The 57242-nt window shown below is 64.5% G+C and carries 56 protein-coding genes and 1 tRNA gene; 40 read left to right on the plus strand and 17 right to left on the minus strand.

Annotated features, from left to right (window positions below; genetic code table 11):
- The first annotated feature begins 8 nt into the window (after window positions 1-8).
- The 24 genes from dacB to dhaM all read left to right on the plus strand — a co-directional run bounded on the left by dacB (window position 9) and on the right by dhaM (window position 24157).
- Entirely contained in the window at window positions 9-1424 is a 1416-nt protein-coding gene (dacB, locus tag HMI57_RS05670; protein ID WP_171584957.1) for a D-alanyl-D-alanine carboxypeptidase/D-alanyl-D-alanine-endopeptidase, read from the plus strand.
- Window positions 1425-1465: 41 nt separating this feature from the next.
- A complete protein-coding gene (locus HMI57_RS05675) occupies window positions 1466-2611 on the plus strand; it encodes a zinc-dependent metalloprotease (protein ID WP_171584958.1) in 1146 nt (381 codons plus the stop codon).
- On the plus strand, window positions 2604-3647 hold the full coding sequence (gene tilS / locus HMI57_RS05680; protein ID WP_346655139.1) for a tRNA lysidine(34) synthetase TilS: 1044 nt from the start codon (window positions 2604-2606) through the stop codon (window positions 3645-3647). Before HMI57_RS05675 ends, tilS begins: the two co-directional genes overlap by 8 nt.
- Before the next feature lie 41 nt (window positions 3648-3688).
- Window positions 3689-4240, plus strand: coding sequence for a hypoxanthine phosphoribosyltransferase (gene hpt / locus HMI57_RS05685; RefSeq protein WP_171584959.1), 552 nt, complete (start codon window positions 3689-3691; stop codon window positions 4238-4240).
- 216 nt (window positions 4241-4456) lie between these two features.
- The gene (gene ftsH, locus HMI57_RS05690; protein WP_171584960.1) at window positions 4457-6529 is read left to right on the plus strand and encodes an ATP-dependent zinc metalloprotease FtsH; all 2073 of its coding nucleotides are present in this window, start codon (window positions 4457-4459) and stop codon (window positions 6527-6529) included.
- 35 nt (window positions 6530-6564) lie between these two features.
- Entirely contained in the window at window positions 6565-7182 is a 618-nt protein-coding gene (folE, locus tag HMI57_RS05695) for a GTP cyclohydrolase I FolE (protein ID WP_171584961.1), read from the plus strand.
- A 12-nt stretch (window positions 7183-7194) separates the two neighbouring features.
- Window positions 7195-8100: a dihydropteroate synthase gene (folP, locus tag HMI57_RS05700; protein WP_171584962.1), complete on the plus strand. Its 906-nt coding sequence runs from the start codon at window positions 7195-7197 to the stop codon at window positions 8098-8100.
- A gap of 11 nt (window positions 8101-8111) precedes the next feature.
- The gene (gene folB, locus HMI57_RS05705; RefSeq protein WP_171584963.1) at window positions 8112-8501 is read left to right on the plus strand and encodes a dihydroneopterin aldolase; all 390 of its coding nucleotides are present in this window, start codon (window positions 8112-8114) and stop codon (window positions 8499-8501) included.
- Window positions 8498-9010, plus strand: a complete 513-nt coding sequence (folK, locus tag HMI57_RS05710) for a 2-amino-4-hydroxy-6-hydroxymethyldihydropteridine diphosphokinase (RefSeq protein ID WP_171584964.1) — start codon at window positions 8498-8500, stop codon at window positions 9008-9010. Before folB ends, folK begins: the two co-directional genes overlap by 4 nt.
- Window positions 8998-9495 (plus strand): DUF3180 domain-containing protein, encoded by a 498-nt coding sequence (locus tag HMI57_RS05715; protein WP_171584965.1) that lies wholly within the window; start codon window positions 8998-9000, stop codon window positions 9493-9495. The genes folK and HMI57_RS05715 overlap by 13 nt, the downstream gene beginning before the upstream one ends.
- Window positions 9488-10003, plus strand: coding sequence for a PH domain-containing protein (locus tag HMI57_RS05720; RefSeq protein WP_171584966.1), 516 nt, complete (start codon window positions 9488-9490; stop codon window positions 10001-10003). The genes HMI57_RS05715 and HMI57_RS05720 overlap by 8 nt, the downstream gene beginning before the upstream one ends.
- Window positions 10000-11652, plus strand: coding sequence for a PH domain-containing protein (locus tag HMI57_RS05725; protein WP_171584967.1), 1653 nt, complete (start codon window positions 10000-10002; stop codon window positions 11650-11652). Before HMI57_RS05720 ends, HMI57_RS05725 begins: the two co-directional genes overlap by 4 nt.
- Window positions 11639-12553 (plus strand): DUF2520 domain-containing protein, encoded by a 915-nt coding sequence (locus HMI57_RS05730; RefSeq protein ID WP_171584968.1) that lies wholly within the window; start codon window positions 11639-11641, stop codon window positions 12551-12553. Before HMI57_RS05725 ends, HMI57_RS05730 begins: the two co-directional genes overlap by 14 nt.
- Entirely contained in the window at window positions 12546-13463 is a 918-nt protein-coding gene (gene panC / locus HMI57_RS05735; RefSeq protein WP_228720937.1) for a pantoate--beta-alanine ligase, read from the plus strand. The genes HMI57_RS05730 and panC overlap by 8 nt, the downstream gene beginning before the upstream one ends.
- Window positions 13464-13606: 143 nt before the next feature.
- Window positions 13607-15070, plus strand: a complete 1464-nt coding sequence (gene lysS, locus HMI57_RS05740; RefSeq protein WP_171585038.1) for a lysine--tRNA ligase — start codon at window positions 13607-13609, stop codon at window positions 15068-15070.
- Entirely contained in the window at window positions 15063-15257 is a 195-nt protein-coding gene (locus HMI57_RS05745; protein WP_171584969.1) for a hypothetical protein, read from the plus strand. Before lysS ends, HMI57_RS05745 begins: the two co-directional genes overlap by 8 nt.
- Window positions 15258-15388: 131 nt before the next feature.
- Window positions 15389-15709, plus strand: coding sequence for an Lsr2 family protein (locus HMI57_RS05750; RefSeq protein WP_171584970.1), 321 nt, complete (start codon window positions 15389-15391; stop codon window positions 15707-15709).
- A gap of 131 nt (window positions 15710-15840) precedes the next feature.
- Window positions 15841-18348, plus strand: coding sequence for an ATP-dependent Clp protease ATP-binding subunit (locus HMI57_RS05755; RefSeq protein WP_171584971.1), 2508 nt, complete (start codon window positions 15841-15843; stop codon window positions 18346-18348).
- Between the two features lie 177 nt (window positions 18349-18525).
- Entirely contained in the window at window positions 18526-20628 is a 2103-nt protein-coding gene (locus HMI57_RS05760) for a prolyl oligopeptidase family serine peptidase (RefSeq protein ID WP_171584972.1), read from the plus strand.
- A gap of 27 nt (window positions 20629-20655) precedes the next feature.
- Entirely contained in the window at window positions 20656-21204 is a 549-nt protein-coding gene (locus HMI57_RS05765) for an amino-acid N-acetyltransferase (protein WP_171584973.1), read from the plus strand.
- 85 nt (window positions 21205-21289) lie between these two features.
- A complete protein-coding gene (locus HMI57_RS05770) occupies window positions 21290-21472 on the plus strand; it encodes a CsbD family protein (protein ID WP_171584974.1) in 183 nt (60 codons plus the stop codon).
- A 284-nt stretch (window positions 21473-21756) separates the two neighbouring features.
- Complete coding sequence (gene dhaK, locus HMI57_RS05775) at window positions 21757-22758, plus strand: dihydroxyacetone kinase subunit DhaK (RefSeq protein WP_171584975.1); 1002 nt, start codon at window positions 21757-21759, stop codon at window positions 22756-22758.
- A 41-nt stretch (window positions 22759-22799) separates the two neighbouring features.
- A complete protein-coding gene (dhaL, locus tag HMI57_RS05780; protein WP_346655141.1) occupies window positions 22800-23417 on the plus strand; it encodes a dihydroxyacetone kinase subunit DhaL in 618 nt (205 codons plus the stop codon).
- Window positions 23414-24157: a dihydroxyacetone kinase phosphoryl donor subunit DhaM gene (gene dhaM / locus HMI57_RS05785; protein ID WP_171584977.1), complete on the plus strand. Its 744-nt coding sequence runs from the start codon at window positions 23414-23416 to the stop codon at window positions 24155-24157. Before dhaL ends, dhaM begins: the two co-directional genes overlap by 4 nt.
- Before the next feature lie 9 nt (window positions 24158-24166).
- Here the strand turns inward: dhaM and HMI57_RS05790 are convergent, their stop codons facing one another.
- Complete coding sequence (locus HMI57_RS05790) at window positions 24167-25114, minus strand: A/G-specific adenine glycosylase (protein ID WP_171584978.1); 948 nt, start codon at window positions 25112-25114, stop codon at window positions 24167-24169.
- 86 nt (window positions 25115-25200) lie between these two features.
- On the opposite strand from HMI57_RS05790, the gene HMI57_RS05795 reads away from it, so the two are divergent.
- Window positions 25201-25917, plus strand: coding sequence for a hypothetical protein (locus tag HMI57_RS05795; RefSeq protein WP_216607130.1), 717 nt, complete (start codon window positions 25201-25203; stop codon window positions 25915-25917).
- Between the two features lie 50 nt (window positions 25918-25967).
- Here the strand turns inward: HMI57_RS05795 and disA are convergent, their stop codons facing one another.
- The 3 genes from disA to HMI57_RS05810 form a co-directional block, all read right to left on the minus strand.
- On the minus strand, window positions 25968-27044 hold the full coding sequence (gene disA, locus HMI57_RS05800) for a DNA integrity scanning diadenylate cyclase DisA (RefSeq protein WP_171584979.1): 1077 nt from the start codon (window positions 27042-27044) through the stop codon (window positions 25968-25970).
- A 160-nt stretch (window positions 27045-27204) separates the two neighbouring features.
- On the minus strand, window positions 27205-28581 hold the full coding sequence (gene radA, locus HMI57_RS05805) for a DNA repair protein RadA (protein ID WP_171584980.1): 1377 nt from the start codon (window positions 28579-28581) through the stop codon (window positions 27205-27207).
- Window positions 28582-28653: 72 nt separating this feature from the next.
- The gene (locus HMI57_RS05810) at window positions 28654-29781 is read right to left on the minus strand and encodes an FUSC family protein (RefSeq protein ID WP_171584981.1); all 1128 of its coding nucleotides are present in this window, start codon (window positions 29779-29781) and stop codon (window positions 28654-28656) included.
- 268 nt (window positions 29782-30049) lie between these two features.
- Here HMI57_RS05810 and pstS point away from each other — a divergent pair, with 268 nt between their 5' ends.
- From pstS to pstB, 4 genes are all read left to right on the plus strand, one after another.
- Window positions 30050-31174, plus strand: a complete 1125-nt coding sequence (gene pstS, locus HMI57_RS05815) for a phosphate ABC transporter substrate-binding protein PstS (RefSeq protein ID WP_171584982.1) — start codon at window positions 30050-30052, stop codon at window positions 31172-31174.
- 160 nt (window positions 31175-31334) lie between these two features.
- The gene (pstC, locus tag HMI57_RS05820) at window positions 31335-32282 is read left to right on the plus strand and encodes a phosphate ABC transporter permease subunit PstC (protein ID WP_318779102.1); all 948 of its coding nucleotides are present in this window, start codon (window positions 31335-31337) and stop codon (window positions 32280-32282) included.
- Window positions 32282-33385: a phosphate ABC transporter permease PstA gene (gene pstA / locus HMI57_RS05825; RefSeq protein WP_171584983.1), complete on the plus strand. Its 1104-nt coding sequence runs from the start codon at window positions 32282-32284 to the stop codon at window positions 33383-33385. The genes pstC and pstA overlap by 1 nt, the downstream gene beginning before the upstream one ends.
- Before the next feature lie 28 nt (window positions 33386-33413).
- On the plus strand, window positions 33414-34193 hold the full coding sequence (gene pstB, locus HMI57_RS05830; protein WP_171584984.1) for a phosphate ABC transporter ATP-binding protein PstB: 780 nt from the start codon (window positions 33414-33416) through the stop codon (window positions 34191-34193).
- A 130-nt stretch (window positions 34194-34323) separates the two neighbouring features.
- On the opposite strand, the gene HMI57_RS05835 is transcribed toward pstB, so the two are convergent.
- From HMI57_RS05835 to HMI57_RS05845, 3 genes are all read right to left on the minus strand, one after another.
- Entirely contained in the window at window positions 34324-35334 is a 1011-nt protein-coding gene (locus tag HMI57_RS05835) for an inorganic phosphate transporter (RefSeq protein ID WP_171584985.1), read from the minus strand.
- On the minus strand, window positions 35335-35952 hold the full coding sequence (locus HMI57_RS05840) for a nuclease PIN (protein WP_171584986.1): 618 nt from the start codon (window positions 35950-35952) through the stop codon (window positions 35335-35337).
- Window positions 35953-36261: 309 nt separating this feature from the next.
- The gene (locus HMI57_RS05845; protein WP_171584987.1) at window positions 36262-36909 is read right to left on the minus strand and encodes a hypothetical protein; all 648 of its coding nucleotides are present in this window, start codon (window positions 36907-36909) and stop codon (window positions 36262-36264) included.
- 157 nt (window positions 36910-37066) lie between these two features.
- Between HMI57_RS05845 and HMI57_RS05850 the strand changes: the two genes are divergently transcribed.
- From HMI57_RS05850 to HMI57_RS05875, 6 genes are all read left to right on the plus strand, one after another.
- Window positions 37067-38827: an ABC transporter ATP-binding protein gene (locus HMI57_RS05850; protein ID WP_171584988.1), complete on the plus strand. Its 1761-nt coding sequence runs from the start codon at window positions 37067-37069 to the stop codon at window positions 38825-38827.
- A gap of 92 nt (window positions 38828-38919) precedes the next feature.
- Window positions 38920-38992, plus strand: a tRNA-Lys gene (locus HMI57_RS05855).
- A 209-nt stretch (window positions 38993-39201) separates the two neighbouring features.
- Window positions 39202-39828 (plus strand): hypothetical protein, encoded by a 627-nt coding sequence (locus HMI57_RS05860; protein ID WP_171584989.1) that lies wholly within the window; start codon window positions 39202-39204, stop codon window positions 39826-39828.
- 200 nt (window positions 39829-40028) lie between these two features.
- Window positions 40029-40274: a hypothetical protein gene (locus HMI57_RS05865; protein ID WP_171584990.1), complete on the plus strand. Its 246-nt coding sequence runs from the start codon at window positions 40029-40031 to the stop codon at window positions 40272-40274.
- Between the two features lie 129 nt (window positions 40275-40403).
- A complete protein-coding gene (locus HMI57_RS05870; RefSeq protein ID WP_171584991.1) occupies window positions 40404-41138 on the plus strand; it encodes a hypothetical protein in 735 nt (244 codons plus the stop codon).
- On the plus strand, window positions 41135-41857 hold the full coding sequence (locus tag HMI57_RS05875; RefSeq protein ID WP_171584992.1) for a hypothetical protein: 723 nt from the start codon (window positions 41135-41137) through the stop codon (window positions 41855-41857). The genes HMI57_RS05870 and HMI57_RS05875 overlap by 4 nt, the downstream gene beginning before the upstream one ends.
- A 165-nt stretch (window positions 41858-42022) precedes the next feature.
- On the opposite strand, the gene HMI57_RS05880 is transcribed toward HMI57_RS05875, so the two are convergent.
- Entirely contained in the window at window positions 42023-42742 is a 720-nt protein-coding gene (locus tag HMI57_RS05880; protein WP_171584993.1) for a response regulator, read from the minus strand.
- Window positions 42739-44319, minus strand: coding sequence for a sensor histidine kinase (locus tag HMI57_RS05885; protein WP_228720938.1), 1581 nt, complete (start codon window positions 44317-44319; stop codon window positions 42739-42741). Before HMI57_RS05885 ends, HMI57_RS05880 begins: the two co-directional genes overlap by 4 nt.
- Window positions 44320-44495: 176 nt before the next feature.
- On the opposite strand from HMI57_RS05885, the gene HMI57_RS05890 reads away from it, so the two are divergent.
- From HMI57_RS05890 to HMI57_RS05900, 3 genes are read left to right on the plus strand one after another with little or no spacing between them, the layout of a single operon-like run.
- Window positions 44496-45491, plus strand: a complete 996-nt coding sequence (locus HMI57_RS05890) for a tripartite tricarboxylate transporter substrate-binding protein (protein WP_171584995.1) — start codon at window positions 44496-44498, stop codon at window positions 45489-45491.
- 5 nt (window positions 45492-45496) lie between these two features.
- Window positions 45497-46042 carry a tripartite tricarboxylate transporter TctB family protein gene (locus HMI57_RS05895; RefSeq protein WP_171584996.1) on the plus strand — a complete coding sequence of 182 codons (546 nt, stop codon included), beginning with the start codon at window positions 45497-45499 and terminating at the stop codon, window positions 46040-46042.
- Complete coding sequence (locus HMI57_RS05900; protein ID WP_171584997.1) at window positions 46035-47591, plus strand: tripartite tricarboxylate transporter permease; 1557 nt, start codon at window positions 46035-46037, stop codon at window positions 47589-47591. Before HMI57_RS05895 ends, HMI57_RS05900 begins: the two co-directional genes overlap by 8 nt.
- On the opposite strand, the gene HMI57_RS05905 is transcribed toward HMI57_RS05900, so the two are convergent.
- From HMI57_RS05905 to HMI57_RS05930, 6 genes are all read right to left on the minus strand, one after another.
- Window positions 47588-47863 carry an HPr family phosphocarrier protein gene (locus HMI57_RS05905; RefSeq protein ID WP_171584998.1) on the minus strand — a complete coding sequence of 92 codons (276 nt, stop codon included), beginning with the start codon at window positions 47861-47863 and terminating at the stop codon, window positions 47588-47590. The genes HMI57_RS05900 and HMI57_RS05905 overlap by 4 nt on opposite strands.
- Before the next feature lie 24 nt (window positions 47864-47887).
- The gene (gene ptsP / locus HMI57_RS05910; protein ID WP_171584999.1) at window positions 47888-49585 is read right to left on the minus strand and encodes a phosphoenolpyruvate--protein phosphotransferase; all 1698 of its coding nucleotides are present in this window, start codon (window positions 49583-49585) and stop codon (window positions 47888-47890) included.
- Window positions 49586-49607: 22 nt separating this feature from the next.
- Window positions 49608-51653: a fructose-specific PTS transporter subunit EIIC gene (locus tag HMI57_RS05915; RefSeq protein ID WP_171585000.1), complete on the minus strand. Its 2046-nt coding sequence runs from the start codon at window positions 51651-51653 to the stop codon at window positions 49608-49610.
- Window positions 51641-52663: a 1-phosphofructokinase family hexose kinase gene (locus tag HMI57_RS05920; protein WP_171585001.1), complete on the minus strand. Its 1023-nt coding sequence runs from the start codon at window positions 52661-52663 to the stop codon at window positions 51641-51643. The genes HMI57_RS05915 and HMI57_RS05920 overlap by 13 nt, the downstream gene beginning before the upstream one ends.
- Window positions 52660-53427, minus strand: coding sequence for a DeoR family transcriptional regulator (locus HMI57_RS05925; RefSeq protein WP_171585002.1), 768 nt, complete (start codon window positions 53425-53427; stop codon window positions 52660-52662). Before HMI57_RS05925 ends, HMI57_RS05920 begins: the two co-directional genes overlap by 4 nt.
- A 155-nt stretch (window positions 53428-53582) precedes the next feature.
- Window positions 53583-53837 carry a DUF6458 family protein gene (locus tag HMI57_RS05930; RefSeq protein WP_171585003.1) on the minus strand — a complete coding sequence of 85 codons (255 nt, stop codon included), beginning with the start codon at window positions 53835-53837 and terminating at the stop codon, window positions 53583-53585.
- A 373-nt stretch (window positions 53838-54210) separates the two neighbouring features.
- Here HMI57_RS05930 and HMI57_RS05935 point away from each other — a divergent pair, with 373 nt between their 5' ends.
- A complete protein-coding gene (locus HMI57_RS05935; RefSeq protein ID WP_171585004.1) occupies window positions 54211-54483 on the plus strand; it encodes a GlsB/YeaQ/YmgE family stress response membrane protein in 273 nt (90 codons plus the stop codon).
- 100 nt (window positions 54484-54583) lie between these two features.
- Window positions 54584-55333, plus strand: a complete 750-nt coding sequence (locus HMI57_RS05940) for a hypothetical protein (protein ID WP_171585005.1) — start codon at window positions 54584-54586, stop codon at window positions 55331-55333.
- Between the two features lie 85 nt (window positions 55334-55418).
- On the opposite strand, the gene HMI57_RS05945 is transcribed toward HMI57_RS05940, so the two are convergent.
- On the minus strand, window positions 55419-55775 hold the full coding sequence (locus HMI57_RS05945; protein WP_171585006.1) for a DUF4282 domain-containing protein: 357 nt from the start codon (window positions 55773-55775) through the stop codon (window positions 55419-55421).
- 83 nt (window positions 55776-55858) lie between these two features.
- Window positions 55859-57064, minus strand: coding sequence for a DUF445 domain-containing protein (locus tag HMI57_RS05950; RefSeq protein ID WP_228720960.1), 1206 nt, complete (start codon window positions 57062-57064; stop codon window positions 55859-55861).
- Between the last annotated feature and the right edge of the window lie 178 nt (window positions 57065-57242).

Raw genomic sequence — 57242 nt, forward strand, 5'->3', positions numbered from 1 at the left:
GCGCGCGCATGATCACAGCAGCGCTGCTGGTTGCCGTGTTCGCGGTCCTCGCCGTGCCGCTGGGCTTCGCCGCAGTACCCACGGTTGTTCGCGCACTGGAGGCGCCCGAGCCCACACCCGTGCCCACCACCCCCGACATCCAGTTGCCACCCACTGAGCTGACCCCGCCAGCCGTCGTCGGTGCGCTTGAACCCGCGGCACCAGCACCCGAGCAAGATATTCTCACCGCAGCGCTGAACGCCGAGCTCGTCCTCGAGGGCCCCGGCGAGATTTCGGCCATCGTGCTGGACGCCGACTCCGGGGAGAACCTCTTTGAGCGTGGCCCCGACAACCACCAGCTGCCAGCATCGAACCAGAAGCTGCTCACCGCTGCCGCCGCGATGAGCAAACTTGACCCGACTCGACGGCTCACCACCGCTGTGGTCGCTGGAGACCGACCGAGCGAGCTGGTGTTGGTGGCCGGCGGAGACGTTCTCCTCACCGCCGGAACGTCAAAGCCCGACGCGGTTGTCGGCCACGCAGGCTTGCAGACCCTCGCGGAGGAAACCCTCGCCGCACTCGACCCCGCCGACTCGCCGTTCACCGTCACGATCGACGACACCCTGTTCGTCGGGCCCACCCTCAACGCCGGCTGGCTGCCCGGTGACATTGCCGCCGGGGAGATCGCTCCGATCTACCCGCTGGCCATCAACTCCTCCTGGATCGACGAGACCGCCAGCGGAGGGCCTCGATCCCCGGATGCGGCCCTCGCCGCAGCGACCGCCTTCCGCGACGCCCTAGCGCTCGCCGGTGGCGACAGTGGGCTGGAGGTCGCCGTGGAGGTGACCCGGTCGCAGGCACCCGCGGAGGGCGGTGACCAGCTGGCGGCCGTTGATTCGGCAACCATCGCCGAGCAGGTGCAACACATGCTCCTGACCAGCGACAACTACCTCGCCGAAACCCTCGCCCGCCTGGCGGCACGCGCCAGCGGGCAACCCGCGTCCTTTGGCGGAGCCACCGAGACCATCGACCGGGTGCTGAATCAGCTGGCCGTTCCCACCGAGTCACTGGTGGTCAGTGACGCGGCTGGCCTTTCACCCCGGAACGAAGTCTCCCCCGCCCAGCTCGCCGCAGTGGTACGGGCCATGGTGGTCTCCGATGATCCCGCCCTCGCATCAGCACTGGCCGGACTGCCGGTCGCCGGGCTGTCGGGCACGCTCCAGGAGAGGTATGCAGACACCGCGACGGCGGCTGGAGCGGGACTGGTACGGGCCAAAACGGGGACCCTGAACGCTGTAACCGCGCTCAGCGGGTACGTGGTGACCGCCGAGGGGCGGCTGCTGGTGTTCTCGTTCATCGCCAGCGGACTGGATGGGAACACCGGTGAGGCGCGCGCGGCAATCGACCGGGCCGCAGCAGCCCTGGCAGCGTGCGGCTGCCGATAGCTGCCGCTTTCCTCACAGACTAGTGTGATCGAATGGACCCCATGGAGAGCAACCTTTCATCCACCGTCCGACACCCGGCCCCGCAGCTGATCAACTGGGACCTCGCGGCAGCCAGTGCTGCGAAGCTCACCCCCGCGGGACCGCAGGTGAGTGCCCGGGAAATCGAGGCAGTAGTCGCCGATCTGAGAGCGGCGGCAGACGCCTCGATTGGGTACGTACACCAGATCACCGGACTCGACGCGGCTAAGGACCTGGGCGACTCCGACCTGTTGATCGTTGACCGGGCGTCGTGGGCAAAGGCCAACACCCAAAGTTTCCAGGCTCTGATGGCGCCGGCCCTGGACCACCTGGCGCGGACCAGGAAGGACCAGCTCACCACCGCCAGCGCCGCGCTCGGTGGGACGGTCACGGGGGCCCAGTTCGGCGCGATCCTGGCGTTCCTCTCGTCCAAGGTGCTCGGCCAGTACGATCCCTTCGGACCCGCGAGGAACGGAACCGGCGGCCGCCTGATGCTGGTCGCCCCGAACATTCTTGCAATCGAGCGGGAGCTCAACGTCGACCCAGCCGATTTCCGCCTGTGGGTGTGCCTGCACGAGCAGACCCACCGGGTCCAGTTCGCCGCCGCGCCCTGGCTGAAAGACCACATGCTCGCGCACATCTCCGAGCTGACCGAGGGACTCCTCGACAAGGCAGACGGGCTTTCCGAGCGGTTGGCGAAGGCCGCGAAGGGGTTGACAGCCTCCGGCGGATCCTCCGATGCGGGGACCAGCCCAGCGAGAACCGGTGAGCATGACAACGGGATTCTGTCGTTGCTCCAGGACCCGCAGGACAAGGCGAGAATGTCCCACCTCACGGCGGTCATGAGCCTGCTCGAGGGTCACGCGAACGTGGTGATGGACGCCGTTGACGCCAGTATCGTGCCCAGCGTCAAGACCATCCGCCGCCGGTTCAATGCCCGGGGGAAGTCCCGCGGGCCTCTGGAGAAATTCCTGCGGCGGCTGCTGGGGCTTGACGCCAAAATGCGTCAATACAGCGATGGTGCGCGGTTTGTACGCCGGGTCGTTGACCGGGTGGGGATGGAAGGGTTCAACAGCGTCTGGGCCAGTGCCGATCACCTTCCCACCGAGGAGGAGATCCACGCCCCCGACAAGTGGATTTACCGGATGGGGCTGCGCGACAGTGATTAGGCGGCCCCGGCTCAGCCCGGTGGTGGCCAATGCGCGCAACCTGGTCAGGCGTGCGCTGGAGTCCAGCAACACGCCCCCGGGATCGCTTCTGCTCGTGGCCTGCAGCGGCGGCCCCGACTCGTTGGCGCTCGCGTCGGTCGCCGTGCACCTCGCGAAATCCGGGGAATACCGGGTGGGGGCGGTGGTGGTGGATCACGGACTCCACCCGGACAGCGCCGACGTCGCCGTCGAGGCCGCGCGGAAGCTTACCCTTCTGGGACTGGACCCGGTCAGCGTGCGCGCCGTCATTGTCAATCAGCAGGGGATGGGCCCCGAGGCCGCGGCCCGGACGGCCCGGTTTCAGGCACTCGACGCGGCCGCAGAAGAGGCCGGTGCCGCAGCTGTGCTCCTCGGCCACACCCTCGACGATCAGGCGGAACAGGTACTGCTGGGCCTCGCCCGTGGTTCAGGTACCCGATCCCTCGCCGGTATGCCCGCCCAGCGGGGCATCTACCTCCGCCCCTTCCTGGGCCTCCTGAGAGAGGAAACGGTCGAGATCTGCCGGTTCGAGGGGCTCGACCCGTGGCAGGATCCGACCAACTCCGATCCGTCCTTCGCCCGCTCGCGGGTCAGGACCCAGGTGCTGCCCTACCTCGAAGACCAGTTGGGCCCGGGCGTGGCACGCGCGCTGTACAGGACGTCCCGGATCCTGGCCCAGGACGCCGACTACCTGGATGGGTTGAGCCTGGAACGCTTCGAGCAACTCCAGGTGAGGGACGGTGACGACATCCTGCTGTCGGAGGACGCGCTGCGGTCCCTTCCTGCATCCCTGAGGCAACGGGTCCTCGCCCTCGCCGCGGTCCGGCTAGGCGGTGAACAACCCAGTTTCGAGAGGATCCGGGCTGCGGAGACACTACTTGAGCGGCGCGGCTCCGCGGGTCCGGTGCAACTGGGTGGTTTTGTGAGCGTGCACCGTCAGGTGCGCGGGAAATCTGTTCCCCAAGGGGACCCAAGCTATGGCAGTCTTGTCTTTAGAAACAACCGCGCGCTTTCCTAAGTCGCAGGCGCCGCCCAATCCAAAACCTTCAGGAGCAATTGGTGGATTCACAGGACGTCCAGGACGACCTTAAGCATGTTCTCTACACGAAAGAGGAAATCCAGCAGCGCGTTGCCGAGTTGGCGGCCCAGATCGACAAGGACTATGCCGGCCGTGACCTTCTGATCGTCGGGGTCCTGAAGGGCGCCGTCATGGTGATGGCGGACCTGGCGCGGGCGCTGCACTCCCACGTAACGATGGATTGGATGGCGGTGTCCTCCTATGGTTCGGGCACGCAATCCTCAGGCGTCGTCCGTATCCTCAAGGACCTTGAGACGGACCTCATGGGCAAGCACGTACTGATCGTGGAAGACATCATCGACTCCGGTCTAACCCTTTCCTGGTTGAAATCCAACCTCCAGTCGCGTGGCCCGGCCTCAGTGGAAATCTGCACTCTGCTGCGGAAACCTGAGGCAGCGAAGGTCAGCATTGACGTGAAATACGTTGGCTACAACATTCCGAACGAGTTCGTGGTCGGTTACGGCCTCGACTTCGCCGAAAAGTACCGCAATCTTGACTTCATCGGCACCCTCGCCCCGCACGTCTACGAGTAAGCCCACCCGCCGGACGGTTCGGTTCGCCGTTAATCTGTCCGCCCATAGGGAACTTATGGGTGATTTGGTGCGTGGTTGAGTGCAGACAGTGTAAAGCTTTGTCTAGCTTTTGTTGCGCCGTCCGCGTGACACCGCAGTGACTGAGCACGGCAGTATTCGAGCACCGCAGTATTTGCTTGTTAGCAGGAGGGACAGGGTCTTGCAGCCCTGAGACGAATGAAATTTAAGAACCTTTTCAAGGGGCCCATCTTTTGGATCGTGCTCGCCGTCGTGGCGTTGCTGATCATTCTGCCCAACCTGTTCAGCACCAGCAGTTCACGGGTGGATACCAACGTGGGCCTCGACCTCCTGAATGACAACCAGGTGGAACAGGCGAAGATTTACGACGGCGACCAGCGGGTCGACCTCACCCTGCGCGAGGACTACGAGGACATGGGCCGGAGCGTCCAGTTCTTCTTTAGCACTGCCCGGGCCGAAGACGTGGTCGCGGCCATCAACGCCTCCGACGTTGACGGCTTCACCGACCAGCCCGCCGAAAGCAACTGGTTCACCAGCTTCCTCGGCCTGATGCTGCCGTTGCTGATCATCGGTGCCATTTTCTGGTTCCTGCTTTCCCGGATGCAGGGTGGCGGGTCAAAGGTGATGCAGTTCGGCAAGTCCAAGGCGAAACTCGTGTCCAAAGACATGCCGCAGGTCACCTTCAATGACGTCGCCGGCGCCGATGAAGCGGTCGAGGAACTGCACGAGATCAAGGAATTCCTGCAGGAACCCGCAAAATTCCAGGCGCTCGGCGCGAAGATCCCGAAGGGCGTCCTCCTGTACGGCCCACCGGGAACCGGTAAAACCCTCCTGGCCCGGGCCGTGGCCGGCGAGGCAGGAGTGCCGTTCTACTCCATCTCCGGTTCCGACTTCGTCGAAATGTTTGTCGGGGTGGGTGCTTCCCGCGTCCGAGACCTGTTTGAACAGGCCAAAGCCAACTCCCCGGCGATCATCTTCGTCGACGAGATCGACGCCGTGGGCCGCCATCGTGGCGCAGGCGTCGGCGGCGGCAACGACGAACGCGAGCAGACACTGAACCAGCTCCTCGTCGAAATGGACGGCTTCGACGCCACCTCGAATGTGATCCTGATTGCCGCCACCAACCGGCCCGACGTCCTGGACCCGGCGCTGCTGCGTCCCGGCAGGTTCGACCGGCAGATCGGCGTCGAGGCACCGGACATGCTGGGCCGCGAGCACATCCTGACGGTGCACTCCAAGGGCAAGCCGATGGCGCCCGGAGTGGACCTGAGGTCCGTCGCCAAGAAGACCCCCGGGTTCACGGGCGCCGACCTGGCGAACGTTCTCAACGAGGCCGCCCTCTTGACCGCACGCTCCAACGCGCAGCTGATCGATGACCGGGCCCTTGACGAGTCGATTGACCGGGTCATCGCGGGTCCGCAAAAGCGCAGCCGGGTGATGAAGGAACTGGAACGCAAAATCACCGCCTATCACGAAGGCGGACACGCACTGGTAGCCGCTGCCCTACGCAATACGTCGCCCGTCACCAAGGTGACCATCCTGCCGCGTGGACGGGCACTGGGTTACACCATGGTGTTGCCCAGCGACGACAAGTACTCGGTGACCCGCAACGAACTGCTGGACCAGTTGGCGTACGCGATGGGTGGACGGGTTGCAGAGGAGATCGTATTCCACGACCCGTCGACCGGGGCGTCGAACGACATCGAGAAGGCCACCTCCACCGCCCGGAAGATGGTGACCGAGTACGGAATGAGCGAGCGGATCGGCTCGGTGAAGTTGGGCCAGGGCGGAGGCGAGCCTTTCCTCGGCAGGGACATGGGCCATGAACGGAACTACTCGGACCACATCGCCTACATCGTCGACGAGGAGATTCGCCGCCTGATCGACAACGCCCATGACGAGGCCTACGAGATCCTGACCGAGAACAGGGACGTGCTGGACCGGGTCGCGCTGGAGTTGCTGGAACGGGAGACCCTCAACCAGGCGGAGATCGCCGAGGTCTTCACCGAGATCCGCAAGCGGGATATTCGCGACGTGTGGCTGTCCAAGGATTCCCGCCCAGTGCATGCGCTGCCTCCCGTCGTGTCGAAGAAGGAGCGCCAGGAAGCAAGCGAAGCCGGTGAACCAGCCCCTGAGACGGTGGCACCGCAGGACCAGATCGCCGATGCCCGACTTGTTGGCGACTTCGACGTCCACGGATCCGAGTTGCCAACACCTGAGACCGGCGACGCGTCGACCGGTGGGACGGACGCCGACGGACCTCGCCCCTAACGGGCGGTCCTATGGCACCGCGTAGGATTACTTCAGTGACAGATTTTGACGATGAAGTGTTCTCCGCGGCACTCGCAGCGGCTGGCTCGCCGGTGGACCAACCGAGAATCCAGCGGGCGGTGCGCGAGATCCTCGCCGCCATCGGCGAAGACCCCGACCGCGACGGCCTGGTGGAAACCCCGAAGCGGGTGGCGAAAGCCTATGCGGAGTTCTTCGCCGGGCTGCACCAGGATCCGGCAGAGGTCCTTTCCACCACTTTCGAGATCGACCATGAGGAACTGGTCCTGGTCAAGGACATCCCGTTCTATTCGACCTGCGAACACCACCTCGTGCCCTTCCACGGGTCAGCCCACATAGGGTATATCCCCTCGGCTGAGGGCAGGGTCACTGGGCTGAGCAAGCTCGCTCGTCTGGTGGAGGTGTTCGCCCGGCGCCCCCAGGTGCAGGAGCGGCTCACCACGCAGATTGTCGAGGCCCTCATGACGCACCTGCAACCGAAGGGTGCGATTGTGGTGGTGGAGTGCGAACACATGTGCATGTCCATGCGTGGCGTGCGTAAACCCGGCGCCAAGACCGTCACGTCAGCAGTCCGCGGCCAGGTGCGGGACCCCGCCACCCGCGCCGAAGCTATGAGCCTGATACTCGGAAGATAGGACCACACACCGATGGATTCACTTGCAGCGGCACCGGGAACCGGGCCCGCCACCTCTCCCCTCCCCGTCCTGCGGGTCGCGAAGGTAGCGAAAACCTTCGACGACCTCCCCTCCGACCGCTCCCTGGTGATGGGGGTCCTGAACGTTACCCCCGACTCCTTCAGCGACGGCGGCCGTTTCGCCAGCACCGACGACGCCATCGCCGAGGGTCTCCGGATGCACTACGCGGGCGCCGACATCATCGACGTGGGCGGCGAATCAACCCGACCCAACGCCGATCAGACGAGCCCCGACGAGGAGCAACAGCGCATCTTGCCGGTGGTCGCAGCACTGGTGAAGGCGGGAGCACTCATCAGCGTGGACACCATGCACGCCTCGACCGCAGCCAAGGCGCTGGACGCCGGGGCCGCCCTGGTCAACGACGTGTCAGGGCTGGACTATGACCCGGCCATGCCCGCTCTGATCGCTGAACGCAACGTCCCCTACGTGCTGCTGCACCGCCGGGGCACCGCCGCGACCATGGGCTCACTCGCCCAGTATGGGGAGGTGGTGGACGAGGTCATCGCCGAACTGATGAAGGTCCGGGATGCCTTCGTCGAGGCGGGAGTCGATCCCGGACTGATTATCCTCGACCCCGGCCTGGGCTTCGCCAAGAACGAGGATCACAACTGGGCGATCCTGCGCGCCGTCGACCGGTTCACCGCGCTGGGCCACCGGGTCCTGATCGGAGCGTCACGCAAACGCTTCCTCGGCACCCTGCTCACCTCAGCAGGGAAAGCCGCAGCCCCCCAGGAACGCGACTCGGCGACCGTTGCCGTCTCGGCCCTCGCGGCAGCCGCCGGTGCGTGGGGGGTCCGCGTGCACGACGTCGGCCCCAACCTGGATGCCGTCAAGGTTTCCGCAGCGTGGACCGACTAGGCGAGGTCCCCATGACAACGGTCCAGCAGGACACCATCACGATCACCGGCATCACCGCTGTCGGTTTCCATGGCGTCTTCGATTCCGAGCGACGGGAGGGCCAGCCCTTCGTCGTCGACGTCGTCCTGCACCTGGACCTCCGTTCAGCCGGAACGACCGACAACCTGGAAGCCACCGCCCATTACGGAGACGTGGCCGAGCAGGTGGTCGCCGCGATTACCAGCGAACCGTTGAACCTCATCGAAGCGCTGGCTGAGAGAATCGCAGCCGGCCTGCTCGCCGGATTCCCGGCCGAAACGGTCCAGGTAACTGTTCACAAGCCCCAGGCACCCATCCCGGTCACCTTCGGGGATGTCTCAGTCTCGATTGTCCGCACACGGATCGGTCAGGGATCGTTGTGACCGGCAGGGTGCGGTCGGTACTGGCACTGGGCAGCAACCTCGGCGACAGCCACGGCACCCTGTCCCTCGCCGTCGCGGACCTGGTGGACAACCCGCGGGTCAGGTTGCGTGAAGTCTCACCGGTGGTCCGGTCCACCGCGGTTGGCGGGCCGGAGCAGCCCGACTACCTCAACATGGTGATCGAGGTGGAAACCGACCTTGGCCCCTACGAGTTTCTTGCCCACTGCCAGGCCGTCGAGAACCTACACCACCGGACCAGGGACGTCCGGTGGGGCCCACGGACGCTCGACGTGGACATCATCACGTACGGCGACCAGACTTCCGACGACGAGGTCCTCACCCTTCCTCACCCCCGGGCGGCCGAGCGTGCCTTCGTCCTGCAACCGTGGGCCTGGATGGACTCCACTGCGAGGCTTGGAGGACGCCTGGTAACCGAACTGGTTGGCAGTACCGCCGACCTCGCAGGAATCCGACCCTATGAGGGGGCCGATACGCCGTGGGCACCGTAAAGTTCAGCTGGCTGGCCGGCTTCGGTGTGGTCGCGGCCATCGCCGGGTGGCTGGTCAACTGGTGGGCCAACCGCAATGGTTTCCCGGCACCGACACTGCACCTGAGTTCACTGCTGACGGTCGCGGCTATCCTCACCGTGACCCTGATCTTCGGGTTCCGGGTGCTGCGCTGGCGCAACGGCCGACGCGACCGCGCCCTCAACCCGATCCTCGCCGCCCGCACAGTCGTTCTCGCGCAGGCGACCGCCTACGCGGGAGCGCTGAACACGGGGTGGCACCTGGGCATCCTGGTGGACCAACTGTCACTGGTGGCAGTGCGTGGCGTCACCGGGTCGCTGTGGGGGACCATCGTGCTGGCTGTGAGCGGTATCGTGATGATCGTTGTCGGTCTGGTGGTGCAGGGATTCTGCCGGCTACCGCCCGATGACGGAGCGGACGGTCTCGACCGTAACGGTAGCCGGAACGACGAGGGGGAGTATGCGTAAGGAACCAATTGACCCGGATGGGCTCGTCTGGAAGCGGGTCTCGCCGAAGTACCTGACCGTCCGGTTGCTCGGCTGGGTGGTTGGCACGGTCATCAACCTCGCAATCTTCAGCATCCCCCTGGTCCTGGTCCTCACCGACGTCTGGTGGGGTTTCCCGCCACTGTGGGTTGCCTGGGCACTGCCGATCATTACCCTGGTGATTTGTGTGTGGCGCGGAATCCTCATTCCCCGACAGGTCCGCGCGATCGGCTACGCGGAACGCAACGAGGATCTTCTGATCCGCACCGGTGTCTTCTACCAGCGCACCATGGTGGTGCCCTACGGCCGGATGCAGTACGTCGACGTTGCGGTGGGTCCGATCGACCGGGCCTTCGGTCTGTGCAGCCTGAAGCTGCACACCGCTTCCCCCGGCACCAACGCCTCCATCCCGGGACTGCCGGGCGACGAGGGTGCACGCCTCAGGGAGCAACTGTCTGCCCGCGGTGAGGCGAAGCTGGCCGGACTGTGACCACCCACGATCAGGCGCCACCGGACGGCCCCGTCGCCCCGGACCCCACCCTCCTGGCAACGTCAGAGGACCAATGGAGCCGCGTTCACGTTATTTCCCCACTGGTCCGCGGGTGGATTGCCCTGCTGGCCATCGCATTCTTCGCCGGGCGGGACCTCTTTGAAGGCGTCCTGATCGGTGAAGAGTCACCCGGCCTGTCCGACGGCGGGGTCCGGCTCCCCTGGACGATCGCCATCATCGCCGGCGTGGTGGTGCTGGTGGCAGTGGGCTTCATGCTGTCCTGGTACTTCACCCGATACCAGGTGACCGAACACCATGTGAGGGTCAATTCGGGGGTGCTGTTCCGCCAGAACCGGCAGGCGCGGCTGGACAGGGTGCAGGCGATCGACGTCGTCCAGCCGTTCCTCGCGAGGGTCTTCGGACTGGCAGAACTGAAGTTCGAAGTGGCCGACGCCGGAGAGTCCGCGGTCAAACTGGCCTTCCTGAAACTCAGTGACGCCCAACGTCTTCGTGCAACCATCCTGGCCCGTGCGGCGGGGGTCAGCATCGACCCCGAAAATCCGGAGGACATCCAGGAGGCGCCGGAGCGGGAAGTGCTGGCGCTCCAGCCGGGCAGGGTAATCGCCTCAACCCTGCTTTCCGGGACAACCATTTTCCTCATCTTCGGTGTGGCGGCCGTGGTGGTGTTCGCCGTCACCCTCGACGCGGCGGCCCCGCTAGCTGTCATCATCCCCCTGGCCCTCGGTGTTGCGGGTGGCTACTGGAGCAGCATCAAGAACGGTTTCAACTTCCGGGCGGCCATCTCCCCGGACGGCATCCGGGTCCGCTACGGCCTGCTCGATACCCGGACCCAGACCGTCCCGCCCGGGCGGATTCAGGCCGTGGGAATCAGCCAGTCACCCCTCTGGCGTACCAAGGGCTGGTATCGGATGACCGTCAATGTGGCGGGGTACGGTATTGCCGCCACGGGTGACGCCCAGGCACGGGCCACGCTGCTCCCGGTTGGAACCCGCGAGGACGTCCTGCAACTCCTTGCCCTGGTGCTCCCAAATCCTGGCACCAGCGAGCCGATCGAGGTGTTCACCGCCGGGATGGAAGGCAGGGACAGCATCGCCGGATTCCTGACCACCCCGCGGCGGGCCCGATGGATCGGGCCATTCGAGTGGCGGCGCAACGGATTCGCCGTCACCGATACGGCGCTCTTGATCCGCTCCGGGTTTTTCTGGCGAAAACTCGCTGTGGTGCCGCACGAACGCACCCAGTCCCTGGCCCTGCATCAGGGTCCGGTGTACCGGCGTTTCGGGGTTGCCGACCTCCTGCTCCACACCACGCCCGGTCCGGTCAGCCCACGGATCCAGCAGGTTGATCAGCACACTGCCTGGCGGCTCTTCCACGAACAGGGCGTCCGGGCCGCCGAGGCCCGCCGACGGAGCGCGCCAGAGCAATGGATGAGGCCCGTGGAGGTGGCTGCGGCAACGCTCATGCCACCCGTGCCGTCATATTCGGACCGCGACTCCCGGGAAGCCCCTGATAATCACCGCGGGGAAGCTCACGAACCCCACCCGATAGAAGCTCACGATCCTCACCCGGAGGAAGCTCAACGAGCTCCGACGGACCACCTAGGAGACACCCCTGATGGCCAACGCTAGTGGCAGCCGACGCCCAGGCCGGCTCGGAGTCGGCATCGTCGGTGCCGGCAAGGTGGGGGCGGTCCTCGGGGCCGCGCTCCGCGCCGCCGAACACGCAGTGATCGGCGTCTCCGCCGTCTCCGAGGCAAGCCTGGAACGCGCAGAGATGCTGTTGCCCGGCGTGCCCGTGCTGTCCATCCCAGAAATCGTTGAACGATCCGAGCTGGTACTGATCGCCGTGCCCGACGACGCCTTGCCCGACCTGGTGGACGGCCTCGCCAAGCTGGGGGCGTGGCAGCCGGGGCAGCTCGTCGCCCACACCTCCGGTCGGTTCGGTATCTCGGTACTTGAGCCAGCCAGCCGGTTGGGTGCCATCCCGCTTGCCCTGCATCCCGCCATGACCTTCACCGGTATGAGTCTCGATCTTGCGCGACTCCCCGACTGCAGTTTCGGCATTTCGGCGCCGTCAGCGGTGCTTCCCGTTGCGCAGGCGCTGGTGGTGGAGATGGGCGCCGAACCAGTGGTGATCGACGAGGCCCACCGGCCGCTCTATCACGCGGCGTTGGCGCACGCCTCGAACCACCTGGTCACGATCACCGCCCAATCGACGCAGCTCCTCACCGACATCGGGGTCGAGCAGCCCCACCGGATGCTTGGTCCCCTCATGAGAGCGTCTCTGGAAAATGCGCTGTCTGCGGGGGAGGGTGCCCTCACCGGACCGGTGGCCCGGGGAGACACGGGAACAGTTGAAGCCCACCTCTCAGCGCTTGGAAACCAGCCGGCGGCCGACATCCGCGCCGCCTACCGCTCGCTGGCCATTGCCACGGCGCAACGCGCCGTCGACCGCGGGCTTCTCAGCCAGGCACAGGGAAGCGCCATCTCCCGGACGCTCGCCCAGGGCCAGGAGGAACCTGATGCGTGAAACGGTAATGCCCCGGGTGGTGAAGACCTCCGCTGACCTGAGGTTGGCCACCGCCGAACTTCTCCTCGGGCACCCGGTGACCAACGAGGCCGGCGGACGGCGAAGCCTCGGGTTTGTCCCCACGATGGGCGCACTCCACGAGGGCCACGCGGCGCTGGCGCGGGCTGCCCGGCGGGACAACGAGGTGGTGGTCGCCTCGATCTTCGTGAACCCACTGCAGTTTGGCGAGCCGTCAGACCTTCAGCGCTACCCGCGGCAACTGGACCAGGACCTTGAGCTGCTGGCCGGCTGCGGTGTCGACCTGGTGTTCGCTCCCTCCGAGGAGGAGATGTACCCGGCCGGCCCCCCACTCGTCACGGTGAGCTCCGGAGAGCTGGGGCAAAAGTTCGAGGGAGCAGCCCGACCGGGACACTTCGATGGAATGCTCACGGTGGTCGCGAAGTTATTGCACCGTGTCGCCCCGGGAGTCGAGGCAGGCTACCGATGCTACTTCGGCCAGAAGGACGCTCAGCAGCTGGCACTCATCCGACGGATGGTCAACGACCTGGATTACCCCGCCGAGATCATTGCGGTCCCCACTGTCAGGACCTCCGCCGGATTGGCCCTTTCCAGCCGGAACCGGTTCCTGGAAGCGGATGAGGAAGACGCCGCCCTGGTGTTGTCCCGCGCCCTGAAACTCCTCGTCGACAGGGCAGCTCGCAACGAGCCGTTGGATGTCGACTCGGCCGTGGCGTTGGTCACTAGCCAGCCAAAGGTCAGCCTGGACTATTTTGAGGTAGTCGACCCAGCGACTCTTGAACCGCTGGCATTCAACTGCAGGGATACGCCCTTCACCGGGGAGGCGCTTGCCCTGATCGCAGCCAGGGTTGGTTCGGTACGGCTGATCGACAACGCCCCCCTGGGGCAGTAAGCACTGTCGCCGGGCGCCCACCAAATGCGTGCGGCGGAACCTAGCCGGTACCCTTATATATCGTGACCACAGATAATTCCAGCACCGCAGTAGACTCCGTCCTGAATGATGGCGTGGGCAACGCCGACGAGACCACCGAACAGATGCGCATCCGCATCCAGAAGCGTGAACGCCTGATCGAACGCGGCGAAGAGGCCTACCCGGTCAAGCCGGAGCGTACGCATTCCCTGGCACAGCTGCGTGCCGAGTTCGGTCATCTGGCAGCCGAGGAAACCACTGGTGAGATTGTCTCGGTGGTGGGGCGGGTCGTGTTCGTTCGCAACACCGGAAAGCTCTGCTTCGCCACCCTTCAGGAGGGAAATGGTTCCCGCCTGCAGGCCATGCTCAGCCTGGCCGAAATCGGGGAACAGTCCCTCGCCGACTGGAAAGCGCTGGTGGACCTCGGCGACCACGTCACGATTCATGGCGAGGTGATCAGTTCCAAGCGGGGAGAACTGTCGGTCATGGCCGACGGGTGGTCGATGGCGTCGAAAGCACTCCGCCCGCTGCCGACCCTGCACGCGGGGGTCAACGAAGAGACCCGGGTCAGGCAGCGCTATGTCGACCTCATGGTGCGTGAAGAAGCCCGAGAGATGGTGCGCACGCGCGCAGCGATCGTGCGCTCAATCAGGGAAACATTGCACTCGCTTGAATATATTGAAGTGGAAACACCAATACTCCAGTTGGTGCATGGTGGCGCTGCTGCACGACCGTTTGAAACCCACCTGAACGCCTTTGACCAAAAAATGACGCTCCGCATCGCGCTTGAGCTGTATTTGAAGCGGGCAGTCGTAGGAGGAATAGATCGGGTCTATGAGATCGGTCGTATTTTCCGGAATGAGGGCGTTGACTCAACGCACAGCCCGGAATTTACCATGCTGGAGTGCTACGAGGCGTACACCGATCAGTTTGGAATGGCCGAGCGGATGAGGGAAATCATTCTGAATTGTGCCGACCTTCTTGGCTCGCGGACCATTGAAACCGAGGCCGGAACCATTGACCTCGACGGCGAATGGCGGTGGCTCGGGGTGTACCCGGGCCTTTCGGAGGTGGTGGGGCAGGAAATCACGCCAGCCACCACGAGTGATCAGTTGCGGGCTATTGCTGAAAAGAACGAGGTTCCGGTTGCGCCGGAATGGGACAGCGAGAAGCTGGTCCTTGAATTGTTCTCGGAATTGGTGGAACCGACTCTGATCCAGCCGACCTTCGTCTATGATTACCCGCCCTCGGCCCAGCCCCTCGCCCGGCCCCACCGAAAGGATCCCCACCTCATTGAGGCGTGGGACCTGATCATTGGCGGCATGGAACGAGGGACAGCATTCTCGGAGCTGATCGATCCGGTCATTCAACGCGAACGTCTGGTCGAACAGTCGCGTCAGGCAGCAGCCGGTGACGATGAGGCGATGCAGCTCGACGAGGACTTCCTGCGGGCGCTGGAGTACGGGGCTCCGCCCATGGGTGGAATCGGTCTGGGCATCGACCGCCTGGTGATGCTCTTCACCAATGCGGGTATTCGGGAGACCATCCTCTTTCCCATTCTGAAACCGGTTGGAGATAGTCGTGCTTGAGTATGTCGCAGTATTGCTGCCGTCGATAGCGGTAGGACTGATCTTTTACTTTGTCATGCGTTCAATTTTCAACGCAGATCGCACCGAACGCGAGGCAATGGCCAGGGCTGATGAACAGCAGGCGCAGGCACAGCTTGAGGGAAACGCTGCACCCGCTGATGAGGACCGGCCCGAACCGTCCCGGTGACTGCAGTTCTGCACGTATTCCGACAAAAGTTTGTAAACGTCTTCTTTGTCCTGTGCTTTGACGATTAGTGTGCGACAGGCACATAATTAGGTGGACATAACAATTCACCACAAAAAACGCAGGAGCAACCCGTGGCACAAAAAGTAAAGATCCTCCTGATCGATGACCTCGACGGTGGAGAAGCGGATGAAACTGTACGTTTTGGACTTGATGGCGTGCAGTATGAAATTGATCTTTCAAAATCACACGCGAAAGAACTTCGCGGCGCATTGAGTAATTACGTCTCCGGCGCCCGTCGAAGCAGCCAGGTAAAGGCGCGCGTAGCTACGCCCGGTCGAAACCAGGAGGCAGCCCAGGTTCGTGAATGGGCACGCGCCAACGGTTACAACGTCTCGGCTCGAGGCCGTGTCAACAGCGAAATCGTCGAAGCGTACCGCGCCGCGCAACGCTAAAGAGTCACCAGGCTGCGTCCCTTAGGGGCGCAGCCTCAGGTGGGTGTGATATCTCGCCTGTGGCGAACACGCTCCAAAAGCCCGTGCAGGGCACGTAGCATCGAATTACGCGTTAGCTAGGAGTGTGCCCCATGTTTGAGAGATTTACCGACCGCGCCCGTCGTGTTGTTGTGCTGGCCCAAGAAGAGGCCCGCATGCTCAACCACAATTACATCGGCACCGAGCACATCCTGCTCGGTCTCATCCATGAGGGAGAAGGCGTCGCCGCAAAGGCGCTGGAGTCCCTCAGCATCTCCCTCGGCGCCGTCCGTGAACAGGTCCAGGAGATCATCGGCCAGGGCCAGCAGGCTCCGTCCGGCCATATCCCGTTCACCCCACGTGCCAAGAAGGTCCTCGAGCTTTCCCTGCGCGAAGCCCTGCAGCTCGGCCACAACTACATTGGCACCGAGCACATCCTGCTCGGCCTCATCCGCGAGGGTGAGGGTGTGGCAGCCCAGGTGCTGGTCAAGCTTGGCGCTGACCTGAACCGTGTCCGGCAGCAGGTCATCCAGCTGCTCTCCGGTTACCAGGGCAAGGAGCCGGCTTCCGTCGGCGGCCAGCAGCAGGAAGGAACGCCGGCTGGATCGGTTGTCCTCGACCAGTTCGGGCGTAACCTCACCCAGGCAGCCCGCGAGGGCAAACTCGACCCGGTCATCGGGCGCGCCCTGGAAATGGAACGCGTCATGCAGGTGCTGTCGCGCCGCACCAAGAACAACCCTGTCCTGATTGGTGAGCCCGGTGTCGGCAAGACGGCAGTGGTCGAGGGACTCGCCCAGGCAATCGTCCGCGGAGACGTACCCGAGACCATCAAGGACAAGCAGCTTTACACGCTTGACCTCGGTTCGCTTGTCGCAGGCTCCCGGTACCGCGGAGATTTCGAGGAGCGCCTGAAGAAGGTACTCAAGGAGATCCGCACCCGTGGAGACATCATCCTGTTCATTGACGAGATCCACACCCTCGTCGGGGCAGGAGCCGCCGAGGGAGCCATCGACGCCGCGTCGATCCTGAAGCCGATGCTAGCCCGCGGGGAACTGCAGACCATCGGTGCCACCACTCTCGACGAGTACCGTAAGCACATCGAGAAGGATGCTGCCCTTGAACGGCGCTTCCAGCCTATCCAGGTACAGGAACCGTCAGTGGCTCACACCATCGAGATCCTGAAGGGTCTGCGGGACCGCTACGAGGCACACCACCGCGTATCGATCACTGACGAGGCACTGTCCTCGGCCGCTACCCTGGCCGAACGGTACATCTCGGACCGGTTCCTGCCGGACAAGGCAATCGACTTGATTGACGAGGCCGGTGCACGGCTGCGCATCCGTCGGATGACCGCACCGCCGGAGCTGAAGGAGATCGACGAGCGGATCGCCGACGTGAAGCGCGAGAAGGAGTCGGCGATCGATGCGCAGGACTTCGAAGGAGCCGCCTCGCTGCGCGACAAGGAGCAGAAACTCCACGATGAGCGGATGGAGAAGGAGCGCCGGTGGAAGTCCGGCGGCCTCGACGACATTGCCGAGGTGGACGAGGAACTCATTGCCGAGGTGCTGGCGAACTCCACCGGCATCCCCGTCTTCAAGCTCACGGAAGAGGAATCTTCACGGCTGCTCAAGATGGAAGATGAGCTGCACAAGCGAGTGGTCGGCCAGAATGACGCCATCAGGGCCATCTCGCAGGCAATCCGTCGGACACGTGCTGGCCTGAAGGATCCGAAGCGGCCGGGCGGTTCGTTCATCTTCGCTGGCCCCACGGGTGTCGGCAAGACCGAGCTGGCCAAGGCTCTAGCTGAATTCCTGTTCGGCGACGAAGATGCTCTGATCACCCTTGACATGTCCGAGTACTCGGAAAAGCACACGGTGTCACGCCTCTTCGGTGCCCCTCCGGGATACGTCGGCTACGAAGAGGGTGGACAGCTTACCGAAAAGGTGCGGCGCCGTCCGTTCTCGGTGGTGCTCTTCGACGAGGTCGAAAAGGCCCACGCCGATCTGTTCAACTCGCTGCTCCAGATTCTGGAAGATGGCCGGTTGACCGATAGCCAGGGCCGGGTGGTGGACTTCAAGAACACAGTCATCATCATGACCACCAACCTGGGTACCCGGGACATTTCCAAGGGCGTCATGACCGGTTTCCAGTCCGGCACCGACACCACCACCACCTACAACCGGATGAAGGCGAAGGTGACCGAGGAGCTCAAGCAGCACTTCCGCCCCGAGTTCCTCAACCGTGTTGACGACACGGTGGTGTTCCCACAGCTCACGCAGGACGAGATCGTTGAGATCGTCGACCTGTTCCTGGAGCGGTTGGGCAAGCGGATGGCGGACAAGGGTATGAGCATCGAGCTGACACCCGCGGCGAAGGTACTGCTGGCTACCCGTGGGTACGACCCATCGATGGGTGCCCGGCCGCTGCGCCGCACCATCCAGCGCGAGATCGAGGACCAGCTTTCCGAGAAGATTCTCTTTGGAGAACTCAAGTCCGGCGAACTGGTTTCGGTTGATGTTGAGGGCGAGGGAGACGAAGCACGCTTCACCTTCATCGGCCACGGGGCTCCGAAGGAGCTTGAGGACGCTCCGGCAGCGATTGAGGCCACAGTCCCCGAGTAGGTTCAGTCAGTCCCTTGGGACACGTTGTAGGCCCCTGGCCGGCACGAAAGTGCCGGCCAGGGGCCTTTTCGTTTGTGGGACCGCCACTGGTTAGACAGGCTTGTGGCCTGAAGCAACCGATTACTCTCTCAGAGAAGTTCCTGTGAACCACGCCACATGCGGTGATACAGATAGGTCATGACTTCCGAATCGGCTCCGAACACCACCGCTTTGCCCGAGACCCCCTTCCACGACCTGGATCACTTCATCGCGATTCCCCGGCTGGGAGGGTTGGTGCTCTCACCCGACGGCTCTCGACTGGTGACGACCGTGGCGACGCTGAACCAGAAGGCGACCGAATACAAGACGGCACTGTGGCAGCTCGACCCGACGGGTGAAAAGCCTGCCACGCGCCTGACCCGGAGCAGCAAAGGCGAATCGGGGGCAGCATTCCTTGCCAGCGGAGACCTCCTGTTCACCTCCACGCGGCCCGACCCGGACAGCAATGGCCCGGACACGGGCAAGGATCCCTCCAACTCGCTGTGGCGGCTCCCCGCGGCCGGTGGCGAGGCGCGGGTGGTGCTCTCCCGCCCCGGAGGGGTCAGCGGCATTCTGACCCCCCAGAACGCCGAGAATGCAGTCGTCATCGCCGATGTTCTCGCCGGTTCGACCGACGAGGCCGACGACGGCGAACGGCGGACCGTTCGCAAGGACGCCTCGGTGGCAGCAATCCTGCACTCCGGCTACCCGGTCCGCTACTGGGACGCCGACCTGGGACCAGCCGAGCCACGCTATTTCGCGCTCGAAAGTGACGGTTCGGATGCGGTCCTTCCCTCAACCGTCGAGGCGGGCACGCAGGCCGAGCTCCGCGATCTCACGACCGGGGCGGGCCAGGCGCTCCGCAACGCCCAGCAGGTGATCAGCCCTGACGGGTCGGTGGTGATAACCTCCCTGAGCGTCCCGACGGGACTCGGTGGCCTCCGCAGCGTCCTGGCGCGCATCGAGGTCCAGACGGGCGAACGAACCATCATTCTCGACGACCCAGGCTATGACTTTTCGCCTGGGCCGGTCAGCCCGGACGGGACCACCCTGGTGGTTCACCGCGCCCGGCGGACCACTGCCAGCGTGTCCGCGCAGCAGACTCTCGGCCTGCTTCCCGTTGCGGGCGGCGAGCTCACCGAACTCGCCACCGACTGGGACCGTTGGCCATCTCCTGCGGCCTGGCTGCCGGACGGCAGCGCGTTGCTCGCCACCGCGGACGAGGAGGGCGCGTCACCCGTGTTCAGGATCGCTGTCGCTTCCGGGGAGGTGACCCGGGTGACCCAGGACAGTGCTTCCTACACCAACGTGGTCCTATCGCCCGACGGGGGTACAGCCTATGCGCTGCGCAGCTCCTACGAGTTCCCCGCCGAGGTCGTCAGGATTGACCTGTCCGACTCGACGGTAGTGGCACTGACCGGACCAGTGGAGCGGCCAGCACTCCCGGGGCGGTTGGAACGGGTGGAGACGACTGCCGAGGACGGCCAGAGGATCGGATCCTGGCTGGTCCTCCCGACCGACGCCAGTGCATCCAAGCCAGCGCCGCTGCTGCTCTGGATCCACGGCGGCCCGCTCGGTTCCTGGAACGCCTGGACCTGGCGCTGGTCCCCGTGGCTGCTCGCAGCCCAGGGCTACGCCGTGCTCCTCCCCGACCCCGCCCTGTCGACCGGGTACGGGCAACACATGATCGACCGGGGCTGGGGCCAGTGGGGCAAGGCGCCCTACACCGACCTGATGACCGCCACCGACGACGTCGTATCCCGCCCTGACATCGACGAGACACGCACCGCGGCGATGGGTGGATCCTTCGGCGGCTACATGGCTAACTGGATCGCCGGGCACACCGACAGGTTCACCGCGATCGTCACGCACGCGAGCCTGTGGGCGCTTGACCAGTTCGGGCCGACCACTGACGCGTCGTACTACTGGGAAAAGGAAATGACGCCGAAGATGGCGTCGGAGAACTCACCCCACCACCACGTCGACCGCATTGCCACCCCGATGCTCGTGATTCACGGCGACAAGGACTACCGGGTCCCCATTGGGGAGGGCCTGCGGCTCTGGTACGAACTGCTGTCCAAATCCCAGTTGGCGGTCGACGAGGAAGGCAGGACCGAGCACCGGTTCCTGTACTTCCCCGACGAGAACCACTGGATCCTCAAACCGCAGCACGCGAAGGTCTGGTACGGGGTTGTTGAGCACTTCCTGGCGCACCACCTGCTGGGCAGGGACCCACAGCTTCCGCGCGAGCTCGGCCTCTAGCGGCGCCAGCGCCGCTAGACTTCCCTAGTGAATTCTTCCTTCAGGATCCGGCCCGCCCGTACGTCCGATGTCCCTGCAATCAAGGCGCTGGTGGCGCCGTTGGCCGACAACCGGGTGCTGATGGCCAAGGAGACGGTCGCCTACTACGAGGGTCTGCAGGAGTTCCGCATTGCCGAGGACGACGACGGCGTCCTCGGCTGCGGCGCCCTGCACGTGATGTGGGAGGACCTGGCGGAGATCCGTACCCTCGCCACGTCGCGTGCCGCGCAGGGCCGCGGCATTGGCACCGCGTTGGTGGAGCGGCTGCTCGACGACGCCCGCGACCTCGGAGTCGAACGTGTCTTCTGCCTGACGTTCGAGGTGAAGTTCTTCCAACGCCGGGGATTCCAGGTGATGGCGGATCAATCAGCTGTGGACCCGGCAGTCTATTCGGAGCTACTCCGCTCCCACGACGAAGGCGTGGCGGAGTTCCTCGACCTGGCCAGAGTCAAACCAAACACACTTGGCAATACCCGGATGATCCGTCAGCTCGGGGGGTTAGCTGGCGGTAAAGGTGGCATCCCGGCCGGGGGATAGATAAGCTAAGGGGGCTTGGCATCTATGACGATGCGAAAAGCGGGTCCCGAAACCGGGTTCCAACCGAGCGAAAGTAGGTCACACTATGGGTGCAGACGACAAGGCAGCAAACACCGGCGAGAAGCTGGGCGGCAAGATCAAAGAAGGTGTTGGCAAGCTCACCGGCAACGAAAAGATGGAAGCTGACGGTCACAAGGACCAGGCCTCGGGCGACATCAAGAACGCTGGCGAGAACATCAAGGACGCTTTCAAGGGTGACAACCGCTAGTTCTGGTCCGCGCCGGTATCCGCAAGACTGTCGATAGTCAGCGGAAGCCAAATCGAGGATTCTCGCTGTGGGAGGGGCCGGGCTGTTTCAGCCCGGGGCCCCTCCCACAGTCAGTTAAACGGCCGGGTAGAGGCCCCCATAAACCAGTACCTGCACCGGAGCTAAACCAGTAGTTACCCCTATAGGCAAGTAGTTGGGCTGAGGGTAGGGTTCAGTCAAGCCCAGCAGGTCCGGCGGGCCCGTCCACCCAAGAGAATTGCATGTCCGTTCACCGAGGAGCCGTCATGAAAAAGCTAATCAACGACCCTAAACAGGTGGTCACCGAGTCAGTGGAAGGATTCGGGGCTGCGCACGCAGACTTGGTGAGTATTCACTCGGATCCCCTGTTCATCACGCGTCGTGACGCGCCCCGCCAAGGGAAGGTAGGGCTGGTCTCGGGTGGCGGCAGTGGTCATGAACCCCTGCACGCCGGGTACGTAGGGATGGGAATGCTCGACGCCGCAGTGCCGGGCGCCATGTTCACCTCCCCGACACCCGACCAAATCCTCCCCGCCACCACTGCAGTCGATGGTGGCGCGGGTGTGCTGCATATCGTCAAGAACTACACCGGGGATGTCCTCAATTTCGAGACGGCAGCGGAGCTGGCCGAGGCAGAGGGAATCACTGTCCGGTCGGTCCTGGTGAACGACGACGTCGCCGTCGAGGATTCGCTGTACACCGCGGGCCGTCGTGGTGTTGGGGGGACGGTCCTGGTCGAGCGAATCGCCGGTGGCGCAGCGGAGCGAGGCGACACCCTTGACGCCGTGGCTGAGGTGGCCCAGCGGGTCATCGACAATGTCAGGTCAATGGGCGTCGCGCTGGCGGCCTGCACCGTCCCGCATGCCGGCCGGCCAAGCTTCGAGCTCACCGACGAGGAGATTGAGATCGGTATTGGCATCCACGGGGAACCGGGCCGGCACCGGATCGCGATGGAGCCTGCCGACGGGATCACTGATCGGCTGATGGAGCCGATTCTTTCAGACCTCGGGGTGGGCAGCGGTGAGCGCGTCCTGTTGTTCGTCAACGGGATGGGCGGCACTCCGGCCAGCGAGCTGTACATCGTCTACCGCCGGGCCCGCCAGTTGCTGGAGGAACGCGGGATCGTCGTCGAACGCTCACTGGTGGGCAACTACATCACGGCGCTGGAAATGCAGGGCGCCTCGATCAGCGTGCTGCGCCTGGACGACGAGATGGTCCAACTATGGGACTCCCCGGTCCGGACCGCCGCACTCCGCTGGGGGGTTTAGGGGTGGCCGAAGAATCTGCTGCCACCCTCACGTCGGCATGGGTGGCGGATTGGCTGCGGGAAAGTGCGCGGGTGATCGGCGAACACCGCCAGGAACTCATCGACCTGGACCGTGCGATCGGCGACGCCGATCACGGGGAAAACCTGGACCGTGGTTTTTCGGCTGTCCTGGCGAAGCTGGACGGGGCTGATTCAGGCACCCCGGCCGCGCTGCTGAAAATCGCCGCGATGACCCTGATGTCCTCGGTCGGAGGAGCCGCCGGCCCGCTGTACGGGACGGCGTTCCTGCGGGCCGCCACCTCGCTGGGAGATACCGAGCGGATTGGCCCCGACGATGTTGTCGGGTTGTTGACCGCAGCCCGGGACGGGGTGGTAGCCCGAGGGAAGGCTGAGCCGGGTGACAAGACGATGGTTGATGCGTGGACTCCTGCCGTGGAGGCGGCGGGCACGGCGGCGATGGCGGGAGCGTCAGTGGTTGAGGTGCTTGCGGCCGCGGCGAACGCCGCCAACGCCGGGGCGACCGCCACCGAGCCACTGATTGCCCGGAAAGGACGGGCGAGCTACCTCGCCGAACGCAGTGCCGGGCACCTCGATCCCGGCGCCGTCTCCACCGGGCTGATCCTGCAGGCAGCAGTCGATGCTGCCGGAGGTCAGCCGTGAACGTGGGCCTGGTCATCGTCTCCCACAGCTCGAAGATCGCCGAGGGGGTCTGTGACCTTTCCCGGCAGATGGCGGCCGACGTCGAGCTGGTGCCCGCCGGCGGGGTCGAGGACGCGGGAGGGGCGCCGCGGATCGGCACCAGTTTCGAGAAGGTCCTGACAGCGATTTCAGCCGCGGACAGCGGCGCAGGGGTGGTGGTGCTGACTGACCTGGGCTCAGCCGTGATGACCGCTGAGATGGCCCTGGAGTTTCTGGACAGTGACCAACGGGGCAGGGTGCGGTTGGCCCGCGCCGCCTTGGTCGAGGGGGCGGTCGCCGCGGCCGTCGAAGCGCAGACCGGTGCCGATGCCGACCAGGTGGTCCGAGCCGCCGAGGCAGCAGTCGTGGCCCTGGATCCGGTTGCCCTTGAACCTTTCGTCAGCCACGCCGCCGCTGCTCCTGGAGAGGTGCAGGAAGGCCCCGCACCGGGCGGCGAACCGGTTGAAGGGTCGTGGGAACTGCCGAATCCGATGGGGCTGCACGCCCGGCCCGCTGCCACCCTCGCCCGAATGATGAGCGAACTGGATGCTGAGGTAAGTGTGAACGGCGTCGACGCAAAGTCGGTGATGCTCCTGATGAGCCTGGGGCTGGGTCAGGGCAAGGTCCTCACGGCGTCTGCCGCCGGTCCGGATGCCCAGAAAGCGATCGACCAGATTGGCAGCGAAGTTACCAGCGGATTCGGGGAGCTGGCCGCCGGGTAAGCACAGACGTCAGCGGGGGAGCGCGATCCCCTCAGGAGTTTCACGCGCCAGGCCGTCCTTCACCAGACCGGTCAGTGACCGTTCAAGCTGGTCCGTGGGCGCGTTAAGCCGGTGCAGTTTCATCAATGGCGATACAGCGGGGCCGTTCCCGCCATCGGGGGTCAGGTCCACTGGCTCAGCGACGAGCAGCTCCCGGACCACCGGGCCGGTCGCGTCCCGGAGCACGCCCATCATCGCCCCCCTCACCTGGCGGTCGGTCCCCGCCCACCCCTGGCCCTTGGGCACATACAGCGGTTCCGGGCGGCCAGCTGCCACCCACGCGCAGCTCTCAAGCACTGGGCACTGCCCGCATTTCGGGGACCGGGCGGTGCACACCAGCGCACCAAGCTCCATCACCGCAGCGTTCCAGCGCACGGAACGGGCGTCGTCGTCGGGCATCAGCCCAGCGGCACGCCGCATCTCGGCGGCTGTGAGGGCTGGCGCGGGTAACGCATCGCCGCCGACCAGGCGGGCGTGGACCCTGCGGATGTTGGTGTCCACCACTGTCTCCCGCTTCCCGAAGGCGAATGCCGCGATCGCCGCAGCGGTGTAGGTGCCAACCCCGGGTAGCTTGAGCAGCTCGCCATAGGTGTCGGGAACCTCCCCGCGATGGTGCTCAACGATCGCGTGGGCGGCTCGATGCAGCCGCAGGGCGCGGCGTGGATATCCCAGCCTGCCCCAGTTCCGTACTGCCTCCCCTGGGCCCGCAACCGACAGGTCAGCAGGGGTGGGCCACAGGGACATCCACGCGGTGAACACCGGCAGCACCCGTACCACCGGGGTTTGCTGCAGCATGAACTCACTGACCATCACTGCCCACGGGGTGCGGGTGGGCCCGCGCCACGGTAGGTCCCGGGCCTCGGCATCGAACCACTCGATGATGCGCTGATGCAGCCGCGCAGGTGACACCGGATCCATTGACCCTCCTGATAGTTGACCATCAATACTGTACTGACCGGCGTGGTGTGACAGGTATCCGGTGCCCGGGTCCCTAGCCTTAAGGCATGGATTCGCAGGGGGGTACTTCGCGGGGCGGGCCGCAGGACGGCGCACCCCGGCCCTCCGGCACGCCGCGGGTCAGCCGCCGGGTCTATCGTCGGCGAAGAGTTGCCGTGCTGATCCTCGCCCTCCTGGTGGTGGGGGCCCTGGTCTGGGCCGGAATCGTGATTGCCGGACTGATCGGCGGCGCCCAGAACGACGACGCGTCATCCGCCCCCACAGTCGCGCCGTCCTCTGCACCCGCGAGCCCTACTTCTGAGGTGACCGAGTCGACCGAGCCCGCCGAGACTGCGGGGCCGACCGAAGAGCCATCGGCTTCGCCCTCCCCGACCGAGGGCGCCTGCGCGGACGCCGAAGTGGAGGTCGCTGCCTCCACCGATGCCCAGGCTTACGAGCCGGAGCAGAACCCCGTGCTTACGCTGACGGTTTCCAACACTGGGGATGAGGCCTGCCCGGTCAATGTGGGCACTTCACAGATGGAGTTCCTGATCACCAGCGGAGACGACAGGATCTTCTCCTCAGTGGATTGCCAGGAGGGAGCAGAGGATCTCATCCGCGAGATCCCGGCGGGCGGTTCGGAGGAAGCGAACTTCACTTGGGAACGGATCCGCAGCGTACCGGGCTGCGAGACGGTCGAAGCGACACCGGCCCCGGGTTCCTATGACCTGACGGTGTCCCTGGGGGGCCGGACCAGCGAGGTTTCAACATTCGAACTGCAGTAGCGTCCGCGCGTCGCCTTCACGAGAACCGGCGGCGTTGACGGACCGGCCAACTACATAAAGCGGTCGAGCAGGCTCGTCTCGGCGATCCGCGATAGCCCCTCGCGGACAGTGCGTGCCCGCTGCTCGCCGATACCGTCCACTGCCATCAGGTCATCAATGTTCGCGGCCATCAGGTTCTGCAGGCCCCCGAAATGGTCAACCAGCCGGTTGGCGACGGCGGGCGGAACCGCCTTGATGCCTGAGACCAGACGGAAACCCTTGGGCTGGACTACCGCGTCGAGTGAGTCGATCGACGGGTTGAATCCGACAACGCTCGCGATGGTGCCCAGATCGATCAATTCTGTGGAGCTGAACGCCTGCAGCTTGGCGAGCTGCTCCTCCACGACGAGGGTCGGCACCTCGAGGTCCAGGTAGTCCCTCAGCACCAGTTCACTGCCCGGACCCAACCCGGTGGTCAGCTCTTCAACCTGCAGGGTCAGCAACCGGCCGTCGACCCCGAGCTCCAGCACATACTGCGAGATTTCTTCTGAGATCCGCCTGACCATTTCCTGACGCTGCAGTGTCACAGCCACATCGCGCACCGTGACCATTGCCTCGATCTCCAGCGCCGATAGGGACCCGGTGACCTGGTCCAGACGGGCACGGTAACGCTCGAGTGTGGCGAGGGCTTGGTTGGCTCGTGCCAGGACCGGCTCGGAGCCTTCCAGCACGTGCCGGAGGCCGTTGATGTACAGGGCGATGATCTGCATAGACTGGCTGACGGAGATCACCGGGAGTCCGGTCTGGATCGCCACCCGCTCAGCGGTCCGGTGCCGTGTCCCCGACTCCTGGGTGTCGATGGTGTGATCCGGGACCAGCTGCACGGCGGCCCGCAGGATATTGCTCGCATCCTTGTCGCAAACGATCGCACCGTCCATCTTCGCGAGCTCCCGCAGCCTGGTGGGGGAGAAGGTGATCCCAATGTCGAACCCGCCGGAACAGATCGAGTCCACCGTGCGGTCAAAACCGAGCACAATCAGTGCCCCGGTGCGTCCACGAAGGATGCGCTCCAGTCCATCCCGCAGTGCGGTGCCGGGCGCAACGCGCGCCAGGGTGGCCTTCAACGCGTCCTCTGGGCTGCGAACCATTGCCACTTCCTTCCGGCTACCGGCTTTGCCAGCCGGAATCCGGATGTGCAAGGCCCTGCCGCGCAGGCACCAGCGCAGCCGTTCCAATCCTAGTGGGAACGCCGCCTAAACCCGGATACCGGCTGACTGCGCAAATTCGTAACGGTTGGTCATAGCCTTTCTAGAACAGCAGCTCAAGGGCCTGGGTGAGGGTTGATACCTCATGGACCGTGAAACCTGCGGGGACCTTGCCGGGCCCGTTGGGGGAGGCTGGCACCACCGCGTGGGTGAATCCGAGCCGCTCCGCCTCCTGCACGCGCTGGGCGATCCCCGGCACCGGCCGGACCTCACCGGCAAGCCCCACCTCGCCGAACGCGATCAGCCGCGCGGCGAGCGGCTGGTTCGTCTTCGCCGAAGCGATAGCCAACGCGACCGCGAGGTCGGTGGCCGGCTCGCTGAGCTTGACCCCGCCGACCGTCGCCACATAGCTGTCATCCTTGTGCAGGCTCAACGACGCGCGTTGCTGTAATACCGCCAGCAGCATTGCCACCCGTGAACTGTCGAGCCCGCTGGTGGCGCGTCGGGGCTGGGAGTTCGAGGACTCGGCAAGCAGGGCCTGCACCTCGGCCAGCAGCGGCCGGCGTCCCTCAAGGGTCACAGTGATGCAGGTGCCGGACACCGGGTCCTTGGTGCGTGAGACAAAAAGTCCGCTCGGGTCGGCGAGGCCCTCGACGCCGGTCTCGGTGAGGTCGAAACACCCCACCTCGTCGGTGGGCCCGTAGCGGTTCTTGATGGCCCGCATCAGCCGGAGCCGCGAGTGGCGGTCGCCCTCGAACTGGCACACCACGTCCACCAGATGCTCCAGCAGGCGGGGGCCCGCGATCGAGCCGTCCTTGGTGACATGACCCACCAGGATGGTGGTCATGCCGCGGGTCTTCGCTGCGGCAATCAGCGACGCCGCCACCTCCCGGACCTGGGTCACGCCACCCGCCGTGCCGTCCACCGCTGAACTGCTCAGGGTCTGCACGGAGTCGACGATCAGCAGGGACGGTGACAACCGCTCCACCTGACCGAGAGCCTGGCCCAGATCTGACTCCGCTGTGAGGTAGAGGGTTTCGGCGAGTGCCCCGATCCGCTCAGCCCGCAGCTTCACCTGGGCTGAGGACTCCTCACCGGTGATGTAGAGGACATCCTTGCCAAGCCGGGCAACCCGTGCCGCGACGTCGAGCACCAGGGTGGACTTGCCCACCCCGGGTTCCCCGGCGAGCAGGATCACCGCCCCGGGCACCAGCCCGCCACCGAGCACCCGGTCTAATTCGCCGATCTGAGTGGGCTGGTAGGAGGCAGCACTGGCATCGATCTCCGAGATCCTCAGGGCGGGGGAAGCGACAGTGACTGCTGCCGTCGTCCGTGCCACCACCTGGCCGGTTTCCTCGACTGTCCCCCAGGCCTGGCATTCCCCGCACCGGCCAACCCACTTGGCGGTGGTCCACCCGCATTCGCCGCAGCGGTAGGCGGGGGCAGAGGTGCGTGCCGGACGTGCTGTCTTTGTTGCCATGGTCTCTAACGTACCGGCGGCCGGTGACAGTCACCGGCACAAACACCACGGTCCGGCCGGCTTTGACCAGGCTCACAGTCGGGGCAGGTACCCGGCGGCCTCGTCGTGGGGCAGACCGGTCGCTTCCAGCAGATCGACGATCAGCGGGCGGAACAGCAGGACCAGCCCTTCGCCTTCGAGCCGCTGGATGCCCAGCAGCTTCGGGTGCAGCATGGTGGCAACGGCTGCAAGGTCTTCCCTCGCCTGGCGGAGGGACAGATCGCGTTCCTGCGCACCGGACGCGGAGAGGGCACGCCCCAGCACGTCAACGGCGTCGGCGGTGTCCTCGATGACCTGTGAGAGCTCCTGCACTGCCTCATCGGTGAGCGCCGCATGATTGATGACCGAGGTCAGCCGCCGGGTGAACACGCGACTGTTCCGGACGGCGAGGTCGATCGACTCGATCGACCCCCTGAGTTCGCCCAGTTCAAGGCGGTGCCGGCGGTAGGCGGGGGAGAGCCGCGCCACCTCCTGGGCCGCTCCCATGCTCCCGGACAGCCCTTCCATCAGGGGCTGGCAGTTCCGTGCCTTGATCAGGGCGTGCCAGGCGAGTGTCGGGTCGCTGCGGGTCAGCGCTGTCGCCGATTCCCTCAGCACGTCCGAGAGTTCGCCGAGCAGCTCCCGCACATTAGTCTTGGGCTCTTTCCGCGGATCCTTCGGCGCCAGCACCACTATCACCAGGGCGAAGAGGCCCCCGACGATCGCGTCAACGCTGCGCGTGAACGGACCGCCGTCGGGCGCGGGCAGCAACACCACCAGCAGCGACTGCAGGCCCAGCTGTGTGGTGAAGATGGTGCCGCTGTCCAGGAACCGGGCCAGCAGGATCGAAACGAAGAGGACGACGGCGGCCTGCCAGATCCCAGTGCCGAACAGCGCCAGCAGCACATCACCCAGGGCGATGCCGAGGGTGCAGCCCAGCCCCACTTCGAGCACCCGGCGAAGCCGGGGGTCGCGGGTGAAGCCAAGGGCGATCATCGACGAGGTTGCAGCGAACAGCGGGCCGCTGTGCCCCAGCACCCGTTCGGCGAACACGTACGCGCCCACCGCACAAACAGTCATCTGGATGGCAGGGATCACCGAGTTGGCGCTGCGCCGGAAACCCACCCGCGTCCGGTTGCGAAGAAAGGAGCGGGCGCGCGAGGTAAGTGGGGGCCGCGGCATGGAACCCAGCCTAGCCCCGTTCCCGAATGCGTTACGTCAACCGGTCGTCCTCGATCCGAACACCACCGAAGGCGTTATGGCAATACGGCAGAGCAGCCAGATCAGAAATGTACGTTTTTCGTTCATATTCCGTTCACCTTCGTCAGTCAGTCTCTTTACCTGACGCCCCTAGCTTGAGTAGGTACGCAAACCGGACTGTTAGAAAGCTCCGGCTTCAAAGGTGCTCAGGAGCACCGGTTTTTCGACTCCCTGGAAGGGGCAACATCAAGTGAAGGTTCTTCGCTTTGGCCGCGCAGCGGCAGTAATCTCCGTCGCCGCGCTCGCATTGACCGCCTGCGGCACCGACAGTGCAACCGACACGCCGGCAGAGGCCACCGGGGACAACGGCTCGGCAGAGAGCACGGTCACCGGCACGTTGACCGGGTCTGGCGCTTCCTCTCAGGGCGCGGCGATGACCGCCTGGCAGAACGGCTTCCAGGAAGCCAACCCCGACGCCACAGTTCAGTACGCCCCGGACGGATCGGGCGCCGGTCGGGAAGCCTTCCTCGCCGGTGGAACCCAGTTCGCCGGTTCCGATGCGTACCTGGACGAAGAAGAGCATGCGGCAGCAGTCGAGGTGTGCGGTCCCGACGGCGCATTCAACATTCCGGCCTATATTGCTCCGATCGCTGTGGCCTTCAACCTGCCGGGCATCGACGAGTTGAACATGGACGCCGAGACCATCGCCTCAGTCTTCCGCGGCGACATTGCCAACTGGAACGATGAGGCGATCGCCTCCCAGAATGAAGGCGTGGAGCTCCCCGACCAGGCCATCACAGTTGTTCACCGCAGTGACGAGTCGGGCACCACCGAGAACTTCGTTGATTACCTCGCCGCCGCAGCCCCAGACGTGTGGACCGACGAGGTCTCAGGCGACTGGCCAGCCGAGATCGTCGCAGAAAACGCCCAGGGCACCAACGGAGTGGTTTCCACCACCACCAGCACCGAAGGCGCAATCACTTATACGGACGCCTCAGCTGTCGGCGACCTCGGCCAGGTGCTGGTGGAAGTTGGGGAGGAGTACGTCGCGCTGACTTCCGAAGCAGCCTCACTGGCGGTAGAGGTTGCCGAGCCCGCAGAGGTTGAAGGCGCGCCCGAGGTAGATATGTCCTACAACCTCGACCGGGACACCACGGAGTCGGGTGCCTACCCAATCGTGCTGATCTCCTACCACGTCTACTGCACCACCTACGCTGATCAGGAGACGGTCGACCTGGTCAAGGCCTTCGGTTCCTACGTCATCAGCGAGGATGGGCAGGGCGATTCGGCCGACTCGGCCGGAAACGCACCGATCTCCGAGGGACTGCGCGAACAGGCGCAGGCCGCCATCGACTCGATCGCTGTTGCCTCCTAGCACGCTCCGGTTGCCCCGCCCGGTCCTCGTCGACCGGGCGGGGTTGTCCTTTGCGCCCAGCCATTAGGCTGGTAGGCAGTTACCTCACCCACCGCTGACGACGCCCACTCTTGGCAACCGAAGCAGGAACAACCCAGTACCAGCACCGAAGGGTTCATTAGTGTCCACGAAGACGGTGTCTCCCAACACGTTGCGCAGAGATGGCGACAGCGGTCAATCAGGGGACAAGATATTTTCCACAGCCAGCCTCCTGGCCGGCTGCCTGATCCTCGCCGTGCTGTTCAGTGTGGCAATCTTCCTGCTCGGACAGGCCCTGCCCACGTTCGCCGCCGACCCGAGTGAGATCTCCGGAGGCAACGGGTTCTTCTCCTACATTTGGCCGATCGTCATCGGTACGGTGATCGCCGCGACCATCGCACTGATTCTTGCGACGCCGATCGGCATCGGCGTCGCGCTGTTCATCTCGCACTACGCACCCCGCAGGCTAGCGCAGGGCTTTGGCTACCTGATCGACCTTCTCGCAGCCATCCCATCGGTGGTGTATGGCGCGTGGGGTTACGCGGTCCTCGCCCCTCAGCTGGCAATCACCTATGACTGGCTGGCCAACAACCTGGGCTGGATCCCCATCTTCGAGGGACCTGCCAGCAACACCGGCCGGACCATCCTCACCGCCGGGATAGTCCTCGCGGTCATGGTCCTGCCGATCATCACCTCGCTCAGCCGCGAGATTTTCCTCCAGACCCCCAAACTCCACGAGGAAGCGTCACTGGCGCTCGGCGCCACCCGGTGGGAAATGATCAAGATGTCGGTGTTGCCCTTCGCACGGCCGGGCATCATCAGTGCCGCAATGCTCGGGCTGGGGCGGGCGCTCGGCGAGACCATGGCAGTGGCACTGGTCCTCTCTGGCGGCGCTCTGAATGCCAGCCTCATCCAGACCGGCAACCAGACCATCGCAGCCGAGATCGCGCTCAACTTCCCCGAAGCATTCGGGCTTCGACTCAGTGAACTCATCGCCGCAGGCCTGGTGCTCTTCGTTATCACCCTCGCGGTCAACGTGATCGCCCGGTGGATCATCAGCCGCCACAAGGAATTCTCAGGTGCCAACTAATGAGTAATGCAACCATGACCCGGCGTCCCTCCCAGTTCACCAAGAACAAGCTTCCCCGGTGGGCAATCTGGGCTGTCCTCGCCGGCGCCCTGATCCTCGGCGCGGCTTTCTCGGCCCTCCTCGGCTTCAGCCTGGTCACCATGAGCCTCTTCGCCGCGATCTTCTTCGTCGTCGGTGGGACGGCGGCTTCCGGCGCGGTAGAGGGTAGTCGCAAGGCCAAGGACCGGCTGGCCACCTACCTCATCTACGGTGCGTTCATCGTCGCCGTGCTGCCACTGTTGTCGGTCATCTGGACCGTCCTGGAACGTGGCCTGCCCGGGATGACCAGCGACTTCCTGTTCCGTTCGATGAACGGCCTCACCGGTGCCATCGACAACCAGACGGTGGCCGAGGGCACCCCGGTACTCGGCGGCGCCTATCACGCAATCCTCGGGACCCTGCAGATTACCCTCTGGGCCACCATCATCTCGGTCCCCGTGGGCCTGCTGGCCGCCATCTACCTGGTCGAGTACTCCACCGGCGGTCCGCTCAGTCGCGCGATCACCTTCTTCGTCGACGTGATGACCGGCATCCCCTCCATCGTGGCGGGACTCTTCGCCGCAGCGCTATTCGGGCTGATCTTCGGCCCGGGTACCCGGACCGGGTTCGTGGCGGCAGCCGCACTGTCCGTGTTGATGATCCCGGTGGTGGTGCGTTCCACGGAGGAGATGCTGAAGATTGTCCCCAACGAGCTCCGGGAGGCGTCTTTCGCGCTCGGGGTGAGGAAATGGCGGACCATTACCAAGGTGGTCATCCCCACCGCCATTTCCGGTATTGCATCGGGAGTCACCCTGGCGATCGCCCGGGTGATCGGCGAAACGGCCCCCATCCTGGTGACCGCCGGTTTCGCCCGCGGGATCAACCTTGATGTGTTCGGTGGCTGGATGAGCACCCTTCCCACGTACATTTACTACCAGATCATTACCCCCACCTCGCCGACCAGCACCGACCCCAGCATCCAGCGGGCGTGGGCTGCAGCCCTGGTTCTGATCATCCTGGTGATGATGCTGAACCTGGCAGCCCGCCTGATCGCCCGGATGTTCGCCCCTAAAACCAGCCGCTGACCGGCGCTGTACAACCCGAAGGATTTAGATGTCTAAGCGAATCGACGTCAAGGACTTGAACGTCTACTACGGCAAATTCCTGGCCGTGGAGGATGTGAACCTCACCATTGAAGCCCGTTCAGTCACAGCGTTCATCGGCCCGTCCGGCTGCGGCAAGTCGACCTTCCTGCGCACCCTGAACCGGATGCACGAGGTGATTCCGGGCGCCCGGGTCGAGGGAGAAGTGTTGCTCGACGGTGACGATCTGTACGACGACGCCGTCGATCCCGTGCACGTGCGCAGCCAGATCGGCATGGTCTTCCAGCGGCCCAACCCGTTTCCCACCATGTCGATCCGGGACAACGTGCTGGCCGGCGTGAAACTCAACAGCAAGCGCATCAGCAAGTCGGACGCTGACGCACTGGTGGAGAAGTCGCTTCGTGGAGCCAACCTGTGGAACGAGGTCAAGGACCGCCTCGCACGTCCGGGTTCCGGTCTCTCCGGCGGCCAGCAGCAGCGCCTGTGCATTGCCCGCGCTATTGCGGTGTCGCCCGAGGTGATCCTGATGGATGAGCCGTGCTCGGCCCTCGACCCGATCTCGACCCTCGCTATCGAGGATCTGATCAACGAGCTGAAGAATGACTACACGGTGGCGATCGTCACCCACAACATGCAGCAGGCGGCCCGGGTTTCCGACAAGACGGCCTTCTTCAACATTGCGGCGACGGGCAAGCCGGGGAAGCTGATCGAGTACGGCAACACGGCTGACATCTTCAACATGCCTAAGGAAAAGTCCACCGAGGATTACGTGTCGGGTCGTTTCGGCTGACCCGTCCGACGTGCCGGCCTGATCGTCACAGAAGCGGCCCTGGGGGCAAGGCTCGCCGGTTGCAATCGGCGGGTCTGGACCTCGGGGCCGTTTCCTTGTCCCACGGGCCAGCGAACCGGGTGGAGAGCGGCTAGAGCAGCGGGCTCATCGCCAGGAAGAGGATTCCGCCGATCAAGGCGGTGACAGCCGCCGTCGAGAACCAGACGAGCAGCACTTTGACCACTTCACGGCCGCGAACTGTCGGGAATCGCTGGTTGGCGCCGGCCCCGAGAATGGCCGAGGTCATGGTGTGGGTGCTTGAGAGGGGCATCGACAGGGAGATGGACCCAACAAAAAGCATTGCTGAGGAAACTCCCTGCGCCGTCATGCCTCGCAGCGGGTCGACCCGGACCAGCCGGTGCGACAGGGTGTGGGTAATCCTCCACCCCCCGAACAGGGACCCGGTGGCAAGCAGCACCGCGGCGAAGATTTGCACCCACAGGGGAATGTCCGAGCTGGTTGCGACGCCGCTGCCCACCAGGGCCAGGACAACTACCGCCATGGTGCGCTGCCCGTCCTGGAGCCCGTGACCCAGGGCAAACACGCCGGCCAGGACTGACTGTGCCATCCGGCTACCCGAGTTCACCTTCCGCGGCGGGCTGTACCGCAGGAGCCAGATGGCAGGGAACACCGCTAGATAGGCCAGCAGGTATGCCACCAGCGGGGACAGGAGCAGCGGGAGCGCGATCTGCAGCAGGAACACCCGTTCGGAATCGGCAATCGATTCCCCACCCATGAGGGCTGACGCTCCGCCGGAGCCGATTAGTCCGCCAATCAGGGCGTGGGTGGACGACGACGACTTGCCCCGATACCAGGTGAAAAGACCCCAACTGAGTGCTGCGATAAGGGCGGCGATCAGGATTCCGAGGCCAACCCTGCCAGGGGGTAACCGGATGGCGTCACCGGTGAAGAGCAGGGCAACGCCGGTGCCGAGCAGAGCGCCGATCAGGTTGAACAGCGCCACCAGGAGTACCGCGACGCTGGGTGTGAGGGCGCGGGTGCGCACGGCGGTCGCCACCGAGTTGGAAACGTCGTGGAACCCGTTGAGAAATGCGAAGCCACCGGCCAGCACCACCACGATGCCCAGGAGGAACAGCTCCACCTACGATTCCTTGACGAGGATACTGCCCACGTGTGTTGCCACCTTGCGGATGTCCTTGGTGACGTCGACCAACTGGTTGGCGACGTCACGGTGGCGGGCGTAAACCAGGGGTTTGTGGTCGTTAAGGAGTTCGGAGCACCAGATCCGGTGGCTACGTTCGGCCCGCTTTGCGAGCCGGAGAATCTCGATCCAGTACTCCTCGAGATCGTCCATGGAGTTGAGGCGCTTCATCGCCGCCGCGGTCAGTTCCGCCTGACGGGTAATGACCTCAAGCTGCTCTGTGGCTCGGCGGCTCAGCTTGCTCAGCTGGTACAGCGCGATGAGCTCCGCGGCACCATCGAGTTTCTCGATTGCCTCGTTCAACAGCCGCGACAGCGCGTACAGGTCCTCCCGTGGGAGCGGGTTGACGAAGCTGCTGCGCATGGAGGTGAGAAGTGCGAAGTGCAGGTCGGTCGAGTTGGCTTCATGCTGGTGCAGTTCCTCGGCCAGCAGATCGTAGTCCCGTGTCGCCGCCCCCAGAATCCCCGACATGGTGCGAACGCCCAGCACGAGCTGCTGCGCCATGTCGGAGAGCAGCACCAGTCCGGCGTCCTCCTGCGGAAAGAGGCGAAGCTTCACGTGGGCTACCTAACCTAGCGGGGCATCATGACTGTCGGTTTGCTGCCCAAGGACGATGGGTTGCTGCCTAAGAATAACCGACAGGCCAGCCGCCGCTCACTTTCGCCAGCGCTCTCGGCCAGCGATGCCGATCAGGCGGGGCGGTGGCGCCCCGCAGGGCGCAAAAATGGTGCCGAACCGGGAGCGCCTCTCGGCGGAAGGCCGCTCGAAGCGGCTAAATGTTGAAGCCCGGGGGTTCCACGGTCCGACACCACTTTCAGTTTTCTCCTCCGGGGCGCACATGTCAACATTGACGCTCCGGGAGCTGACCTAGTCCAGCTCGCCTCGCCGCCAGGAAGCGGCGGCGTGCTCAAGATCCTCAGCCGTCTTGATCAGCTGTTGGGAGTTGCGGGTCAACTTTGCGGCGTGGACCCCGTTGGTGGGTTCGGCGTCGTCGGCGTGATGGGTCTGGCCGAGCGCGATGACCCGGCAGAAGGCGGCGAAGCGTTCCAGTGCAACGTCGAACTCCCCTTCAAACGCGCCGGAGAGAATCGTGTCGGCCATCGACTGGACTTCCTCAGCGCCGGGTGGCTCGGCCACGCCAGCGATCACTTTGGAAACCTGGGCCACGTCCTTGCCCGATTTGAAGTAGGAGGCGATGCGTTCGGGATTCTGCTGGGTAGCGGCGCGCAACGCGTAGAGCCTCCACAGGGCGCCGGGAAGGGATCGTGCTGGGCTTTCGGCCCACATCTCGGCGATAGCTTCAAGCCCCTGCTGGTCAGCGAGTTCAACCAGCCGTTGGGTCACCTCGGGGTCCTCGGAAAGCCTCCCGTGGTGGACAAGGGCGTGCGCCGCGAGGTGGGCGGCTTCCGACACCCGTGAGGGGTCGGCACCGCCAGCAAAAACCTCGAAGTCCAGCGGCGCGAACGGCTTGGGCTTGTGGTGCCTCGGACTCTGGTTCCTGTAGTTACCGCTCATGAACTGAGGATACTCCTGCCATTTCCCTCCATGCCAGCATCCCCACCGGAGGGCCTCTTTCGGTCCAACCGCCCTCCGGTCCGGGTACGTCAGATTGTCGACGCGGTGATGCCGTCGGGCTGTACCGGAAGGCTGCAGGGTCGAGGACAATGAGGGTATGAGTACTCCTGCCACACCCGGTCGGTATCCGCGGCTCAGGATTCTGTGGTCATTCATCCGTCCACATCGACGCGTGCTGGCGCTCGGCCTGATCCTGGGGCTGGTTACCACCGCGACCGCCCTGGCCACTCCGATGGTGACCAAATGGGTCCTGGACTCGGTGGGTACGTCTACGTCGCTGACCGAGCCGATCGGGGTCTTGCTGGCGCTCCTGGTGGTTGGCTCGGTGGTCGGACTTTGGCAGTGGATCCTGCTGGGGACCCTCGCCGAACGGGTTGTGCTGGACGCGCGCGAATCGATGGTGCGCCGGTTCTTCCAGGCCAAGGTTGCAGAACTGACCGGGCGTCCGACGGGGGAACTGGTCACCAGGGTCACCTCGGACACGGTGCTGCTCCGGGAGGCCGCCTCTTCCAGCGCGGTCAGCCTGGTCAACGGAACTGTTGCGCTCTTCGGAACCCTGATCCTGATGGGCGTGCTGGACCTGGTTCTGCTGACAACCACCCTGACCGCGATCGTCATTGTCGGGGTGCTCTTCGCAATGTTGATGCCCCGCATCGCCAAGGCCGAGGAGCAGGCCCAGGAGTCAGTGGGAAACCTGGGCGGCGTGCTGGAGGGTGCGCTCCGGGCAGTTCGCACTGTCAAAGCGAGCCGTGCCGAAGACAGGCAGAGCGAACGCATCGTCGTCCAGGCCAGGGAGTCAGCGCGGCACAGCGTCCGCGCCGTCCGCACGCAGGCTGTCGCCTGGACCATCGCTGGGGGTGGGATCCAGCTGGCGATCATCGTGATCCTGGGGGTGGGCGCCTGGCGGGTGGACCAAGGGGTGCTTGAGGTATCCAGTCTCATCGCGTTCTTGCTCTACGCGTTCGGAATCATGGGCCCGATTACCGAGCTCACGCAGAACATCACCGCCGTGCAGTCGGGAATCGCCGCCGCGTCCCGGATCTCCCAGGTGCAGCAGATGGAGGTCGAGAAGGATCTGACCGACGCCGCCCAGGATCCGGTCGGCGACCGCGGGACTGACGCGGTCCTCGAATTCCGCGACGTGCGGGCGGCTTACGGTCCCGACGCCGAACCGGCGGTTGACGGCGTCACCGTCCGTATCCCGCGGGTTGGCCACACCGCCGTCGTCGGGCCATCGGGTGCGGGCAAAACCACCCTGTTCTCCCTGCTGTTGCGATTCATCGAACCGCACGACGGAGAGATTCTTCTTGATGGGAGGCCGTATTCGAGCTACACGCACTCCGAGATCCGCTCGCGGTTGGCATACGTTGAGCAGGAGACACCAATCGTTCCCGGCACCATCCGGGATAACCTGCTGTTCACCCACCCGGACGCCACCGACCAGGAGGTTTGGGATGCCCTCCGGGCTGTGAAGCTGGATGAAAAGGTAATTTCGCTGGCGGGTGGACTGGACACTGAACTGTCCAGCACCGCTGTCTCAGGTGGGCAGCGGCAACGGATCGCGCTCGCGAGGGCTATCCTGCGGACCCCTGCGGTCCTCATGCTTGACGAAGCGACCGCCCAGGTCGATGGTCTCACTGAGGCGGCCATTCACGACTGCATCCGCGACCGCGCCAGCAAGGGGGCAGTCCTGACCATCGCTCACCGGCTCTCCACGGTGATCGACGCCGACACGATCCTGGTGATGGAGGACGGCAAGATTAGAGCAAGCGGCACCCACAGCGAACTGCTGGCCAGTGACGACCTCTACCGGCGGCTGGTCGAGGCATTGAGGATTGTCGAGCCAGCAGCCGGCTGAGGTCGGGGCTACGCGCCCCGTTCTGCACTCCGGCGCAGGATGCGATAATGTAGGCAGGTCATTTCGACCACTTCGGTGGCCGGTGGTGATGCGGGCCTTTAGCTCAGATGGTAGAGCATCGGACTTTTAATCCGTGGGTCGAGGGTTCGAGCCCCTCAGGGCCCACATTTGTGGGATACCCGAACCAAAGTCCCCGCCGTTCCCTGGATCGGTGGGGACTTTGGTTCGTTAACGGGATCTGCCCGCCAATGAAGGGCAGGGGATTGACTCCGGCCGCAGAACCGTCTGCAATAGACGTAGGCAACTCCACCAGGGCTCAACGTTCACGGCCCACCCGGTCCGCTTACCTGTTGGCCCCGCCGAGAGGAAGACTCATGGATCCTGCCAGTTTCGCGCTTCAAGCGTCGATAGCTGTTGCTGTGGTGGGAATTCTGACGATTCTGACCGCCCTGGCGCTCGCCGCCTGCCTGAAACGGGACAACGACGTCGACTCCCTGTTCTGGTACGGATTTTCCGGATTGTCAGCCGTTATCTTTGCCATTATTGGGGCAGCCGCCACCATCCCGGGCAGCGGGGGTCTGGTTACCGCTGGAGCCCTCGTCTGCGTCGGCGTGGCAGCGGGATGGCTCTGGCGCGGGGAGCACGAACGCAAGATCAAGCTTGCCGACGAGGCGCTTCGCCGCGAGCGGGAGACGCTCAAGGGTAGGCACGAACGGGTTCTCCAGCAATGGGTGAGCTACGAGCTCGACCCGGCCGCAGCGATCGACTTCCCCGCCATGACCGACCTCTCACGCACAGACACTTCCCGGCTGATTCGCTCGATGCGCACAGCAGCGCTGCTCCGCGAACGTTTCGATGCTGGGGACGCCGGATCAGCTGAATACTCGACTGCCTTGACCGGACTGGAGGATGCGTTAGCCGCTGCGGAAGTCTCCGCCGGCGTGAGCCGGGACGGTGTCGGTACCACCCGGTCGGCCCACGGTGCCAGGATGCTGGACTAGAACCTCCGGGCGCCGGGCTCTGGCCGACCCACGGGGTGTCGTGTACGTTTAGTCGCATGAGAACAATAATTTTCGAGTAGTCCGTCAGGACCACCCTTCCTATCGAAAACATCGCTCGTTGAGGCATGCCTCCGAGCGAAGCTTCTTATTCACCCATTGCTTGCCGAGTGCACGTTCGGCAACCGAATTTAAGGATCATCATGACCGAATCAGCCAAGAAACAGGACAACACCCAGGGCAACCCGCAGCCCAAGGAACAGATTTCGGCGCACCTATCCGACTCTGCCGCCAAGAAGCTCCAGGACGATCCGAGGGCGAAGCTCGCCCTCGCCAAGAAAAACCCCGACTTCGGGAAACTTGACGGAGCCCGCAGCACCGGCCCCAACCACCAGCCCGTGCACCGCAGCGGCAAGCAGGGCAAGACCGAAAAGAAGGCCCGCTGGTAACAGCTGACCTTCTGGAGACTTAAATTGAAACTGGCTCCGCGTTCTGCGTATGGGGGAATCGCAGAATGGGGAGCCAGCGATTTAAGTATACTTCAAACCGAACGTTATAAGTCCAGTTAAGGGGTGGTAATGGCCGTCACAGCCAAGTCGTTTCAGCTGTGGCGCTCCCAGATCGCACCCAATGACACAGTCTCCGATCTGTGCCGGAAAGCCGGAATCAAACGCTCCACCCTGGGCCAGCAGTTGGTGCGGGGAAAGGTTGCGGTCGCCACAATTGTGAGCATCGCCCGCGCCTACGGACTGCACCCCGTGGAGGCCCTCGGCAATTTTGAAGGATACCGTGACCTCCCCGGCGGGATGCGGGAACCAACTGATGCCGAGCTGATCAGCCAGGTGTCGCACATCGACATTCTTCGGCTGGTCGTAGCCCGCAGCAGGGACGAGGAGGCGGCGGGTCGCCCCGTTCAGCTGGATCTGGCGTCGTTCCCGCACCAGACGTCGGTGCGGGGCTGGATCGACGCAATCGACACGGGGGACCTACGGCAGGCGCTGGCGGGGAAGACCGGCATAGCACCCCAAAACCTTTCTGCCCAGCTCACCGCTGGCCGCCTCACCCCCGAACTCGCGTTGGAGGCGGCGCGGTTGGCGGGAGTGTCCCTCGCCAGTGGCCTCGTGGTCACAAATCTGATCACCCCGTCGGAAGGTGGCTGGCCGGCGGAGGGCAGACACCGGGCGTTGGGTAGGAAGTCGGATGCCGACCTTGTGCTGTTGGCCAGGGACAGGCTGGACGGGCTGGGCAAGGCATTAAAGAAGCTCGAGCTAGCACATAGCCGGGACCAGGACCTATGGGAGAACCTCGGATGACTGAGCACCTAATCCAGTGGATCGTGCTGGCGTCATGCATCATCTTTGCCCTGCTACGTCTTCCCGATGCGATCCGGGGGCGCGGACGGTCGGTTTTCGCGGCAATGGTGCTCCTGGTGGTTGCGGTGGGGCTCAGTCTGCCCCAGATCTACCTTCCCGTCGACGGACTTCTGGGTGGGATGAACCTTGCGAACCTCATCATCCGGCTCTCGCTCTTCGCGATCTTTGTCCTGCTCGGAATCAGGATTGCTGGGGCTTTCAGGTCGCCCAGGGCCCGTTCGCTGATCGTCGGCCCACTGGGTCTGACGGTACTGGGCGTGGTGGTGGCGGTCACCGTGGTGCTCTTTGCGCTCAGCGATCTTCCAGAAAGCTCGACTGGGCTGCAAGCATTCCGGGACCAGGACACCGTCCGCCTCTACGCGGAAGCGGGGCGGCTCTATCCGGGGTACGTTGCGGCATGCCTGGTCTTGCCCGCGGTGAAGGGCCTGATGGATCCGGCCGGTCGGTTGGCGTACCGAAGCGCCTCGGCCCTGCTTGCCCTGGGCTTCGGGGCCGTGGTGGTATTTGCGGTGACCCGCTTGCTGGCGGGAGCACACCTCGGAATTTGGGAGATAGTCCTCCCCTTTGGGTCAATACTGCTGGTAGTGAGCGGCCTGACAGTCATCTGGGCCTCCCGGCGGCGAACCGAGCTGACACCACCGGGCAATAGACTTGCGTGAAATGTGACGTTTTTGTGATTGGTGGCGTCAAACCTATTCACACTTTCATCATCGTGTGCCAAAATAATGAATGCGTAACTCTGCTTGCCATGGGGGACAGCGGAGCTACAGTGCGGGGTGGGGCGTCCATTAGAACGGGTGGACGCACCTACCCGTTCTTGTTTCTCAGCCGGTCCAGGCGTAGCGCTTCTCCGGCCGACCAGCTGCACCATACTTGGGCGTGATCTTGGCCTGCTCCCTGGTCACCAGATACTCCAGATACCGCCGGGCACTGACCCTTGCCAAGCCGAGCCGTAGCGCCACCTCCGACGCGGAGGATCCCTCCGGGTTAGCGCGAAGGTCTCCGATCACTGCCTCCAGGGTAGGCACTGATAAGCCCTTTGGCAGGGCGGCCTGGACCTTCGTCCCCGCGTTGGAGCGCTGTTCCCGCGCCGGTCCCAGGAGTCGGTCAATCACCGTCTGATCCAGTGCCGGCGAGTTTCCGGCGCTGTGCTCAAGAATGCTCCGACGATGGGCGACGTACTGATCAAGGCGCTCAAGGAGGACCCTGGAATTGAACGGTTTGACCAGGTAATGCAACACCCCGCCAGCCATCGCTGCGCGGACTGTTTCCAGTTCACGGGCCGCAGTGATGGCGATGATGTCCACCGGCTCGCCCGTCAGGTTGCGGGCAGCACGAAGGACCTCGATTCCCGACAGATCAGGCAGATGAATGTCGAGCAGCACCAGTTCTGGCCGCCGGCTGGAGATGAGCTCAAGTCCGTCGGCACCGGTGTAGGCGACTCCCACCACTTCGAAGCCTCCGTGTGCCATCAGGAATCCGGTGTGCACTCCTGCGACTTCGCGGTCGTCGTCGATGACGGCCGTGCGGATCAATTGCGTCACTGCTGTTCCACACCGCCTACCGCAACGGACGTGGGTACAGGTGCGAGCCTGACCCGGAATTGAGCGCCGCCGAGAGGGGACGTGCCCACCCCAATCTCACCACTGCGGCGTTGTGCCACCCGCTGGAGAAGGGACAGCCCGAACCCGCGCGCGGCAGAGGGGCCATCTGCCTTGGTCGTGACACCGCTTTCGAAGATGCTGTCCCGCACCCCGTCGGGCACGCCAGGGCCGTCGTCGGACACTGTAATCACGCACCCCGAGTCGTCAGAGGTGGTGGAGATGTGGATGGTCCCATTCGAGCCGACCGCCTCCATCGCGTTATCGATCAGGTTCCCCAGGATGGTCACCTGGTCGGTGGTTCCGTCCGGGTGGAGCGTCGAACTGCCGTCGATGATCACCTGAATGTTCTTTTCCTCACCGATCGTACTCTTCGCCATCAGGAGGCTGGCGGCATCGGGGTCGGTGATTCCCGGGCAGAGATCACCCGAAACCACCGAACCGCCGTGACCGGAACGGGTGATGAAGTCGACCGCCTGCTCGGTCCGGCCAAGCTCGAGCAGGCCGGAAATGACGTGCATCTTATTGGAGAATTCGTGGGCCTGCACGCGCAGCGCCTGGGTGACATCGCGCGCCCCGTCCAGATCCTGCAACAACTGGTGGAGTTCGGTGCGGTCGCGGAGGATAAGCACGCTACCTACCCGCCGTCCGTCCACCACAGCCCGGTTCGCCTGCGCGAGCAGCACACGCTCGCCCACCAGCACTGTCGTTTCCATTGCCCCGTCGGAGTCGAGCATTCCCGCGAGGGCGGGTTCGAGGACGTCGTCGACGGGACGGCCGACCGCTGCGTCGTCAAGGCCAAGGAGGCGGCGGGCTTCGTCGTTGAGCAGCGCCACGTTCCCCCGTTCGTCGACCGCCACCACACCCTCACCGATTCCGTGCAGCATGGCGTCCCTGGTCTCCAGCAGGGTGGCGATTTCCTCCGGCTCCAGCTTGTAGATGCGGCGCCACACCAGTCTGGATACGTAGATAGCCCCTGCAGATCCCAGGAGGGCGGCGGCAATCAGCCACACCAGGAGCTGCGGGAGGTCTTCCTGGAGATCCTGGCTGAGCCGGGATTCGAGAATCCCCACTGATGCGGTACCGATCACCGAACCGTCGTCGTCGAAAATGGGGACCTTGACCCGCCAGGATTCCCCAAGCGTGCCGGTCTGGGTTCCCACAAAGGTGTCCCCCGACAGTGGCACCGACGGATCGGTGGAAACCATTGAGCCGATCATCTCCGGGTTCGGATGGGAATAGCGGATCCCCGCGTCGTCGGTCACCACCACATAGGTGACATTGGTCGACTGGGCAATGAGATCGGCGATCGGTTGGATGGTGTCACTGGGACGGGCGTCGTCGAACGCCTCCACAATGGTGGGCAGCTGGGCCACCGACTGGGCGACCCCCACCATTCTCGTCTCGTAGGCGTCGCGGATCTGCTGCTCCTGCATCCGGATCGCGACGGACCCGGCAATCAGGACAATGATCAGCACGATGGACAGCTGCAAAAGAAAGAGCTGTGACCTAAGCGACATTGACCTGATCATGAACCTATCTTGGCATGTCAGGGGTTCCCTGACCCTGTTCTTGCCGTGACCGTAATGACCAATACGTGCGTTATGTCCGTATTCTTCCCCGCCCAGTGGATGGTCCCTACGATGAACCGGACGGCATGGTGATCTGCATCACGCCAAAGAAAGGAAATCTCATCATGAAGCTTAATCGCCCAATGAAGCGCCATTCAGCTTTGGTGGCTGTCGCAGCAGTCTCGGCGCTGGCCCTCTCCGCCTGCGGCGACAGTGGCTCGGAGACCGCAGAGGGCGGGATCGACCGCCTGAACATCGTTGTACCGGCAGACCCGGGCGGCGGTTGGGACCAGACCGGCCGCGCCATCCAGAACGACCTGGAAGAGAACGAGCTCGTTGGCAGCGCTTCAGTGGAAAACGTTGGCGGCGCTGGCGGCACTAATGGCCTGACCCGTCTGGCGACCGAGCAGGACCCCAACACGCTGATGGTGATGGGCTATGTGATGGTCGGTGCGGTGGAGACCAACGCTGCCGAAACCCGGATCGAGGACACCACGCCGATCGCGCGGCTCACCGACGAGCCACTGATCGTGGTCGTACCCTCCGATTCGCCGTACCAGACCATCGAGGACCTCGTCACCGACATCGAAGAGAACGGCCAGGCAGTCTCAATCACAGGCGGCTCCGCCGGCGGCGCCGACCACATTCTTGCAGGCATGATCCTTGAGGCCGAAGGCGTGGCCCCCGACAAGCTGAACTACATCCCGTACTCCGGCGGCGGCGAATCGCTGGCTGCCCTCCTGGGCAACCAGGTATCGGCGGGCATCTCCGGTGTCGGCGAGTACGCCGAACAGGTCAAGGCAGGCACGGTGCGTGCCCTCGCAGTATCCGGCGAGGAACCAGCAGGCCAGGTGCCTGAGGTGGAAACCCTGACCGACCAGGGCATCGATGTGGTCCTGACCAACTGGCGCGGCGTCGTCGCCCCGGGCTCCATCGACGAGGAGCAGGCTGCAGCCCTGACCGAACTGATCACTGAACTGCACGAGACGGAATCGTGGCAGGAAACCCTCACCGAGAACAACTGGGCGGATGCCTTCCTCACCGGCGAGGAGTTCGCCACCTTCCTCGACGAGGACATCGCAACGGTCAAGACGACCCTGACAGACATCGGTCTGCTGTAGCAGCCATGAGTACCCACCCACCAGAGGCACAGGCCAGCGGCGCACGGACCGCCGCTGGCCGGCCCATCGGGGAAATTATCTTCGCCGCGGGGATCCTGAGTCTCGGCATTCTCGGTTTCGTGGCCGGCGCCGATATCCGGACGCCGCCGTCGGCAACTGGGATTGGCCCACGGGAGTTCCCGTTCATTGTGTCCGGTCTGCTCGTGGTCCTCGGGGCCGCGATCATCGTCCAGTTGCTGCGGGGCCACCGCGGCGCTCCCGAAGAGGGCGAGGATGTTGACCTCAACGTGAAGACCGACTGGCTGACCGTCGCCAAACTGGTCGGGTTCGTGGCGCTGCACATCCTGCTCATCGTCCCCGCGGGCTGGCCCGTTGCTGCCGCCGTGCTCTTTTTCGGTGCCAGCTGGACGCTCGGCGCCCTGTCCTGGTGGAAGAACGCGGTCATCGCCATCGTGATGGCCCTGGTGCTGCAGTTCGTGTTTGCCGGCCTGTTGGGCGTTTCCCTCCCCGCCGGATTCCTCCTGGAAGGGGTTGAGATCTTCAATGGATAACTTCATGGCCCTCATGGAGGGTTTCTCGGTTGCCATGCAGCCGATGTACCTCTTGTTCGCACTGGGCGGAGTGCTGGTCGGAACAGCCGTAGGTGTGCTGCCGGGCATCGGCCCGGCCATGGCCATCGCGCTGCTGATGCCCATCACCTACAGCCTCGACCCGACGGCGGCGATCATTGTGTTCGCCGGCATCTATTACGGCGGCATGTACGGCGGTTCCACCACGTCCATCCTGCTGAACACACCCGGTGAATCGGCGTCGGTGGTCACGGCCCTCGAGGGTAACAAGATGGCCAAGGCGGGACGCGGAGCGGCGGCTCTGGCCACGGCGGCTCTCGGTTCGTTCGTCGCTGGCACCATCGCCACGGTCCTGCTGACCTTCCTCGCCCCGATGCTCGCCGAATTCGCCGTGCAGATCGGCCCGGTCGAGTATGTGGCGCTGATGGTTGTCGCCTTCCTCACCGTCGGGGCGCTTCTGGGCGCGTCCGTGCTGCGGGGACTGGCGTCCCTCTGCATCGGGCTGTTTCTCGCGTTCGTGGGTGTTGATGCACTGACAGCGCAGCAGCGCTACACGTTCGGCAGCCCGTTCCTCGCGGACGGCATCGACGTCGTGCTGGTGGCTGTGGCCCTGTTTGCAATGGGCGAGGCGCTGTACATCGCGTCGCGGATGCGTCACGGATCAGTGGCGGTCATCCCGGTGAGCGGCAACTGGCGCAAGTGGATGAAGCGCGAAGACTGGCGCCGGTCCTGGAAGCCTTGGCTGCGCGGCACGTTTATCGGATTCCCGATCGGCACCATTCCAGCTGGCGGTGCTGACGTTGCCACCTTCGTCTCCTACGCGACTGAACGCAAGCTCGCCAAAGGTGAGAACAAGGCGCAGTTTGGCAAGGGAGCCATCGAGGGTGTTGCAGGTCCGGAATCGGCCAACAACGCCGCCGCTGCAGGCGTGCTGGTGCCCTTGCTGACACTGGGTATCCCCACCACCGCGACGGCGGCGATCATGCTGGTCGCCTTCCAGCGGTACCAGATCCAGCCCGGTCCGCTGCTGTTCGAGGTGGAAGGGGCCCTGGTCTGGGCGCTGATTGCCAGCCTGTACGTCGGCAACCTAATGTTGTTGGTCCTGAACCTGCCGCTGGTGGGATTGTGGGTGAAGATCCTTCAGATCCCGCGCCCCTACCTGTATGCGGGCATCCTGGTCTTCGCAGCCCTCGGCGCGTTCTCGATCAACTTCACACCGGTGGATGTGTGGATACTGCTGATCATCGGTCTTCTCGGGTTCTTCATGCGCCGGTATGGGTATCCGATTGCACCAATGGTGGTGGGGCTGATCCTCGGTCCCATCTTCGAGGATCAGCTCCGCCGGTCCATGGCCATCTCGCAGGGAGACCCCACGGCACTGATCACGTCACCGATCGCTGCGGTGATCTACGCAACCCTTGCGTTGATCTTCGTACTCTCGTTCTGGATGAAGAAGCGTCAGAAGGCAATGGAGGCCTCCCTCGACAGCACGTCAATGAGTGCCGGCGGGGGAGACCAGACCCGCGCCTAGGCGTCGTGGTCGGTTTCCAGGATCTTTGCCAGGGATTCGAGGGCCTCCTCGGCGCCGTCGCCGTCGGCACGAAGCACGACGACGTCGCCGTGGGAGGCCCCGAGGCCCATCAGGGACAGGATGCTCGATGCATCCATCGCGTCCTCGGCCGGTTCGCCGTCCAGGGAAATGGTGACCTCCAGGGGGAGTTCACCTGCCGCCTCGGCGAAGATGGCTGCGGGGCGAGCATGCAGGCCCACCCGGCTTGCGACTGTGGCTTTGCGTTCTGACATAGGGTTCCTCCTTGGTTGGGGCACTTACTGGCCCAGGGTTTCCAGAATTGGCAGCCGTTCACGGACCATACTGCGTCCCTGTTCGGCGGTGGTGGCGGCGAGGGCCAGGGCAGCAAGCTCCTGGGCTTCATGGCGGGTCACGGAGGCCAGCACCGCTGCGACGGTGGGCAGTGCCCTCGCTGACATGGAGAGGGTCTGAACCCCCAATCCGACCAGGACGACGGCGAGGGCCGGATCCGCTGCCGCCTCACCGCACACGCCCACCGGTTTCTCGGTGGTGGTACTGGCGGCGGCCGCCTCGGCGCCCGCAACTGTGTGTTTAACCAGCTGCAGGACGGCCGGCTGCCAGGAATCGTTCAGCACGGCGAGCTGACCCAGCTGGCGGTCGGCCGCCATGGTGTACTGGGTGAGGTCATTGGTTCCCAGCGAGGCAAACCCGACGTGTTGCAGGATGGCTTCACTCGTCAGCGCGGCTGACGGCACCTCGACCATGACCCCGGGGCGGTTCAACCCTTCAGCGAGGCACATCTCCCCGAACGCCTGGGCCTCGGACGCCGTCGAGATCATCGGTGCCATCACCCACACTTCGGCCTCTGACTCGGCAGCTGCCCGGGCGATCGCCTTCAGTTGGCGTGTGAGCACACCGGGGCTGACCGATCCGGTCCGGTAGCCCCGGACGCCGAGCGCGGGATTGGGTTCCGTTGCGTCGGTGAGGAAGGGCAGCGGCTTGTCAGCGCCGGCGTCAAGCGTCCTGACCACCACCTTGCTGCCGGGAAACGCGTCGAAAACCTCGCGGTAGGCTGCTGCCTGCTCATCGGGACCAGGTTCGGTCTCCCGGTCCAGGAAGCAGAACTCGGTACGAAGCAGGCCGACACCTTCGGCGCCAGCCGCGGCCGCCGCGCGGGCATCCTTGCCGGAACCCACGTTCGCCAGCAGCGGCACAAGGTGCCCATCTGCTGTCGCACCGGTGCCGTTGAACGTACCCAGGGCAGCCGACTGCTCCACCCATTTGGCTGCGAGGGCACGCTCCTCGTCGCCGGGCCCGGTGATGATGCTGCCCGCCGCGCCGTCCACATAAACCTCGGTCCCGGCCTCGATGGCCTCAACACCCGGGGCAGCGACAACCGCCGGCAGCCCCAGCGCACGGGCGAGGATGGCCGTGTGCGACTGCGGGCCACCACTGCTGGTGATCAGCCCCAGCACCTTCGTCGCGTCGAGCGTTGCGGTATCTGCCGGGGCGAGATCCTCTGCGGCGAGAATGAACGGAACGTCTGACGTGGGGATGCCGGGGGCCGGAAGGCCACGGAGCTCGGCCACCAGCCGGGCCCGGACGTCGTGGACGTCCTGGGTGCGTTCAGCCATATACCCGCCGAGACTGAGCAGCATTTCGGCGACGGCCGAACCGGCCTCCCAGACTGCCCGCTCCGCTGTGGTGCCCGCGATGATGAGCTTGGTGGCCGACTTCAGCAACATGGGGTCAGCCGCCATCATGGCGGTTGCCTCGAGCACAGCGCTTGCGTCTTTCGATGCGGCGTCGGCGCGGCGCTTCAACTCGGCCTGAACCGCTTTGGACGCAGCCTTCAGACGAACCGTCTCGGCTTCGGCAGTGGTGTCCGCCCCCCAGGTTTCGCCCTGCAGCGGCTCCCGGGCACTGCCCGGCATCTGCAGGACAGGCCCGATCACGCGGCCGGGGCTAACCCCGACTCCGGTAAGTTTCGTCATTGAAAGACCCTCCCGGGTTCGGTTAGGCGGCGACCGTCTCGGCGACAGTAGTGTCTTCGGTCTTCCGCGTGGCGAAGCGTTTCAGAGCTACCACCGTGAGCGCCGAGATGATCATGCCCACAATGATTGCCACCACAAACATAGCGACATTCCCGATGGCAAAGAAGACGAAGATACCGCCGTGGGGTGCCTGTGAGGTGACTCCTGTACCCATCACGATTGCTCCGGTGACCGCCGACCCGAGCATGCTGGCGGGGATCACGCGGAGTGGGTCTGCCGCTGCAAAGGGAATCGCGCCTTCGGAAATGAACGCTGCACCCAGTAGCCAGGCAGCCTTCCCATTCTCCCGCTCGGCTACCGAGAAGCGACGGCGGTCCAGCACGGTGGCCAGTGCCATGGCGAGCGGTGGGACCATTCCTGCGGCCATGACAGCCGCCATGATCTGCCACGGTGCCTGGTTGGCCACAGCCCCGGCGCCCAGTCCGGCGACGGCGAAGGAGTAGGCGACCTTGTTGATCGGTCCACCGAGGTCGATGGCCATCATCAGGCCGAGGATCGCTCCCAAGAGGACCGCGGCCGCGCCGGTCATGCCTGAGAGCCAGTCATTTAGGGCGGTGGTCAGGGAGGCGATTGGCCCGCCGAGGACGAGGATCATCAGACCTGAGGCGGCAATGGACGCCAGCAGGGGGATGATGACGACGGGCATCAGGCTGCGGAGCCAGCGTGGCACGTTGATCCGGCCGATCATCATGGCGAAGTAACCTGCCAGCAGGCCGCCGACGATACCGCCGAGGAACCCGGCTCCCATGAACCCTGCAACGGCACCGGCGACGAAGCCCGGGGCGATGCCCGGCCGGTCAGCCAGCGCGTACGCGATGTAACCGGCGAGTGCGGGTATGAGGAAGCCCATCGACAGGCCTCCGATTTTGAAGAAGACCGCACCGAGGAAGACGAGGAGGCCCTCCGGCGGCAGATTGAGCAGTGTGTACTGGGTCAGCATTGCATCGGCGTTGCCGACGCCGTCGGCGTTCGACAGGGCGATTTCGTAGCCGGCGAGCAGGAAGCCCAGGGCGATCAGGAGACCGCCGCCTGCAACAAACGGAATCATGTAGCTGACACCGGTGAGCAGTGCGCGCTTGAGCTGGCGTCCGATGCCTTCGCCGCCCTCGTCGGTCTGCTGCGACTGCGAGTCGGTGGTCCCCTGGACGCGCCGTGCGTTCGGGTTGTCCGCGGCAGCCAGTGCCTCGTCGACCATCATGCCTGGCTCGTCGATGCCCCGTTTGACGGGGGACGTGATGACGGGCTTCCCGGCGAAACGGTGCCGGTCACGGACGTCGACGTCGACGGCGAAAATCACGGCGTCGGCCGCGGCGATCACGTCTGCCGGTAGGGGAGTAGCGCCCGAGGAGCCCTGGGTTTCGACCTGCAGGTCCACCCCGCGTTCCTTGGCAGCGGCAACCAGGGAATCGGCTGCCATGTAGGTGTGCGCGATGCCGGTGGGGCAAGCGGTGACAGCGACGATCCGGCGGGTCTTCGGGGCAGTGTGCCCGTTTCCCGCGGCGGCGGGTTCACCCGCACCGGACGGGGTAGGAGCCGCCTGGCTGCTTTGCCGTGGACCGGCGTCCAAAGCTCCCTGGACGAGGTCCACCACGTCCTGTTCAGTGGCCGCCGAACGCAGCGCTGCTGTGAAGTCCTTCTTGATGAGGGAGCGGGCCAGTTTCGAGAGCAGCTTCAGGTGCTCCTGGTCCGCGCCGTCCGGTGCCGCAATGAAAAAGATCAGGTCCGCGGGACCGTCCTTGGCTCCGAAATCCACTGCGGGGTTCAACCGGGCCATCGCGAGCGTTGGCTCGGTGACCGAGGTGGACCGGCAGTGCGGGATGGCGATGCCGCCCGGAATGCCGGTGGCGGTCTTCTCCTCCCGGGCAAGGGCGTCCGCGTAGAGGCCGTCCGCGCCGGTCGCCCGGCCAGTGGCGGCAACCTGGTCGGCGAGCCGGCGGATCACCTGCGAACGGTCAGAGCCCAGGTCCTGATCCAGTGTGACGAGCTCGGTTGTAATCAGCTGTGCCATTGATCTTCCTCCTTTGGAAGTGGTGCATCGAGCGGGGTGTGGGTAGAAGTGGTGGTGTGTGGAAGGCGTTGGGTAACGACGGCACCCGGTGTGGTCTGGTGCAGTGCTGGAACCGTCGAGCCGGGCAGCGCGGCAGCCGCGGATCCGTGGGCGACCGCCTGTTTCAGACAGTCCTCGGGGGACTGGCCGGCGGTGTGCGCCAGCAGGTACCCGGCGAGGGCCGAATCGCCGGCGCCAACGGTGGACCGGGCGGCGACCGGCGGGTGCGCCGCCTGCCACGATTCAGTGCCGGTGACCAGGAGTGCTCCTCGGGCTCCGAGGGTGGCGAGGACAGCGCCGACGCCGGTACCGACCAGCGCTGTGGCAGCGGCAGCTGCCAGGGCGGGATCTGCTTCAAGCGCTTCGCCGTCGGCAACGCCGCTCAGCTCGGCGAGTTCCTCGGCGTTGGGTTTCAGCAGATCCGGGGTGATCCCGGTGGCCAGGCTGTCGGTGAGCGGTGCACCTGAGGAGTCGACGGCGATCAGCGGGGAGCGGTCGCCGTAACGGGTGCGCACGGTGTCGATCACTGTGGCGTAGAAAGTGCTCGGAACCCCTGGTGGGAGGGACCCGGCAAGCACTAGCCAGGAGGCCCCCGCACTCTCGGTCACCACCATTTCCAGAAGGTCGTCGAGCTGGGTGGGCGTGAGGTGCGGCCCAGGTTCGTTGACCTTTGTTGTGGTTCCGTCGGGCTCGGTCAGGGTGATGTTGCTGCGCAGGGGCGTTCCGATCGGAAGGCTGCGGAAGGGCACACCCGCCGTCCGGAGTCCGGCGAGCACCGGGTCATCGGGGTCGCCCGGAAGCACTGCGGTCGAGGCTACGCCGGAGACCGTCAAGGCGCGGCACACATTGACGCCCTTCCCTCCGGATTCCTGGTGGGCAGCGGTAGCGCGCTGCACCTCGCCGCGGGTGAGGATCTGGGACAGCTCGACTGTCCGGTCGAGGCTTGGATTGACCGTCAGGGTGATGATCATGCGACCACCACCTCAACGTCGGAGTCGGCCAGTGCTGCAGCTAAGGCGGGCGGCGGCTCCTGGTCGGTGACCAGCGTGTCAATGTCGGTCAGCGACGCGAAGCCGACCAGCGTTTCCTGTTCCAGCTTCGACGCATCCACTACGGCAATGACGCGGCGGGCGGACCGGACGATCGCCGTCTTGACTGACGCCTCATCCGGGTCTGGTGTGCTGAGCCCGAAGGTGGAGTGAACACCGTTGGCTCCGATGAAGGCGATGTCGGGGCGGTAACCATTGAACCGGTCGATCGTGTGGCTTCCGACGGCGGCGCTGGTCAGTCCGCGGACGCGTCCTCCGACGAGTTCCAGGTGCAGGGACGAGGCTGCGATCGCGTAGGCGATGGGTACGGCGTGCGTGATGACCACCAGGTCATCACGGGTCTCGTGGGCCAGCAGTTCGGCGAGGTGCCCGGTGGTGGTGCCGGCGTCGAGCACGATTGACCCGGCGTCAGGGATCATCGCGAGGGCGGCCTTGGCGATCCTCGCTTTTTCTGGTTGGTGCTGGCTTTCCCGGCTGTTCAGGCTCAGCTCGCTGGTGCTGTTGTTCGCACCGCTCACCGCCCCGCCGTGGACGCGGCGCAGTACTCCCGCATCCTCAAGGAGGGCGAGGTCCCGTCTGACAGTTTCCTTGGTGATATTGAAGCGTTCCGAGAGTTCGGTGACACTGACCCGTCCCTCGTCGACCACGAGGGTGGCGATCCTGCTGTGGCGTTCTTCGGCGAACACTGCGGCCTCCTTGCGGTGGTGACTACCATCACAGTAAATGTCTGATTTAGTGACTATATCTGTGTTTATGTTTGGTTGTCAACGGTTTGCAGTAAAACAAAAAGCGCCACCCCCCAACTGGTGGGGGGTGGCGCGGAGTAGGTGTGGCGTGGGGGCTAGATGCCGCCGTCTCGTGTCTCGTTGCGGGTGACGGTCTCGCCAGTGTGTGGGTCCTGAACGGATCGGGACTCGGAGACCCGCCGCTGGCTGCGCGGCGCGTTCATGACCAGTGAAATGATCAGGCCGAGCACTCCTACGCCCATCAGGATGTAGCCCACCAGGGCGAGGTCGACGAAGTCAACGCCATCCGCGACAGCGAAAGCGAGAATTGCACCCAGTGCAATAAGGACGATTGAAGAACCGATTCTCATTTTGTCTACTACTCCTTCGATATAACGCGGACGGCGGCCGAAAATGGCCACCGGGCGTATCCGGTGATCCGCCCGGTAGATCAGTGTGACGTAGTCGACAGCATACTGCGCTTCCGGTTTATGGCCGTTAACTGGGAAGTTTTGGGGCGCGCGCCGCGACTACCAAAATGACTAAGTGTTATCAAATCAATACCGGCGTGGCCTATTGAAAAACCCAACGACGGGGGTTTAATGAACTCAGCATCGCTTTAATTGAAAGCTAAGCAAGCTGATGAAGTAGGATGGTTGAAAGCTTGTGTGGGGACATCCTGCATTACAGCACTTTTGTTATACGTATCACTCGTAGACAAGACTCAATTATAAGGAGTACTCCATGGGTTTCTTCGCATTCCTTCTTCTAGGCCTCATCGCTGGCGCAATCGCCAAGCTCATCCTTCCCGGCAAGCAGGCCGGTGGCTGGATCATCACCCTCATCCTGGGTGTAATCGGCGCCATCCTCGGTGGCTGGATCGGCCAGCTGCTGTTCAATGCTGATGTTGACGAGTTCTTCTCGCTCTCATCATGGCTGCTCGCTATCGGCGGCTCGCTGATCGTGCTCGTTGTCTACGGTGCCATCACCGGCCGCAACAACAAGTCACGCGCCTAATTTCAGACGTGCAACAAACGCCGTCGGGGCAACCCGGCGGCGTTTTTTGTGCAGTTTTCCGTACGGCGCATCGACTGCGCGCAACTGAAGGATTCAGTAAATGAAACTGCCCAACCTTAATCCTGCGTCGAAGCTGGCCAACGATGCCCTCTACGACAAGCAGGGAAAGCCCAAGCCGGGTATCCAGCGGACCATTGAACGGGCCATCGAGGTGCAGCGTCCGCTGGTCCTGGCGAATCTTCGCCGCATGTACGCCAAGAACCCGGATGCCACCGCCGAGGAGATCAGCTCCGCCCTGGAGCGCAGCTACCTCGCGGTGATTACTGTCACCGGAGCGGGGGTGGGTGCGACGGCCGTCGTGCCTGCCATCGGCACTATTGCGTCGCTGGGTCTATCGGCAGCAGCCACCGTTGGATTCCTCGAAGCCACTGCTCTGTATGCGCAATCCATCGCGGAGCTCCACGGAGTGCAGACCGATGATCCGGAGCGGGCGCGGACCCTCGTGATGGCCGTTCTGATGGGCGAGGAGGGCAATGCCCTGATCCAGTCAGTGCTGCGCGGTTCGGGAGGTGGCGCTACCGAGCATTGGGGCACCGTGGTGGGAAGCTCGGTGTCATCGCCGATCGTGCGAACCATTGGGAACAGCATCAGGAAGCGGTTTGTCCGGAAGATGCTTGCCAAGCAGGGCGGCGCCCTTCTGGGCCGAGCGCTCCCCTTCGGAGTGGGCGCTGTGGTCGGGGGTGCCGGAAACCACATGATGGGCCGCGCCGTCGTTGCCGCCACTGCCCAGGCTTTCGGTCCGGCGCCGAGCGTGGTGCCGGGTCAGCTGGTCAAGGACCTCGATCGCTGACCTCTTGTCGCCCGTCGTTCCGGTGGACGCGCTCGCTGATCGGGCGCGACCGCCGGAATCGGGCGCGGCTGACCGCGGGACGTTCCTACAGTGAGGAGTCAGGGTTGGTCGGCGGGTAGCTCGGCATGTTCATAGTGCCCGGCCCGGCATTGCCCGGGCCCGCGTTGCCCGCGCGGCGGACAAGTTCGCCGGTGTTCTCGGCGGTCCGGATCGATGCGATCAAGGATTCGAGGCCCACCCGCGCCAGCACCAGGTAGAGAAGCCCGAAGAGCGGTCCGAGGACCAGCATCACGAGCAGTCCGAACAGCGCGCTTTGCTGGAAGCTGACCACGACGAACAGCAGGTAGGTGATCGCGATGATGACCATGACCAGCAGGTACACGATCTTTGCGATGCTGGGTGCGATAAAACTGTTGAAGGAAAAATCGAATAAAGCTTTCATGGTCCCCATATTCCTTGTAGCGAATTGATTGACTGAGTGTACAGCCGGGGTCGGTTCGCTACTACCGTTATGGGAACTAAGGATCAGCCGAAGACTGCGTGGGCAACAGAGAAGATCAGCAACCCGGCCAGGGAGCCGACCACGGTGCCGTTGATCCTGATGAACTGCAGGTCCTTTCCGATCTGCAGTTCGATCTTCCTTGACGTTTCCACCGCATCCCACCGGCCAACCGTCTCAGTGATGATCGCCGCGATGTCGCTGCGGTAGGTGCGCACCAGATAGCCCGCCGCGTCGGCAATCCACCGGTTGATCTTCCCTGCGAGTTCCTCGTCGGTGGCCATCCGGTGCCCGAAGTCCCTGACCGCCGCCTTGAAGTTCCGGGTTAGCTCACTGTCCGGATCGTCCACCGCTTCCAGCAGCGCCTTCTTGATGGTCGCCCAGGTGCTCGCCGCCAGGTCACGCACCTGCGGGTCCCCCAGTACCTGGGCCTTGATGCCCTCGGCCTTGGCGATGACCACCGGATCGTGCTGGAGATCCTGCGCCAGATCCTTGAGGTACTTGTCGAGGGCGAGCCGCACGTCGTGGTGGGGGTTGGTCTGGACAGCCCGCATGAACTTGGTGATCTCGACGTAGACCTTGTCGCCCACCAGCCCATCGACGAACTGGGGCACCCAGGTGGGTGAGCGCTGGGAGACCAGTCCTGAGACCAGGTCGTAGTTGCTGTCCACCCACTCGGCAGCGCGGTCCACCAGCAGATCCACGAGCTGGTGGTGATGGCCGTCGTTGAAGATCCGCTCGGCAATCTTCCCTGCCGGCGGTCCCCACGGCGGTGTCAGCAGGTGCTTGCGCACCATGGACTCGATGACCGATTGGACGGCGTCGTCGTCGAGAACCGTAAACACCGCACGGATGGCCGCGGCGCCCTCCACCGCCACCCGTTCAGCGCCTTCGGGGGTGGCCAGCCAGGCGCCCGCCTTTTGCGCGACACCTACTGAGGCGAGCTTCTGCTGCACCACCGCTTCGGAGAGGAAGTTCTCCTCGACGAACTGGCCCAGAGAGGCCCCGATCTGGTCCTTTTTTCGGGGAATGATCGCTGTGTGGGGGATCTTGATGCCCATCGGATGCTTGAACAGCGCGGTCACCGCAAACCAGTCGGCCAGGGCTCCCACCATCCCGCCCTCCGCGGCGGCCCGGACGTACTGCAGCCAGGGGTACTCGTCCTGCAGGGCGAACGCGACAACAAAGATCACCGCCATGGCACCAAGCAGCCCGGTGGCCACCACTTTCATGCGCCGGAGTCCGGCCGCCCGTTCTGCGTCAGTGCCGGCTAGGTGAGAGCTCAAGGATCCTCCGGAGGTCGCGGCGCACCAGCTGTGCATCCGTCTGAGTCAGTAAAGCAGCGTTTGATGGCGTAAGTCACGCCGGACGGACCGATTTCGCGTAGCGTGTAAGTAGCTGCTGGTTGCT

The organism is Arthrobacter sp. 260 (assembly GCF_013116745.1).
Lineage (GTDB): Bacteria > Actinomycetota > Actinomycetes > Actinomycetales > Micrococcaceae > Arthrobacter_D.

Excerpts from the sequence above, each read along its gene's own strand:
- dacB (WP_171584957.1), top strand. The coding sequence starts at position 9 with ATGATCACAGCAGCGCTGCTGGTTGCCGTGTTCGCGGTCCTCGCCGTG.
- HMI57_RS05675 (WP_171584958.1), top strand. The coding sequence starts at position 1,466 with ATGGAGAGCAACCTTTCATCCACCGTCCGACACCCGGCCCCGCAGCTG.
- ftsH (WP_171584960.1), top strand. The coding sequence starts at position 4,457 with ATGAAATTTAAGAACCTTTTCAAGGGGCCCATCTTTTGGATCGTGCTC.
- folP (WP_171584962.1), top strand. The coding sequence starts at position 7,195 with ATGGATTCACTTGCAGCGGCACCGGGAACCGGGCCCGCCACCTCTCCC.
- folB (WP_171584963.1), top strand. The coding sequence starts at position 8,112 with ATGACAACGGTCCAGCAGGACACCATCACGATCACCGGCATCACCGCT.
- HMI57_RS05720 (WP_171584966.1), top strand. The coding sequence starts at position 9,488 with ATGCGTAAGGAACCAATTGACCCGGATGGGCTCGTCTGGAAGCGGGTC.
- HMI57_RS05730 (WP_171584968.1), top strand. The coding sequence starts at position 11,639 with ATGGCCAACGCTAGTGGCAGCCGACGCCCAGGCCGGCTCGGAGTCGGC.
- panC (WP_228720937.1), top strand. The coding sequence starts at position 12,546 with ATGCGTGAAACGGTAATGCCCCGGGTGGTGAAGACCTCCGCTGACCTG.
- lysS (WP_171585038.1), top strand. The coding sequence starts at position 13,607 with ATGCGCATCCGCATCCAGAAGCGTGAACGCCTGATCGAACGCGGCGAA.
- HMI57_RS05755 (WP_171584971.1), top strand. The coding sequence starts at position 15,841 with ATGTTTGAGAGATTTACCGACCGCGCCCGTCGTGTTGTTGTGCTGGCC.
- HMI57_RS05760 (WP_171584972.1), top strand. The coding sequence starts at position 18,526 with ATGACTTCCGAATCGGCTCCGAACACCACCGCTTTGCCCGAGACCCCC.
- HMI57_RS05770 (WP_171584974.1), top strand. The coding sequence starts at position 21,290 with ATGGGTGCAGACGACAAGGCAGCAAACACCGGCGAGAAGCTGGGCGGC.
- dhaK (WP_171584975.1), top strand. The coding sequence starts at position 21,757 with ATGAAAAAGCTAATCAACGACCCTAAACAGGTGGTCACCGAGTCAGTG.
- HMI57_RS05790 (WP_171584978.1), bottom strand. The coding sequence starts at position 25,114 with ATGGATCCGGTGTCACCTGCGCGGCTGCATCAGCGCATCATCGAGTGG.
- HMI57_RS05795 (WP_216607130.1), top strand. The coding sequence starts at position 25,201 with ATGGATTCGCAGGGGGGTACTTCGCGGGGCGGGCCGCAGGACGGCGCA.
- disA (WP_171584979.1), bottom strand. The coding sequence starts at position 27,044 with ATGGTTCGCAGCCCAGAGGACGCGTTGAAGGCCACCCTGGCGCGCGTT.
- radA (WP_171584980.1), bottom strand. The coding sequence starts at position 28,581 with ATGGCAACAAAGACAGCACGTCCGGCACGCACCTCTGCCCCCGCCTAC.
- HMI57_RS05810 (WP_171584981.1), bottom strand. The coding sequence starts at position 29,781 with ATGCCGCGGCCCCCACTTACCTCGCGCGCCCGCTCCTTTCTTCGCAAC.
- pstA (WP_171584983.1), top strand. The coding sequence starts at position 32,282 with ATGAGTAATGCAACCATGACCCGGCGTCCCTCCCAGTTCACCAAGAAC.
- pstB (WP_171584984.1), top strand. The coding sequence starts at position 33,414 with ATGTCTAAGCGAATCGACGTCAAGGACTTGAACGTCTACTACGGCAAA.
- HMI57_RS05845 (WP_171584987.1), bottom strand. The coding sequence starts at position 36,909 with ATGAGCGGTAACTACAGGAACCAGAGTCCGAGGCACCACAAGCCCAAG.
- HMI57_RS05850 (WP_171584988.1), top strand. The coding sequence starts at position 37,067 with ATGAGTACTCCTGCCACACCCGGTCGGTATCCGCGGCTCAGGATTCTG.
- HMI57_RS05860 (WP_171584989.1), top strand. The coding sequence starts at position 39,202 with ATGGATCCTGCCAGTTTCGCGCTTCAAGCGTCGATAGCTGTTGCTGTG.
- HMI57_RS05865 (WP_171584990.1), top strand. The coding sequence starts at position 40,029 with ATGACCGAATCAGCCAAGAAACAGGACAACACCCAGGGCAACCCGCAG.
- HMI57_RS05870 (WP_171584991.1), top strand. The coding sequence starts at position 40,404 with ATGGCCGTCACAGCCAAGTCGTTTCAGCTGTGGCGCTCCCAGATCGCA.
- HMI57_RS05875 (WP_171584992.1), top strand. The coding sequence starts at position 41,135 with ATGACTGAGCACCTAATCCAGTGGATCGTGCTGGCGTCATGCATCATC.
- HMI57_RS05885 (WP_228720938.1), bottom strand. The coding sequence starts at position 44,319 with ATGTCGCTTAGGTCACAGCTCTTTCTTTTGCAGCTGTCCATCGTGCTG.
- HMI57_RS05890 (WP_171584995.1), top strand. The coding sequence starts at position 44,496 with ATGAAGCTTAATCGCCCAATGAAGCGCCATTCAGCTTTGGTGGCTGTC.
- HMI57_RS05895 (WP_171584996.1), top strand. The coding sequence starts at position 45,497 with ATGAGTACCCACCCACCAGAGGCACAGGCCAGCGGCGCACGGACCGCC.
- HMI57_RS05900 (WP_171584997.1), top strand. The coding sequence starts at position 46,035 with ATGGATAACTTCATGGCCCTCATGGAGGGTTTCTCGGTTGCCATGCAG.
- HMI57_RS05905 (WP_171584998.1), bottom strand. The coding sequence starts at position 47,863 with ATGTCAGAACGCAAAGCCACAGTCGCAAGCCGGGTGGGCCTGCATGCT.
- ptsP (WP_171584999.1), bottom strand. The coding sequence starts at position 49,585 with ATGACGAAACTTACCGGAGTCGGGGTTAGCCCCGGCCGCGTGATCGGG.
- HMI57_RS05915 (WP_171585000.1), bottom strand. The coding sequence starts at position 51,653 with ATGGCACAGCTGATTACAACCGAGCTCGTCACACTGGATCAGGACCTG.
- HMI57_RS05920 (WP_171585001.1), bottom strand. The coding sequence starts at position 52,663 with ATGATCATCACCCTGACGGTCAATCCAAGCCTCGACCGGACAGTCGAG.
- HMI57_RS05930 (WP_171585003.1), bottom strand. The coding sequence starts at position 53,837 with ATGAGAATCGGTTCTTCAATCGTCCTTATTGCACTGGGTGCAATTCTC.
- HMI57_RS05935 (WP_171585004.1), top strand. The coding sequence starts at position 54,211 with ATGGGTTTCTTCGCATTCCTTCTTCTAGGCCTCATCGCTGGCGCAATC.
- HMI57_RS05940 (WP_171585005.1), top strand. The coding sequence starts at position 54,584 with ATGAAACTGCCCAACCTTAATCCTGCGTCGAAGCTGGCCAACGATGCC.
- HMI57_RS05945 (WP_171585006.1), bottom strand. The coding sequence starts at position 55,775 with ATGAAAGCTTTATTCGATTTTTCCTTCAACAGTTTTATCGCACCCAGC.
- HMI57_RS05950 (WP_228720960.1), bottom strand. The coding sequence starts at position 57,064 with ATGAAAGTGGTGGCCACCGGGCTGCTTGGTGCCATGGCGGTGATCTTT.